Origin of the sequence: Polynucleobacter sp. HIN6 (assembly GCF_030297575.1) — a bacterium.
Classification (GTDB): Bacteria; Pseudomonadota; Gammaproteobacteria; order Burkholderiales; family Burkholderiaceae; genus Polynucleobacter.
The window spans coordinates 1,152,998-1,210,668 of the sequence record NZ_AP028137.1 but is presented as its reverse complement, the minus strand read 5'-3'; the positions used below and the strand labels follow the sequence as shown (position 1 = coordinate 1,210,668).

General features: G+C 49.9%; 55 protein-coding genes and 1 tRNA gene (2 of these 56 running past the window's edge). 48 read left to right on the top strand and 8 right to left on the bottom strand.

The window, feature by feature from the left end:
- The 25 genes from pssA to QUE66_RS06110 form a co-directional block, all read left to right on the top strand.
- Positions 1-202: the final stretch of a CDP-diacylglycerol--serine O-phosphatidyltransferase gene (pssA, locus tag QUE66_RS06230; RefSeq protein WP_286223208.1), read on the top strand. Its footprint begins 674 nt before the window's first position; 202 of the gene's 876 nt are visible here — the last part of the coding sequence; its start codon lies beyond the left edge, outside the window; it ends in the stop codon at positions 200-202.
- Positions 203-394: 192 nt separating this feature from the next.
- Positions 395-1,942, top strand: a complete 1,548-nt coding sequence (locus QUE66_RS06225; protein ID WP_286223207.1) for a 2-isopropylmalate synthase — start codon at positions 395-397, stop codon at positions 1,940-1,942.
- 163 nt (positions 1,943-2,105) lie between these two features.
- Entirely contained in the window at positions 2,106-2,375 is a 270-nt protein-coding gene (gene rpsO, locus QUE66_RS06220; protein WP_108508739.1) for a 30S ribosomal protein S15, read from the top strand.
- 225 nt (positions 2,376-2,600) lie between these two features.
- Positions 2,601-4,742, top strand: a complete 2,142-nt coding sequence (pnp, locus tag QUE66_RS06215; RefSeq protein ID WP_286223206.1) for a polyribonucleotide nucleotidyltransferase — start codon at positions 2,601-2,603, stop codon at positions 4,740-4,742.
- A gap of 14 nt (positions 4,743-4,756) precedes the next feature.
- Complete coding sequence (locus QUE66_RS06210) at positions 4,757-5,755, top strand: NAD(P)H-quinone oxidoreductase (RefSeq protein WP_286223205.1); 999 nt, start codon at positions 4,757-4,759, stop codon at positions 5,753-5,755.
- A gap of 10 nt (positions 5,756-5,765) precedes the next feature.
- Positions 5,766-6,515, top strand: a complete 750-nt coding sequence (gene tpiA, locus QUE66_RS06205) for a triose-phosphate isomerase (RefSeq protein WP_286223204.1) — start codon at positions 5,766-5,768, stop codon at positions 6,513-6,515.
- Positions 6,516-6,551: 36 nt separating this feature from the next.
- On the top strand, positions 6,552-6,914 hold the full coding sequence (gene secG / locus QUE66_RS06200; RefSeq protein ID WP_108508735.1) for a preprotein translocase subunit SecG: 363 nt from the start codon (positions 6,552-6,554) through the stop codon (positions 6,912-6,914).
- Between the two features lie 64 nt (positions 6,915-6,978).
- A tRNA-Leu gene (locus QUE66_RS06195) sits at positions 6,979-7,063 on the top strand.
- Positions 7,064-7,175: 112 nt separating this feature from the next.
- Complete coding sequence (locus tag QUE66_RS06190) at positions 7,176-7,535, top strand: NADH-quinone oxidoreductase subunit A (protein WP_286223203.1); 360 nt, start codon at positions 7,176-7,178, stop codon at positions 7,533-7,535.
- 6 nt (positions 7,536-7,541) lie between these two features.
- A complete protein-coding gene (locus QUE66_RS06185; protein ID WP_108508733.1) occupies positions 7,542-8,024 on the top strand; it encodes a NuoB/complex I 20 kDa subunit family protein in 483 nt (160 codons plus the stop codon).
- Between the two features lies 1 nt (position 8,025).
- Positions 8,026-8,631: an NADH-quinone oxidoreductase subunit C gene (locus tag QUE66_RS06180; protein WP_286223202.1), complete on the top strand. Its 606-nt coding sequence runs from the start codon at positions 8,026-8,028 to the stop codon at positions 8,629-8,631.
- Complete coding sequence (locus tag QUE66_RS06175) at positions 8,624-9,877, top strand: NADH-quinone oxidoreductase subunit D (protein ID WP_286223201.1); 1,254 nt, start codon at positions 8,624-8,626, stop codon at positions 9,875-9,877. Before QUE66_RS06180 ends, QUE66_RS06175 begins: the two co-directional genes overlap by 8 nt.
- 6 nt (positions 9,878-9,883) lie before the next feature.
- Entirely contained in the window at positions 9,884-10,396 is a 513-nt protein-coding gene (nuoE, locus tag QUE66_RS06170) for an NADH-quinone oxidoreductase subunit NuoE (protein WP_286224748.1), read from the top strand.
- A complete protein-coding gene (gene nuoF, locus QUE66_RS06165; RefSeq protein ID WP_286223200.1) occupies positions 10,393-11,697 on the top strand; it encodes an NADH-quinone oxidoreductase subunit NuoF in 1,305 nt (434 codons plus the stop codon). Before nuoE ends, nuoF begins: the two co-directional genes overlap by 4 nt.
- Positions 11,698-11,714: 17 nt before the next feature.
- Positions 11,715-14,072 carry an NADH-quinone oxidoreductase subunit NuoG gene (nuoG, locus tag QUE66_RS06160; RefSeq protein WP_286224747.1) on the top strand — a complete coding sequence of 786 codons (2,358 nt, stop codon included), beginning with the start codon at positions 11,715-11,717 and terminating at the stop codon, positions 14,070-14,072.
- A 7-nt stretch (positions 14,073-14,079) separates the two neighbouring features.
- A complete protein-coding gene (nuoH, locus tag QUE66_RS06155; protein WP_286223199.1) occupies positions 14,080-15,153 on the top strand; it encodes an NADH-quinone oxidoreductase subunit NuoH in 1,074 nt (357 codons plus the stop codon).
- 5 nt (positions 15,154-15,158) lie between these two features.
- Positions 15,159-15,650 (top strand): NADH-quinone oxidoreductase subunit NuoI, encoded by a 492-nt coding sequence (nuoI, locus tag QUE66_RS06150; RefSeq protein ID WP_286223198.1) that lies wholly within the window; start codon positions 15,159-15,161, stop codon positions 15,648-15,650.
- Positions 15,651-15,657: 7 nt separating this feature from the next.
- A complete protein-coding gene (locus QUE66_RS06145; protein ID WP_286223197.1) occupies positions 15,658-16,320 on the top strand; it encodes an NADH-quinone oxidoreductase subunit J in 663 nt (220 codons plus the stop codon).
- Positions 16,317-16,625, top strand: coding sequence for an NADH-quinone oxidoreductase subunit NuoK (gene nuoK / locus QUE66_RS06140; RefSeq protein WP_108508726.1), 309 nt, complete (start codon positions 16,317-16,319; stop codon positions 16,623-16,625). Before QUE66_RS06145 ends, nuoK begins: the two co-directional genes overlap by 4 nt.
- A gap of 5 nt (positions 16,626-16,630) precedes the next feature.
- On the top strand, positions 16,631-18,673 hold the full coding sequence (gene nuoL / locus QUE66_RS06135) for an NADH-quinone oxidoreductase subunit L (RefSeq protein WP_286223196.1): 2,043 nt from the start codon (positions 16,631-16,633) through the stop codon (positions 18,671-18,673).
- A gap of 12 nt (positions 18,674-18,685) precedes the next feature.
- Positions 18,686-20,152: an NADH-quinone oxidoreductase subunit M gene (locus QUE66_RS06130; RefSeq protein ID WP_286223195.1), complete on the top strand. Its 1,467-nt coding sequence runs from the start codon at positions 18,686-18,688 to the stop codon at positions 20,150-20,152.
- A gap of 13 nt (positions 20,153-20,165) precedes the next feature.
- Positions 20,166-21,656, top strand: a complete 1,491-nt coding sequence (nuoN, locus tag QUE66_RS06125) for an NADH-quinone oxidoreductase subunit NuoN (RefSeq protein WP_286223194.1) — start codon at positions 20,166-20,168, stop codon at positions 21,654-21,656.
- A gap of 10 nt (positions 21,657-21,666) precedes the next feature.
- Positions 21,667-22,245 (top strand): NUDIX domain-containing protein, encoded by a 579-nt coding sequence (locus tag QUE66_RS06120; RefSeq protein WP_286223193.1) that lies wholly within the window; start codon positions 21,667-21,669, stop codon positions 22,243-22,245.
- Between the two features lie 75 nt (positions 22,246-22,320).
- Positions 22,321-22,791 (top strand): DUF1178 family protein, encoded by a 471-nt coding sequence (locus QUE66_RS06115; protein WP_286223192.1) that lies wholly within the window; start codon positions 22,321-22,323, stop codon positions 22,789-22,791.
- A gap of 34 nt (positions 22,792-22,825) precedes the next feature.
- Positions 22,826-23,455 carry a trimeric intracellular cation channel family protein gene (locus tag QUE66_RS06110; protein WP_286223191.1) on the top strand — a complete coding sequence of 210 codons (630 nt, stop codon included), beginning with the start codon at positions 22,826-22,828 and terminating at the stop codon, positions 23,453-23,455.
- A gap of 10 nt (positions 23,456-23,465) precedes the next feature.
- On the opposite strand, the gene QUE66_RS06105 is transcribed toward QUE66_RS06110, so the two are convergent.
- Positions 23,466-24,986 carry a CoA-acylating methylmalonate-semialdehyde dehydrogenase gene (locus QUE66_RS06105; protein ID WP_286223190.1) on the bottom strand — a complete coding sequence of 507 codons (1,521 nt, stop codon included), beginning with the start codon at positions 24,984-24,986 and terminating at the stop codon, positions 23,466-23,468.
- A gap of 146 nt (positions 24,987-25,132) precedes the next feature.
- Between QUE66_RS06105 and QUE66_RS06100 the strand changes: the two genes are divergently transcribed.
- Both QUE66_RS06100 and QUE66_RS06095 read left to right on the top strand, forming a co-directional pair.
- A complete protein-coding gene (locus QUE66_RS06100) occupies positions 25,133-26,254 on the top strand; it encodes an NADH:flavin oxidoreductase/NADH oxidase (RefSeq protein ID WP_286223189.1) in 1,122 nt (373 codons plus the stop codon).
- A gap of 35 nt (positions 26,255-26,289) precedes the next feature.
- On the top strand, positions 26,290-27,279 hold the full coding sequence (locus QUE66_RS06095; RefSeq protein WP_458574807.1) for a Bug family tripartite tricarboxylate transporter substrate binding protein: 990 nt from the start codon (positions 26,290-26,292) through the stop codon (positions 27,277-27,279).
- Here QUE66_RS06095 and QUE66_RS06090 read toward each other — a convergent pair.
- Entirely contained in the window at positions 27,266-28,585 is a 1,320-nt protein-coding gene (locus QUE66_RS06090; protein ID WP_286223187.1) for an amidase, read from the bottom strand. The genes QUE66_RS06095 and QUE66_RS06090 overlap by 14 nt on opposite strands.
- Positions 28,586-28,675: 90 nt before the next feature.
- Between QUE66_RS06090 and QUE66_RS06085 the strand changes: the two genes are divergently transcribed.
- Positions 28,676-29,341 (top strand): SprT-like domain-containing protein, encoded by a 666-nt coding sequence (locus tag QUE66_RS06085; protein WP_286223186.1) that lies wholly within the window; start codon positions 28,676-28,678, stop codon positions 29,339-29,341.
- Positions 29,342-29,393: 52 nt separating this feature from the next.
- Positions 29,394-30,467 carry a tartrate dehydrogenase gene (locus tag QUE66_RS06080; RefSeq protein ID WP_286224746.1) on the top strand — a complete coding sequence of 358 codons (1,074 nt, stop codon included), beginning with the start codon at positions 29,394-29,396 and terminating at the stop codon, positions 30,465-30,467.
- A gap of 7 nt (positions 30,468-30,474) precedes the next feature.
- On the opposite strand, the gene dnaQ is transcribed toward QUE66_RS06080, so the two are convergent.
- The 5 genes from dnaQ to QUE66_RS06055 form a co-directional block, all read right to left on the bottom strand.
- Positions 30,475-31,170, bottom strand: coding sequence for a DNA polymerase III subunit epsilon (gene dnaQ / locus QUE66_RS06075; RefSeq protein WP_286223185.1), 696 nt, complete (start codon positions 31,168-31,170; stop codon positions 30,475-30,477).
- Between the two features lie 17 nt (positions 31,171-31,187).
- Positions 31,188-34,286: an efflux RND transporter permease subunit gene (locus QUE66_RS06070; RefSeq protein ID WP_286223184.1), complete on the bottom strand. Its 3,099-nt coding sequence runs from the start codon at positions 34,284-34,286 to the stop codon at positions 31,188-31,190.
- Entirely contained in the window at positions 34,283-35,548 is a 1,266-nt protein-coding gene (locus QUE66_RS06065) for an efflux RND transporter periplasmic adaptor subunit (RefSeq protein ID WP_286223183.1), read from the bottom strand. Before QUE66_RS06065 ends, QUE66_RS06070 begins: the two co-directional genes overlap by 4 nt.
- 71 nt (positions 35,549-35,619) lie before the next feature.
- Positions 35,620-36,069, bottom strand: a complete 450-nt coding sequence (rnhA, locus tag QUE66_RS06060; RefSeq protein ID WP_286223182.1) for a ribonuclease HI — start codon at positions 36,067-36,069, stop codon at positions 35,620-35,622.
- 7 nt (positions 36,070-36,076) lie between these two features.
- A complete protein-coding gene (locus QUE66_RS06055; protein ID WP_286223181.1) occupies positions 36,077-36,871 on the bottom strand; it encodes a class I SAM-dependent methyltransferase in 795 nt (264 codons plus the stop codon).
- 41 nt (positions 36,872-36,912) lie between these two features.
- Here QUE66_RS06055 and gloB point away from each other — a divergent pair, with 41 nt between their 5' ends.
- The 9 genes from gloB to QUE66_RS06010 all read left to right on the top strand — a co-directional run bounded on the left by gloB (position 36,913) and on the right by QUE66_RS06010 (position 47,337).
- A complete protein-coding gene (gene gloB / locus QUE66_RS06050; protein ID WP_286223180.1) occupies positions 36,913-37,731 on the top strand; it encodes a hydroxyacylglutathione hydrolase in 819 nt (272 codons plus the stop codon).
- 1 nt (position 37,732) lies between these two features.
- A complete protein-coding gene (locus QUE66_RS06045; RefSeq protein WP_353506031.1) occupies positions 37,733-39,127 on the top strand; it encodes a transglycosylase SLT domain-containing protein in 1,395 nt (464 codons plus the stop codon).
- A 40-nt stretch (positions 39,128-39,167) separates the two neighbouring features.
- Positions 39,168-41,045: a propionate--CoA ligase gene (locus tag QUE66_RS06040; protein WP_286223179.1), complete on the top strand. Its 1,878-nt coding sequence runs from the start codon at positions 39,168-39,170 to the stop codon at positions 41,043-41,045.
- 190 nt (positions 41,046-41,235) lie between these two features.
- Positions 41,236-42,414, top strand: coding sequence for a glutamine-hydrolyzing carbamoyl-phosphate synthase small subunit (gene carA, locus QUE66_RS06035; protein WP_286223178.1), 1,179 nt, complete (start codon positions 41,236-41,238; stop codon positions 42,412-42,414).
- On the top strand, positions 42,414-45,662 hold the full coding sequence (carB, locus tag QUE66_RS06030; RefSeq protein WP_286223177.1) for a carbamoyl-phosphate synthase large subunit: 3,249 nt from the start codon (positions 42,414-42,416) through the stop codon (positions 45,660-45,662). The genes carA and carB overlap by 1 nt, the downstream gene beginning before the upstream one ends.
- A gap of 38 nt (positions 45,663-45,700) precedes the next feature.
- Positions 45,701-46,183 (top strand): transcription elongation factor GreA, encoded by a 483-nt coding sequence (greA, locus tag QUE66_RS06025; RefSeq protein ID WP_108508707.1) that lies wholly within the window; start codon positions 45,701-45,703, stop codon positions 46,181-46,183.
- Between the two features lie 64 nt (positions 46,184-46,247).
- Positions 46,248-46,502 carry an AbrB/MazE/SpoVT family DNA-binding domain-containing protein gene (locus QUE66_RS06020; RefSeq protein ID WP_286223176.1) on the top strand — a complete coding sequence of 85 codons (255 nt, stop codon included), beginning with the start codon at positions 46,248-46,250 and terminating at the stop codon, positions 46,500-46,502.
- Positions 46,502-46,828 (top strand): type II toxin-antitoxin system PemK/MazF family toxin, encoded by a 327-nt coding sequence (locus QUE66_RS06015; protein WP_286223175.1) that lies wholly within the window; start codon positions 46,502-46,504, stop codon positions 46,826-46,828. Before QUE66_RS06020 ends, QUE66_RS06015 begins: the two co-directional genes overlap by 1 nt.
- Positions 46,829-46,836: 8 nt before the next feature.
- The gene (locus QUE66_RS06010) at positions 46,837-47,337 is read left to right on the top strand and encodes a DUF4149 domain-containing protein (protein WP_286223174.1); all 501 of its coding nucleotides are present in this window, start codon (positions 46,837-46,839) and stop codon (positions 47,335-47,337) included.
- On the opposite strand, the gene QUE66_RS06005 is transcribed toward QUE66_RS06010, so the two are convergent.
- A complete protein-coding gene (locus QUE66_RS06005; RefSeq protein ID WP_286223173.1) occupies positions 47,305-47,760 on the bottom strand; it encodes a YhbY family RNA-binding protein in 456 nt (151 codons plus the stop codon). The two genes, QUE66_RS06010 and QUE66_RS06005, sit on opposite strands and share 33 nt — an antisense overlap.
- A gap of 55 nt (positions 47,761-47,815) precedes the next feature.
- On the opposite strand from QUE66_RS06005, the gene QUE66_RS06000 reads away from it, so the two are divergent.
- The 10 genes from QUE66_RS06000 to phoU form a co-directional block, all read left to right on the top strand.
- Entirely contained in the window at positions 47,816-48,481 is a 666-nt protein-coding gene (locus tag QUE66_RS06000) for an RlmE family RNA methyltransferase (RefSeq protein WP_286223172.1), read from the top strand.
- 162 nt (positions 48,482-48,643) lie between these two features.
- Positions 48,644-50,530: an ATP-dependent zinc metalloprotease FtsH gene (ftsH, locus tag QUE66_RS05995; protein ID WP_108508702.1), complete on the top strand. Its 1,887-nt coding sequence runs from the start codon at positions 48,644-48,646 to the stop codon at positions 50,528-50,530.
- 2 nt (positions 50,531-50,532) lie between these two features.
- Positions 50,533-51,408: a dihydropteroate synthase gene (folP, locus tag QUE66_RS05990; RefSeq protein ID WP_286223171.1), complete on the top strand. Its 876-nt coding sequence runs from the start codon at positions 50,533-50,535 to the stop codon at positions 51,406-51,408.
- 6 nt (positions 51,409-51,414) lie between these two features.
- The gene (gene glmM, locus QUE66_RS05985; RefSeq protein ID WP_286223170.1) at positions 51,415-52,758 is read left to right on the top strand and encodes a phosphoglucosamine mutase; all 1,344 of its coding nucleotides are present in this window, start codon (positions 51,415-51,417) and stop codon (positions 52,756-52,758) included.
- Positions 52,759-52,854: 96 nt separating this feature from the next.
- Positions 52,855-53,478 carry a phasin family protein gene (locus QUE66_RS05980; protein WP_286223169.1) on the top strand — a complete coding sequence of 208 codons (624 nt, stop codon included), beginning with the start codon at positions 52,855-52,857 and terminating at the stop codon, positions 53,476-53,478.
- Positions 53,479-53,646: 168 nt separating this feature from the next.
- Positions 53,647-54,684, top strand: coding sequence for a phosphate ABC transporter substrate-binding protein PstS (pstS, locus tag QUE66_RS05975; RefSeq protein ID WP_286223168.1), 1,038 nt, complete (start codon positions 53,647-53,649; stop codon positions 54,682-54,684).
- A 70-nt stretch (positions 54,685-54,754) separates the two neighbouring features.
- Positions 54,755-55,741 (top strand): phosphate ABC transporter permease subunit PstC, encoded by a 987-nt coding sequence (gene pstC / locus QUE66_RS05970; protein WP_286223167.1) that lies wholly within the window; start codon positions 54,755-54,757, stop codon positions 55,739-55,741.
- Entirely contained in the window at positions 55,741-56,598 is an 858-nt protein-coding gene (pstA, locus tag QUE66_RS05965; protein WP_286223166.1) for a phosphate ABC transporter permease PstA, read from the top strand. The genes pstC and pstA overlap by 1 nt, the downstream gene beginning before the upstream one ends.
- Before the next feature lie 14 nt (positions 56,599-56,612).
- The gene (pstB, locus tag QUE66_RS05960) at positions 56,613-57,419 is read left to right on the top strand and encodes a phosphate ABC transporter ATP-binding protein PstB (RefSeq protein ID WP_286224744.1); all 807 of its coding nucleotides are present in this window, start codon (positions 56,613-56,615) and stop codon (positions 57,417-57,419) included.
- 12 nt (positions 57,420-57,431) lie between these two features.
- Positions 57,432-57,671, top strand: partial view of a phosphate signaling complex protein PhoU gene (phoU, locus tag QUE66_RS05955; protein ID WP_286223165.1) — the 5' portion only. The gene runs 465 nt beyond the window's last position; the window shows 240 of its 705 coding nt (coding positions 1-240); the start codon lies at positions 57,432-57,434; the stop codon falls past the right edge of the window.

Below are 57,671 nucleotides of genomic sequence, written 5' to 3'. Positions count from 1 at the left end.
CTTGGATATTCGGTATCGAGTACCGTTTTGGGTGATGGTGCTTTTAATCCTCGGTTTTGTCTTGATTTCATCGAACCCACCCTTAACTCTATTTGGCCTATTTGTGGTTTATTCCCTTTCTGGCTACGTTTTATGGTTATGGGAACGAGCGATGGGGCGCAGGATTGGTGGAGAAACCACAGTTGCAGCCAAGTCTGAGTAAATGGGGTATATTATTTCTATAATGAATCAATTCAATGCGCTTCTACTTCTTCTAGCACTGGGCCTTCGGCTCGGGGCGGGTCGCGCTTAGACACATGAAGTAAGGCACTAAGTTCGCAAACCAGCCCCAGCTAAACCGCTGGGGTTTTTGTTTTAGAAAACCAGTATTGGATGTTTAGACAAGGAATAGATGATGAGTGACCGATTAATTATTTTTGATACCACCTTGCGCGATGGTGAACAGTCACCTGGTGCATCCATGACCCGAGATGAAAAGGTACGGATTGCCCGTCAACTCGAGCGCTTACGGGTCGATGTGATTGAAGCCGGTTTTGCAGCTAGCTCTGAAGGCGACTTTGCAGCTATCTCTGCGGTTGCTGCAGCCGTGAAAGACTCGGTGGTGTGCTCACTCGCGCGTGCCAATGAGACTGATATCACTCGCGCTTCAGATGCCCTCAAGGCAGCCAATGCAAAACGTATTCATGTGTTCTTGGCAACCAGCGCCTTGCACATGGAAAAGAAATTGCGTATGACCCCGGAGCAGGTGTATGAGCAAGCCAAAAAATCCATTCGCTTTGCCAGAAACTTGGCAGGTGATATTGAGTTCTCTCCCGAGGATGGCTACCGCTCGGATATGGACTTCTTGTGCCGGGTCTTGGAGGCAGTGATTGCTGAGGGTGCGAGCACCATTAATGTTCCTGATACGGTTGGTTATGCCGTTCCTGAACTCTATGGCGAGTTCATTAAAACTTTGCGCACTCGGATTCCGAACTCAGACAAAGCCATCTGGTCCGTGCATTGCCATAACGATTTAGGGATGGGCGTGGCCAACTCCTTAGCTGGTGTGCATATTGGCGGCGCCCGCCAGGTGGAGTGCACGATTAATGGTCTTGGCGAGCGCGCGGGCAATACGTCCTTAGAAGAAATTGTCATGGCGGTACGAACTCGGAAGGATTTCTTTCAGTTGGATGTGGGCATTGATACGAAGCAGATCGTGCCAGCCTCTAAATTGGTCTCGCAAATCACAGGCTTTGTGGTGCAACCGAATAAAGCAGTGGTTGGCGCCAATGCCTTTGCCCATGCATCAGGTATTCATCAGGACGGCGTATTGAAAGCGCGCGATACCTATGAAATTATGCGTGCCGAAGATGTGGGCTGGGCGACCAACCGCATCGTGCTGGGTAAGTTGTCTGGTCGCAATGCCTTTAAGCAACGCATTGCCGAGTTGGGGATTGTGTTGGAGTCGGAGAGTGAGCTCAATGATGCCTTCGCCCGCTTTAAGGCTTTGGCCGATCAAAAGGCCGAGATTTTTGATGAAGACATTATTTCTTTAATGTCTGACTCTTCAGTGGCTGATCAGAATGAGCACTTCAGTTTCATTTCCTTGAACCAACATTCTGAGACCGGTGAAAAGCCATCGGCGAAGGTGGTGTTCAAGATGGGTGGTCATGATGTGCATTCGGAGGCGGAGGGTAATGGCCCGGTTGACGCCACCTTGCATGCGATTGAGAACAAAGTACAAAGCGGCGCTGAACTCTTGCTCTACTCAGTCAATGCCATTACCTCAGGAACCGAGTCGCAGGGGGAGGTTACTGTTCGGCTCTCTAAAGGGGGTCGTATTGTGAATGGAGTGGGTATGGACCCCGACATTATTGCTGCCTCGGCCAAGGCCTATTTAGCGGCATTGAACAAATTGCACGACCCCAGCGCGATTAAGCTCAATGCCCAGATGGCACCTTAAATCATAAGTTATTGATTTATATAACTTTATGAACTATCAGACCGCTTTGCTCACAATCGGAGGGTGCGGTCTGTTAGAATGCTGAAGCTTTGATTTGTAAAGCTTTTTATTAACACGGCATATCAGGTGCAAGCTTGAGTGTCCGCACGTATGGAGTATGAAAATGGCAGTTGCAGACATTAATAAGGCGGAAATCGTCAAACAAAACGCGCGTGGCGCAAACGATACGGGTAGCCCCGAAGTTCAGGTGGCGTTATTAACCGCTCGTATCAATGAACTTACCCCCCATTTCAAGGCAAACGCAAAAGATCATCACAGCCGTCGTGGCTTGTTGAAGATGGTCTCGCGCCGTCGCCGTCTCTTGGATTACCTCAAGAGCAAGGATCTGGACCGTTATCGCGCGCTGATCGACAAACTAGGTTTACGTAAGTAATTTCTTGTTTTTGTCAGCATTGCAATGAAGTAGGGTGTTGCCAAACCGGCAAGGCTCTACTTTGAGTGGTTCAAGATGACCGGCTTCTAGGGATCGTGTCATTCCAATGCGTTTCTTCTTAAAAGAGGCGCACTGGAATGGCATCCCACTTGGGTTCATCAAACAATCACTCCAGTGATACCGCGGCGCTGTGGATCCGCGGTGCGTATGTTTGGAGAAAAAAAGATGTCAATGTTTCATAAAGTTGTAAAAACGTTTCAATGGGGCCAACACACCGTCACCATGGAAACCGGTGAGATTGCTCGCCAATCCAGTGGTGCTGTACTCCTCAATATGGATGACACTGTGGTGCTCGCCACGGTAGTCGGTGCTAAAACAGCGAAAGAGGGCCAAGACTTTTTCCCCTTAACCGTTGACTACATTGAGAAGACCTATTCTGCTGGCAAGATTCCTGGGGGATTCTTTCGTCGCGAGGGACGCCCTTCCGAAGGCGAGACCTTAATTTCTCGTCTGATTGATCGTCCAATTCGCCCATTATTCCCAGAAGGCTTTTATAACGAAGTCCAGGTGGTCGTACATGTGATGTCGATTAATCCTGATGTGCCAGCTGATATTCCAGCTTTAATTGCATCATCTGCAGCCCTGGCAATTTCGGGTATTCCATTTAATGGCCCCATGGGTGCGGCGCGCGTTGGTTATCGTGATGGCCAGTACTTACTCAACCCCAATCGTAGCGAGCAAGCGACGAGCGAACTCGATTTGATCGTAGCCGGCACCCAAGCGGCAGTATTGATGGTGGAATCCGAGGCCCAACAGCTATCTGAAGCCGTCATGCTAGGTGCTGTTGTGTATGGACACGAGCAGTCACAAATCGCGATCAATGCGATTCAGGAGCTGGTGCGTGATGCCGGTAAGCCCGAGTGGGATTGGAAACCAGCACCCAAGAACGAAGCTTTGATCGCCAAGTTACAAAGTTTGGCAGAGGGCCCACTGCGGGATGCGTATCAAATTCGTCAAAAGCAAGCTCGCTCCACCAAGATTAAAGAAGTGGTTGCAAATGTCATGACCCAGTTGGCCGCTGACGGTGAAGTGGATGAAGTAGAGGTTGGTAATCTCTTATTCGAGATCGAAGCAAAGATCGTACGTAGCCAAATTCTCAATGGTGAGCCACGCATTGACGGCCGTGATACTCGAACCGTGCGCCCCATTGAAATTCGCAACGGTGTATTGCCTCGCACCCACGGCTCCGCACTCTTTACTCGTGGTGAGACGCAAGCCTTAGTAGTTGCAACTCTTGGAACAGCACGCGATGAGCAAATTATTGATGCGCTCGAAGGCGAGTACCGCGATCGCTTTATGTTCCACTACAACATGCCTCCATTTGCAACCGGCGAGACCGGTCGCGTTGGTACACCCAAGCGTCGTGAGATTGGTCACGGCCGTTTAGCAAAGCGCGCTTTAGTACCAGTATTGCCAAGCATGGAAGAGTTTGCATACAGCATTCGTTTGGTCTCTGAGATTACCGAATCCAATGGTTCATCTTCAATGGCTTCGGTATGTGGCGGCTGCTTAGCGCTGATGGATGCCGGTGTACCAGTCAAGGCCCATGTGGCCGGTGTTGCCATGGGCCTGATCTTGGATGGCAATCGCTTTGCCGTCTTAACCGATATCTTGGGTGATGAGGATCACTTAGGCGATATGGACTTTAAGGTAGCTGGTACCGCTAACGGCATTACTGCCTTACAGATGGATATTAAGGTCCAGGGTATTACCAAAGAAATCATGCAGGTTGCGTTGGCGCAAGCCCAAGAAGGCCGTTTGCATATTCTGAGCAAAATGCAAGAAGCGATGGGTTCTGTCCGCACAGAGCTATCAGAGCACGCACCACGCATGGTGACCTTTAAGATCCATCCAGACAAGATCCGTGAAGTGATTGGTAAGGGCGGCGCAACGATCCAGGCGCTCACTAAAGAGACCGGGTGCAGCATTGATATTAAAGATGATGGTACGGTCACGATTGCCTCAACCAGTGCAGAAGGTATGGCGCAAGCGAAAGCCAAGATCGAAGGTATCACGGCTGAAGCTGAAGTTGGTAAGGTCTATGAGGGACCAGTGGTGAAGTTACTTGAGTTTGGCGCCCTCGTGAATATCCTTCCGGGTAAAGATGGGCTGTTACATATCTCTGAGATCTCAACGGAGCGCGTGAAGGATGTCAAAGACTTCTTGCAAGAGGGTCAGATCGTGCGTGTGAAATTACTCGCAGCCGATGAGCGCGGTCGTTTGCGTTTATCCATGAAAGCTCTGTTAACCCCGGAGTCTGGTTCAGCAGATACTCAGGCAAGCGATAGTCCCAACGAGACCGTTTAAGTAGGAGTATTGGTATGCGTGTAATGGAGATTCGGGAGTATGGCGCGCCAGAGATGTTGGTCAAAGCTGAGCGTCCCGATCCTGCTGTGCCAAGCGTAGGTTCTGGCGAGGTCTTAATTCGGGTGAAGGCAGCCGGTATTAATCGTCCAGATGTCTTGCAACGAAAAGGGCATTACCCCGTTCCTCCAGGTGCATCCGATATCCCCGGTCTTGAAGTGGCTGGGGAGATTATTGGCGGTGATCTCGCACACGCTGATAACACCTTTGGTTTGAAGGTGGGCGATAAAGTCTGTGCCTTAGTTCAGGGTGGCGGATACGCGGATTTATGCACTGCTCCAATCGCGCAATGTTTGCCCTATCCAAAAGGTTTTTCAGATATTGAGGCAGCGTCTTTGCCAGAAACATTCTTTACCGTATGGAGTAATGTCTTTCAGCGCGGGCATCTCAGTAAAGGTGAGACTCTGCTGGTGCAAGGTGGTTCCAGTGGTATTGGTGTGACCGCTATTCTGATTGCCAAAGCACTCGGTCATCGAGTTTTTGTTACTGCAGGAAGCGATGAGAAGTGTGCGGCCTGCACGCAATTGGGCGCAGATCTTGCAATCAATTACAAAACTCAAGACTTTGTAGAAGAAATCAAGAAGGCTACCAATGGCAAAGGTGTGGATGTGATCTTAGACATGGTCACCGGCACCTATTTACAGCGCGAGATTGATTGCTTGGCCGATGACGGTCGTATTGTGATCATTGCGATCATGGGGGGCTCAAAGGCAGAAGTCAATACGGGCCAAATATTGCGTCGCCGCTTAACTATCACGGGATCGACCTTGCGTCCTAGACCTGTCGCCTTCAAGCATCAAATTACCAAAGAGTTGTATCAGACGGTGTGGCCCTTACTGAATGCGGGTCAACTAAAGCCAGTCATTTATAAAACATTTTCCTTAGAGCAAGCCGCTGATGCGCATCGATTGATGGAATCGAGCGAGCATGTCGGAAAAATTGTTTTAACGGTGTAAGAGAGTTGCTATGCGCGCATTGACGGTCATCGGCAATTGGAAGATGAATGGCAGTGTTCGTAGTAATCGGGATTGGTTGCAAACGGTCATTGCAGAGATGCAGCAGGGCATGCCCGCAGGGCGCCGCTTCGGTGTCTGCATACCCTTTCCCTATTTGCAAGAATGTGGCAGCTATTTGGGAAGTTCGCAACTTCAGTTGGGTGCGCAAGATGTATCGGCCTATGCATCCGGTCCGTATACAGGTGAGGTGAGTGCGAGCATGTTGCAAGAGATGGGCGTTCGCTTTGTGATCGTCGGTCACTCGGAGCGTCGCATGCAGTATGGCGAGGCTAATGAGAGTATTGCCCTTAAGGCAGAGCAGGCTTTAGATCATGAGCTGACACCAATCATTTGTGTTGGTGAAACAGCCGATGAACGAAATTCTGGGCGTGCGGTCGAGGTGGTGAGGCGACAGGTTGCCAGTCAGGTGAGCACCCTGCAGGATCGATTGGTGGATTGCTTGATTGCGTACGAACCGATTTGGGCAATTGGTACAGGTAAAGTTGCCAGTGCGCAAATGGCCCAAGATATGCATCGGGCGATTCGTTTGCAACTGGCTGAGTTTGATGATGATGTGGCCTCTCATATTGGGATTATTTATGGGGGCAGTGTCCGTGCCGATAACGCCACGGAGCTTTTTGCCATGCCCGATATTGATGGGGCGTTGGTTGGTGGTGCGTCGTTAGATGCCAAGGAGTTTTTAGCAATCTGTCGAGCGTGATGGATTGCATGATGAATGACAATATGGAGAACAGAAATGGAATGGCTTAAAACTTTATTCGTGGTCCTGCAAGTAGTTTCTGCATTGGCCATCATTGGCTTGGTCTTGATTCAGCAAGGTAAGGGTGCTGATATGGGTGCCGCATTTGGTTCAGGTTCCTCAGGCAGTTTATTTGGGGCGACTGGTTCCTCAAACTTCCTCTCGCGCACCACTGCTATTTTTGCAGTGATCTTTTTTGTAAGTACCTTAGGAATTACGTGGTTGGGTACTAAAAAGCCTGTTGAGTCAGGGGTTTTATCCAACTCAACCTTGCCGACCGTAGCCCCTGCCCAGCAAGGTGGCGCCACTCCAGCAAATGGAGCAAGTTCAGAACCCGGTAAGCCGGTCGTGCCTCGCTAATTTGCACCTTTTTGGAAGGTGCAATGCGGTAGAATTGAGGGTTGATGTAGGGCTTTTCCGAGATGCCGACGTGGTGAAATTGGTAGACACGCTATCTTGAGGGGGTAGTGGCTTAGGCTGTGCGAGTTCGAGTCTCGCCGTCGGCACCAAAGTGGAATAGTTTGGTCGGGAATTCTTGTCTTATTGCTGTAAATCAAGAATCCCAAAATGAAAGTCGTTGATAATTCGAACGTTTGGAAATCTGACACAGGATAGAAGAAGTTGAACCTTTCAAATTACTTCCCAGTACTGTTGTTTATTCTTGTTGGTATCGGCGTCGGTCTTGCTCCCATTGTTTTGGGAAAAGTGTTAGCCCCCTCCAAACCTTATTCAGAAAAAGATTCTCCATATGAGTGCGGCTTTGAAGCCTTTGAAGATGCTCGTATGAAATTCGATGTGCGCTACTACCTAGTCGCCATTCTCTTTATCCTATTTGATCTCGAAACCGCATTTTTATTTCCTTGGGGCATTGCCTTGAGGGATATTGGCTGGGAAGGTTACATTGCGATGGCAATTTTCCTCCTCGAATTTATCGTTGGTTTTGCTTACATCTGGAAAAAGGGCGCCCTGGATTGGGAGTAGACGTCGATGGCACTTGAAGGTGTTCTAAAACAAGGTTTTGTAACGACTTCGGCTGACCAGTTAATTAATTGGACCAGAACCGGATCGCTTTGGCCGATGACCTTTGGCTTGGCCTGTTGCGCAGTTGAGATGATGCATGCGGGCGCATCGCGCTACGACCTCGATCGTTTTGGGGTGGTGTTCCGTCCATCGCCTCGTCAATCAGATTTAATGATCGTGGCGGGTACCTTATGTAACAAAATGGCCCCCGCTTTACGCAAGGTCTATGACCAGATGCCAGAACCGCGTTGGGTGATATCGATGGGTTCATGTGCTAACGGCGGTGGCTATTATCACTACTCTTATTCGGTGGTACGCGGATGCGATCGTATCGTTCCAGTGGATGTCTATGTTCCTGGTTGTCCACCAACGGCCGAAGCCTTGATCTACGGCATCATTCAATTGCAGGCCAAAATTGGTCGCACCAGCACCATTGCGCGGAAGGGTTGAGATGAGTGATCGCCTCGAACAACTTCGTTTGCAATTGGATCGTGTTTTAGGCAACCGTATTCAAAGTGCCTCGATCGATCATCGTGAGTTGACCATCGTCTTGCATCACGCAACGTATGCTGAGTCAGCTAAGTTATTGCGAGACGATCCCAGCTTAGCGTTTGAGCAGCTGATTGATTTATGTGGGGTTGATTACAAAGACTATGCCGATGGCACTTGGAGCGGCCCTCGCTTTGCGGTGGTTAGCCACTTACTGTCTATCAAGCATAACCAACGTCTGCGTATTCGGGTATTTGCCCCAGACGACGACTATCCATTGGTGGCATCGATGGTGCCCATTTGGAACTCAGCCAATTGGTTTGAGCGCGAGGCCTTCGATCTCTTTGGCATCCTATTTGATGGTCATGAGGATTTGCGTCGTATCTTGACCGATTACGGCTTTATTGGTCATCCATTCCGTAAAGATTTCCCAATCTCGGGCCATGTCGAGATGCGCTATGACCCGGAGTTAAAGCGAGTGGTGTATCAGCCAGTCACGATTGATCCACGTGAGGTGACCCCCCGCGTGATTCGTGAAGAACAATACGGTGGCTTAGCAAATGGCTGAGATTAAGAATTACACCCTCAACTTTGGCCCCCAGCATCCTGCGGCTCACGGTGTATTGCGTTTAGTGCTTGAGCTCGATGGCGAGGTGATCCAACGTGCCGATCCGCATATTGGCTTATTGCATCGTGCGACCGAGAAACTTGCCGAGACCCGGACTTGGATTCAGAGTGTGCCATATATGGATCGTCTCGATTACGTATCGATGATGGTCAATGAGCACGCCTATGTCATGGCTATTGAGAAACTTTTGGATGTGGATGTTCCAGTGCGCGCTCAATACATCCGCGTGATGTTTGATGAGCTCACCCGTCTACTCAATCACTTACTCTGGGTTGGCTGTCATGGCCTCGACGTTGGCGCCATGGCAATCTTCTTATATGCCTTCCGTGATCGCGAAGATATCTTTGATATGTATGAAGCGGTATCCGGTGCTCGTATGCATGCAGCCTACTATCGTCCCGGTGGCGTCTATCGCGATTTGCCTGAGAAGATGCCTCAATACGCCAAGTCTGCGATTCGGAGTGAGCAAGCGGTGAAGCGTCTAAATGAGAGCCGCAGCGGGTCATTATTGGATTTCATTGAGGACTTTAGTAATCGCTTCCCAGCCAATGTAGATGAGTACAACAATTTGTTAACCGATAACCGCATTTGGAAGCAGCGCTTAGTGGGTATCGGTGTGGTCTCGCCTGAGCGAGCTCTGCAAATGGGCTTTACTGGCCCGATGTTGCGCGGCTCTGGTTTTGCTTGGGACTTGCGCAAGAAGCAGCCTTATGAAGTCTATGACCAGTTGGATTTTGATATTCCAGTGGGTGTGAATGGCGATAGCTACGACCGATATTTAGTGCGCATGGAAGAAATGCGTCAATCCAATCGCATTATTCAACAGTGTGTGAAGTGGTTGCGTGCTAATCCAGGTCCAGTAATGAGTGATAACCACAAAGTAGCCCCACCTAAGCGCGTTGATATGAAAACCAATATGGAAGAGTTGATCCATCACTTCAAGCTCTTTACCGAAGGGATTCATGTGCCAACGGGTGAAGCGTATGCAGCAGTAGAGCACCCGAAGGGGGAGTTTGGTATCTACGCCATTTCGGATGGTGCTAATAAACCTTACCGCTTAAAGATTCGGGCTCCTGGCTTTGCTCATTTAGCAGCCATGGATGAGATGTCACGCGGTCACATGATTGCGGATGCGGTCACCATCATTGGGACCCAAGACATTGTATTTGGTGAGATTGATCGATAAATCATGATGACAGCCCAATCCCTTTTTTCTGCTAAGACCCGCGCCCAAATAGATCGCAATATTGCGAAGTATCCGCCTGAGCAAAAACAATCGGCGGTGATGGCATGTTTAATTGCTGCACAAGAAGAGCATGGTTGGGTCTCCCCCGAGATCATCGCCGAGGTGGCGCAAATTCTGGAGATGCCCAAGATTGCAGTTGAGGAGGTAGCAACCTTCTACAACATGTATGAGACCAAGCCGATTGGTAAGTTCAAGCTCGTGGTGTGCACGAATTTGCCTTGCCAATTAACGCATGGCGAAGAAGCGGCTGACTACCTCAAGAAAAAACTCGGTATTAACTTTAATGAGACTACGCCCTGTGGAACCTTCACCCTAAAAGAGGGTGAGTGCATGGGCGCTTGTGGCGACTCCCCTGTAATGTTGGTGAATAACCACCGTATGTGTAGTTTTATGACCCAAGAAAAGATCGATGCTTTATTAGGTGAGTTGAGTGCAGAAGCAAAACGGGGGAGCGTATGACCAGTTTGCATAGTCGTCACATTAAGCCCTTAATTTTGGCTGGCCTAGATGGTAAGAACTGGCATCTTAAAGACTATGAGGCTCGCGGTGGTTATCAGCAGCTACGCCGGATTCTTAACGAAAAGATTACCCCGGATGCCGTGATTGCGGAAGTCAAGGCATCGTCCTTGCGTGGCCGTGGTGGTGCGGGATTCCCAACGGGCTTGAAGTGGAGCTTCATGCCCAAGAACTACAACGGTAACAAATACCTCGTTTGCAATAGCGACGAGGGCGAGCCCGGTACATTCAAAGACCGTGACATCATGCGCTACAACCCCCATGCGTTAATCGAAGGCATGATCATTGGCGCTTATGCCATGGGGATCTCAACGGGATACAACTACATTCACGGCGAGATCTGGGAGGTCTATGAGCGCTTTGAAGAGGCTCTTGAGGAAGCGCGTGCTGCGGGCTATCTTGGACAGAATATTTTAGGAACAGAATTTAGTTTCCAGTTGCACGCTGCCCCAGGCTTTGGTGCTTACATTTGCGGTGAAGAGACCGCACTCTTGGAGTCTCTTGAGGGTAAAAAAGGGCAGCCTCGCTTTAAGCCGCCATTCCCAGCGAACTTTGGTCTGTATGGCAAGCCAACCACTATTAATAACACTGAGACCTTTGCAGCCGTGCCATTTATTCTGGCCATTGGTGCAGAGGCTTATCTCAAATTGGGTAAGCCCAATAATGGCGGCACGAAGATCTTCTCCGTATCGGGAGATGTCACTTACCCAGGTAACTATGAAGTTCCGCTCGGTACACCGTTTGCTGAGTTATTGAAGTTGGCAGGCGGGATGCGCAATGGCAAACAGCTCAAAGCAGTGATCCCTGGTGGATCATCGGCACCAGTCTTGCCTGGCAAGATCATGATGGATATCACGATGGATTACGACGCGATCTCCAAGGCTGGGTCGATGCTCGGCTCTGGAGCAGTGATCGTGATGGATGAGTCCCGTTGCATGGTACGTTCACTCTTACGCCTCTCGTATTTCTATCACGAAGAGTCGTGTGGCCAATGCACCCCATGTCGCGAGGGGACTGGTTGGCTCTGGCGCATCGTGAATCGCATTGAACACGGTCAAGGTCGTCCAGAGGATTTAGATCTTCTCAAAGATGTTGCCGGAAATATTCAAGGGCGGACCATCTGTGCTTTAGGTGATGCAGCGGCGATGCCGGTGCAAGGCATGCTCAAGCACTATATGGATGAGTTTGCTTACCATGTCGAGCATAAGCATTGCATGGTTTCTTCATTTGCAAAGGCTGCCTAATCATGAGTACGGTGAACATGATTGAGATCCATGTTGACGGTAAGCCCGTTGAGGTACCGCAGGGCTCCATGGTGATGCATGCCACCAACAAGCTAGGCACTTACGTTCCTCATTTTTGTTATCACAAGAAGCTGAGCATCGCCGCAAACTGCCGGATGTGTTTGGTTGAAGTGGAGAAGGCGCCTAAGCCATTACCAGCATGTGCCACCCCCGTGATGGCGGGTATGAAGGTGTTTACTCATTCGGCGAAGGCCGTTGAGGCGCAAAAGTCGGTGATGGAGTTCTTGCTCATTAACCATCCCTTGGATTGCCCGATTTGCGATCAGGGTGGCGAATGCCAATTACAAGATTTGGCGGTTGGTTACGGTAAATCCAGCTCGCGCTATAAAGAAGAGAAGCGTGTGGTCTTCCACAAAAATGTTGGACCACTCATTTCCATGGAAGAGATGTCGCGTTGCATTCACTGCACCCGCTGTGTGCGCTTTGGTCAAGAGGTTGCTGGGGTCATGGAGCTCGGTATGATCAATCGTGGTGAGCATTCGGAAATCACGACCTTTGTGGGGCAAACGGTTGACTCGGAGCTCTCGGGCAATATGATTGATATTTGTCCGGTGGGCGCCTTGACCAGTAAGCCATTTCGGTATGCCGCGCGCACCTGGGAGTTGGTCCGTAAGCGCTCGATCAGTCCGCATGATGCCGTGGGTGCCAACACTACCGTACAAACGAAGGCTAATCATGTGATGCGGGTTGTCGCACTCGAGAACGAGGCCATCAATGAGTGCTGGATTAGTGACCGCGATCGCTTTGCATATGAAGGCCTAAATAGCCCTGATCGTTTAACCACTCCAATGGTGAAACAAAATGGGCAGTGGTTAGAGACCGATTGGCAGTCTGCCCTCGATTACGTCGTGCACTCATTAAGTGATATTCAGAAGCAGCATGGTAGTCAGGCGTTAGCGGCATTGGCTCACCCCATCGCAAGCGCTGAAGAACTTTACCTCTTGCAAAAAGTGATGCGTGGTTTGGGAAGTCATCAAATTGAGACGCGTTTGCGCCAAACTGATACCCGCGGAGCAGCAACGCTACCCTGGTTGGGTATGCCAATTGCGAAGTTGAGTGAACTCAAGCGTGTCTTGGTGATTGGTAGTCATTTGCGTAAAGATCTGCCGCTGATCGCTGCTCGGATGCGCACGGCAAGCAAACAGGGCCTTAAGGTCTATCGACTCGATGCAGGCGGTAACGATTGGCTCATGCCGATTACTGCGCATCTCAAATCGAAGCCCAGTCAATGGGTGGATCAATTGGGGCAAATTGCCCAAGCGATTGCGCAAGCAAAATCCTTACAGCCTCCAACTGGTCTCTCAGTGAAGAGCGTTTCTCGTGAAGCGCAAGCGATTGCAGATCAATTGCTCAGCAATGCCAAACTTGAGAGCCCTGAGCCACAGGCAATATTCTTGGGATCACTGGCGATTGCCCATCCCAACGCCTCTGATTTACATGTTCTTGCGGAGTTTATTGCCAAGCATACGGGATGCACCTTTGGGTTCTTGTGTGAAGGTGGTAATTCAGTGGGGGCGCAACTGGTGGGTGCTACCCAGGGTAATCAAGGCAGTGTTGATACCGTATTGCAAAGTAAGGCGCGCGCCTATGTGATGTTACACGTCGAGCCACTTCAGGATTTACCCAACCCACAACAAACCCGAGCTGCGTTACAAGGCGCCGATACCGTAATTGCGATGAGCGCCTACACGAGCCCCGATTTGCTTGAGTTAGCCGATGTGATTCTGCCAATCACTCCCTATACTGAATCCGTTGGAAGTTTTGTGAACATGGCGGGGCAGGTGCAAACCATTCAGCCTTCTGTTCGACCTTTGGCAGATGCTAGACCGGCATGGAAGGTGCTCCGTGCATTAGGAAGTCTCCTAAACCTCAATGGTTTTTTGTATAACCTCCCAGAAGAGGTATATGCCGATGCGTTTGCAAAGTCTGTAGAGAGCCAACTCAATAATTGTTTTACAGCCAACCCTGAGGTCCAACAACGCGTTCAGATTACCGCATCGCTCGAGCGCCTTGCCGATCAAGCGATTTATTCAAGTGATGCGATTGTGCGCCGCGCCCCTGCATTGCAACGCACCCGTGATGCAAAGGATGCCAATATGGTTGGAGTGGGGGAGACCCTTTGGGGGCAACTAGGTTTGCAGGCCGGTGATCGCGTGGCGCTTACCCAAGCTGGCCAGACGGTTGAAGTGGGCGTTCAATTACAACCCGACTTGGCCGACGGTGTAGTGCGCATTGCAACAGCAACGGAGCTGAGTGGTCATCTAGCCTCTATGTTTGGTGAAGTGGCTCTTTCTAAATTAACGGTGAGCGCTTAAGGTCGTTATGGGCAACTGGATCGATCTCATTACCAGCCACGGCGAACAACTGTTTGGTTCGTTCTGGCCTTTGGTTTGGAACTTAGCGAAGATCCTGATCATCGTATTACCCATCTTTGGTGCGGTCGCTTACCTTACTCTGTGGGAGCGTAAGCTGATTGGCTGGATGCACATTCGTTTGGGTCCAAATCGGGTTGGTCCCCTCGGTTTATTCCAGCCGATTGCAGATGCACTCAAGCTATTGATGAAGGAGATCGTCTCCCCAACACGCGCCAGTCATACGCTCTACATCATTGCCCCTCTCATGGTGCTTACCCCGGCACTTGCTGCATGGGCAGTGGTGCCATTCCAGGCAGACTTAGTTCTAGCGGATGTAAATGCCGGTCTCTTATATGTGATGGCCATAACCTCGGTGGGTGTGTATGGCGTGATCTTGGCAGGGTGGGCCTCAAACTCGAAGTACCCATTCTTGGGAGCGATGCGTGCCTCTGCTCAAATGATCTCTTATGAGATTGCCATGGGCTTAGCCCTGGTGACCGTATTGATGGTGGCCGGCTCCTTAAATCTCAGTAATATCGTGCGCTCTCAAGAGGTGGGCATCTTTGCCGACATGGGCCTGAACTTCCTCTCGTGGAACTGGTTGCCCTTACTACCCATGTTTGTGATCTATTTCATCTCTGGAGTTGCGGAGACCAATCGTCACCCCTTTGATGTGGTGGAAGGTGAGTCAGAGATTGTTGCGGGTCATATGGTGGAGTACTCTGGCATGGCCTTCGCATTATTTTTCTTGGCCGAATACGCCAATATGATCTTGATTGCCGCCTTAACGTCGATCATGTTCTTGGGTGGTTGGTTACCAATCCTTGATTTACCTATCTTGCGCGATATTCCAGGATTTTTCTGGTTATTTGCCAAGATCTTTTTTGTGCTCTCGTGCTTTATTTGGTTACGGGCTTCATTGCCACGGTATCGCTATGACCAAATTATGCGTTTGGGTTGGAAGGTGTTTATTCCGTTAACCGTGGTTTGGGTATTGTTGGTTGGGGCCTGGATTTTGTCCCCCTGGAACATTTGGAGCTAATCACTATGTTCAAGCGCGCCTCTCAGTTTCTCAATAGCTTAATGCTCAAAGATGTTCTTAAAGGAATGTCGATTACTGGGCGTTATTTATTTAAACCTAAAATTACGGTTCAGTATCCGGAAGAAAAGACGCCACTCTCACCACGTTTTCGAGGCTTACATGCGCTGCGTCGCTATCCGAATGGGGAAGAGCGCTGCATTGCATGCAAACTGTGTGAGGCCGTTTGCCCAGCTTTGGCAATCTCGATTGAGTCTGATCAGCGTGAGGATGGTACCCGCAGAACAACACGCTATGACATCGACCTCACCAAATGCATTTTCTGTGGCTATTGTGAAGAGGCTTGCCCTGTGGATGCCATTGTGGAAACCAATATTTTTGAGTATTTCGGGGATAAGCGCGGTGATCTGTATTTCACCAAAGAGATGTTGCTAGCAGTCGGTGATGAATACGAAAAGCAAATTGCCGCTAACCGAGAGGCAGACGCACCTTACCGTTGATTGATTTATGACCCTCGACCCGAATTTAATCTTCTCAGTCTTTTTCTACGCCTTCGCGGCGCTCTTGGTGATTTCCGCATTACGGGTCATTACGGTTCCCAATCCTGTGCATGCCGCCTTGTTCTTGGTTTTGGCGTTCTTTAGTGCCTCAGGTATTTGGATGTTGCTCAAGGCCGAGTTCTTAAGCTTGATCCTGATCCTAGTCTATGTGGGCGCGGTGATGGTGTTGTTCTTATTCGTGGTGATGATGCTCGATTTGGATCTTGCGCATCTCCGACGTGATTTCAAGAAGTATCTACCACTCGCCATGCTGATTGGTGTGGTCATTATCTTGCAACTCTCGATCGTGTTAATCCGCGGCTTTATTGGTACTACCGCGCCAGTGAATGTCTTGCCCGATGTAGTGGCAGCAAATAATACCCAAGCCCTTGGTTATTTAATGTTTACCGAGTACATCTATGCTTTTGAGGTTGCCGGTATTGTTTTATTGGTTGCCATCATCGCAGCTGTTGCTCTTACCTTGCGCAAACGCAAGGATGTGAAGGGTCAAAATATTGCTGAGCAGGTTGCGGTCTCCGCTAAGGATCGGATGCGGATTGTATCGATGGATGCTGAGCGTGATGCTAAGCAAGACCTAAAGTCTCGAACCAACTCAGGTGACCCAGCATGACCATCACCCTTGCACATTATTTAGTCCTTGGCGCTATTCTGTTTGCAATTAGCGTCGTCGGTATCTTCCTAAATCGGCGTAACGTGATCATCCTCTTGATGGCGATTGAGCTCATGTTGCTTGCCGTCAATATGAACTTTGTGGCGTTCTCCCATTACTTAGGTGATATGGCCGGTCAGGTATTTGTATTTTTCATACTGACCGTAGCCGCTGCGGAGGCTGCAATTGGTTTGGCGATCTTGGTGGTGCTATTCCGTAAGGTCGACACGATTAATACCGAAGACCTTGATCATCTCAAAGGCTAGTTGAAATGACCACTGCTTTAACAACAGCCCATCTCTGCGCGATTCCGCTAGCACCGCTGGTGGGAGCAGCGTTTGCAGGACTATTAGGCACCAAGTTCTTTGGCAATCGGATTGGTCAAGTGGCATCCCAATCGATCACCATCTTGGGAGTCGCCATTTCCTTTTTGCTGTCGTGCTGGGTTTTATATGAGGTGATGAACGGCTATTACTTCGATGGTAGCGTCTACACCTGGATGAAGATTGGGGAGTTGAGTTTTGATATTGGTTTTCTGATTGATCCATTGACCGCCGTGATGATGGTGGTGGTGACCTTTGTCTCTCTGATGGTTCACATCTACACCATCGGCTATATGGCAGGTGAGGAGGGCTATAACCGTTTCTTCGCTTATATCTCCTTATTCACCTTTGCGATGCTGATGCTTGTTATGAGCAATAACATGCTGCAGCTGTTCTTTGGCTGGGAGGCGGTTGGCGTTGTTTCGTATCTGTTGATCGGTTTCTATTACGATCGGCCCACCGCAATTTTTGCCAACATGAAGGCCTTCTTGGTCAACCGGGTGGGCGACTTTGGCTTCATCTTGGGGATTGGTCTATTGCTCGCGGCTACTGGCTCGATGAACTATGCGGACATCTTTGCCCAAAATACCGTCATGGCTGCGCAGACTGTGCCAGGAACGGATTGGAATTTAATCACGGTTGCCTGCATTTGCCTCTTCATTGGTGCGATGGGTAAGTCGGCTCAGTTTCCATTGCATGTCTGGTTACCGGACTCAATGGAAGGCCCAACCCCCATTTCGGCCTTGATTCATGCGGCGACGATGGTGACCGCAGGTATTTTTATGGTGACCCGTATGTCGCCATTATTTGAGCTCTCCGATGTTGCCCTGAGCTTCATTCTGGTCATGGGCTCTATTACCGCGCTCTTTATGGGTTTCTTAGGAATCGTGCAAACCGATATCAAGCGCGTGGTGGCGTATTCAACGCTCTCGCAATTGGGCTATATGACCGTTGCGCTCGGCGTCTCTGCCTATCCAATTGCTATCTTCCATTTAATGACCCATGCCTTCTTTAAGGCTTTGCTGTTCTTAGGAGCGGGTAGTGTGATCATTGGAATGCATCACGAGCAGGACATGCGCAAGATGGGCGGCCTCTGGAAATACATGCCAATTACCTGTTTGATGATGTTAATTGGTTCCTTGGCATTGATTGGCACACCATTCTTCTCGGGCTTTTACTCCAAAGACTCTATTATTGAGGCGGTGGCGGCGAGCACCATACCTGGATCGGGCTTTGCATACTTTGCGGTGATGGCGAGCGTCTTTGTGACCGCCTTGTATTCATTCCGCCTCTACTTCTATGTGTTCCATGGCAAGGAGCGTTTTGGTCATGATCATGACCATCACCATTCGCATGATGCGCACGATGAGCATCATCATGGGCTTGCACCAGGTGAGAAGCCGCATGAGTCACCTTGGGTGATCACCTTGCCGTTAATCGCATTGGCAATTCCTTCGGTGATTATTGGTTACTACACGATTGACCCGATGTTGTTTGGTAGTTTCTTTGGCGATGCGATCTATATTGATGAAGCGAAGCATCCTGCACTCGCAACCTTTGCATCTCATTTCCATGGCCCAGTAGCGATGGCTTTGCACGGCTTTACGACCCCCGTGTTTATTCTGTTGATCCTGGGTGTATTGGTGGCGGCCATTTGCTACCTGTGGGCTACATCCTTGCCCGAGAAAATCGCGAAGACCTTTGCTCCAATCAAGACCTTATTGGATAACAAGTATTACCTCGATGATTTGAACCAATGGATTTTTGCAAAGGGCGCACTGCTCATTGGTGGTGGCTTATGGAAGCAGGGCGATCAACGAGTCATTGATGGTTTTGTGGTGAACGGCAGCGCTCATTTGATTGGCAAGTTCTCAGGGGTGATCCGTCATTTGCAGTCGGGTTATCTCTATCACTATGCCTTTGCCATGATCGTCGGCTTGATTAGCTTAATGGCCTGGATTTTGTATACCCATATTTATATTGCTTACTAAGTACACCTGGTCATGATTCTTTCTTACGCGATTTGGATTCCGATTGTTTTTGGCCTGATGATTTTGGTCTATGGCTCAGAGCGTCCATCCGCCGGCGTGAAGTATTTGGCTTTGTTTGGGGCTATTTTGGGTTTTATTGCTACCTTACCCCTAATCGCCAACTTTGATATCGCCAATGCTGGCATGCAGTTTGTGGAAAAGCATAGCTGGATTCCACGCTACGACATTAATTATCACCTTGGTGTGGATGGTATTTCGGTATGGTTTGTGGTGTTGACCGCCTTTATCAATATTTTTGTCGTGATCGCTGCTTGGGAGGTGATTACCGAGAAGGCCTCGCAATACTATGCCGCATTCATGATTTTGTCGGGACTCATGATTGGGGTGTTCTCAGCGCTTGACGGCCTACTGTTTTATATCTTCTTTGAGGCAACGCTCATCCCAATGTACATCATCATCGGGGTATGGGGTGGACAAAACCGTATCTATGCTGCATTTAAGTTCTTCCTATATACCTTGTTGGGATCGTTGCTGGCTCTAGTCGCTATTTTGTATCTCTACAACATAACCAACACCTTTGACTTGCTCACTTGGCATCGAGCGAAGTTAGATATTGTGGAACAGGTACTGATCTTTATTGCCTTCTTCATGGCCTTTGCCGTGAAGGTACCGATGTGGCCTTTGCATACTTGGTTGCCCGATGTCCACGTGGAGGCGCCAACCGGCGGCTCAGTGGTCCTGGCAGCCATTATGTTGAAGCTTGGTGCTTATGGATTCTTGCGTTTCTCGTTGCCGATTGCGCCAGATGCTAGCATCCTTTTAGGTCCGATCATTATTTTCTTATCGCTTGTTGCAGTGATCTACGTTGGTTTAGTGGCGCTGGTTCAGCAGGATATGAAAAAGTTGGTGGCGTACTCGTCGATTGCGCACATGGGTTTTGTGACCCTAGGATTTTTCGTCTTCAGTCCTCTTGGTATTGAGGGCGGCATTGTTCAGATGATCTCGCATGGATTTGTATCGGGCGCGATGTTCTTGGCCATTGGTGTTTTATACGACCGTATGCACACCCGCAAGATTGCTGATTACGGTGGTGTGGTGCATCGCATGCCAAAGTTCTCGGCATTTATGGTGCTCATGGCAATGGCTAACTGCGGCTTACCAGCCACCTCGGGTTTTGTGGGGGAGTTTATGGTGATCCTGGCTGCCGTTGATTATGACTTTATGATTGGTCTACTGTCAGCGACCGCATTAATCCTTGGCGCTGCCTATTCCTTATGGATGGTCAAGCGCGTGATCTTTGGTGCGATCACCAATCCAGAGGTCGAGAAGCTTGAGGATCTCAATGGTCGCGAGTTCTTTATGTTCATCGTTCTGTCGCTCTGCGTGATTGGCATGGGCGTGTATCCCAAACCCTTTACCGACATTATTCATCCGGCAGTGATGCAGTTGCTTGAACATGTCGCGATTAGCAAACTCTAATTAAGGTTATTGCATGGATACTTTTGACCTAATTGCCATCGCTCCAGAAATTGTTCTGGCTTTTGTGGCCAGTGATTTGCTGTTGACTAGTGCCTTTATTAAAGAGAAGAAGGATCATGTCGCGAGTGATGTTTTTCACACTCCACGGGCAGCATCTTTTGTCTATTTCTGTTCCTGCTTACTTTTAATTGGTTTGGGTGTGGTGTTTTTGAGCAGAATGGTTGATTTGCCATACCTTGCCATGGCCGGTCTGTTCCAGTCCGATCCGATTGCCAATTTACTGAAAGCAGGGTGCTGCTTTGCGCTACTGGTTAGCCTGATTTACTCCAAGCAGTATTTGATTGATCGGGGCCTCTTCCGGCCTGATTTCTTGGTCCTCACCTTATTTGCTTTATTGGGACAATTAGTCTTAATCTCGGCATCCAACCTCATCACCTTGTACCTTGGTCTTGAGTTGATGGCTCTGTCAACCTACGGCTTGGTGGCAATGCGCCATTCCAGCGGCCTTTCCTCTGAAGCGGCGATCAAGTACTTTGTACTGGGCGCCTTAGCATCGGGATTTTTGCTCTACGGTATGTCGATGATCTACGGTGTGACCGGATCCTTAGATCTTCTAGAGATCTTGCGCTCCCTCCTCGATCCCCGCATTAATCACCTCATCATGGCGTTTGGCCTAGTCTTTATTGTGGCTGGCGTTGCCTTTAAGTTTGGCGTGGTGCCATTTCACATGTGGGTACCGGATGTTTATCAGGGCGCGCCAACCGCGGTCACCTTATTGATTGCAGCAGCTCCTAAGCTTGCTGCCTTTGCTCTCCTGTTCCGTCTGCTGATCAATACCTTATTACCCCTGATCTCCGATTGGCAGCCGATGCTGATGATTCTTGCGGTTCTATCCTTAGTGATTGGTAATATCACGGCGATCGCCCAAACCAATATCAAGCGGATGTTGGCCTACTCAGCAATTGCGCAGATGGGCTTTGTGTTGCTTGGCATGCTCTCGATTTTTGATGATCACGCCTTTAGTGCCTCGATGTTCTACGTGATTGCGTATGTGATCACTACTTTGGGCACCTTCGGTTTGCTGATGGTCTTATCACGCAAGGGCTACGATTGCGACACCTTGGATGGCTTAAAGGGTCTCAATCGCAAGCACCCATGGTATGCCTTCATTGGTCTCATCATGATGTTCTCCCTAGCTGGAGTGCCCCCCACTTTGGGTTTTGCCGCTAAGCTTTCTGTTTTGGAAGCATTGGTTGACGCTGATTACATCGCTTTGGCTGTGATTGCGGTGATCGCATCGCTGATTGGTGCTTTCTACTACTTGCGTGTAGTGAAGGTGATGTATTTTGATGAACCAAGCCATGAGCATTCGGTGACTGGTTCAGGAATTGCAAAAGGGGTGTTGGGTCTCAATGGCTTGATGGTTCTCCTGTTGGGTGTATTCCCAGCAGGTCTGATGGCCCTATGCCTCAATATCATGCGCAATACCCTCATCGGTTCTTAATTGTTTGGGTATGAGCGAGAAATCGTTTCAAGATCTCGCGCATACCGATGATCATTTAGTCGAGAAGCGCGTATCGGGTGAGGATGTCTACACTGGCATCTTTTTAAAGATGAAACGCGATACGGTGCTGCTGCCTGACGGGCAGCGAGCCTTGCGTGAGTATCTGGAACATCCGGGCGCGGTTGCCATTTTGCCGATCTTAGACGACGGGCGTGTTATTGTAGAGCGTCAATACCGTTACCCCATCGAGCAAGCCGTGATTGAGATTCCGGCGGGTAAGCTTAATGTAGGGGAGGACCCCTTACTCTGTGCGCAGCGGGAGTTACAAGAAGAGACCGGCTACCTTGCTAAGCGGTGGAGCAAGATTCGGCGGATTCATCCGGTGATTTCCTATTCCACCGAGTTCATCGATATTTACCTGGCAGAGGGTTTAACCGCTGGCCCAGCGCGTCTGGATGCCGAAGAGTTTTTGGATGTCTTTGCTGCGCCCCTTGAGGAGTTGATCGAGTGGGTGGAGAACGGCACGATTACGGACGTGAAGACCATCATTTCGCTGTATTGGCTCGATCGCCAACGGCGACTGCGTTAAGGCCTTAAAATAGTAATAACGACAAATATGTCAGATTGCTATTGATTATCCAACCACCATCCCCATCTGTTCTTCATGAAAGTCTATAACTTAGCGTGCGATCTGGAGCATCATTTTGAGGGGTGGTTTGCCTCAGAGGATGACTTTTTATCGCAACAAGCCAGTGGCACATTGTGCTGCCCAGTGTGCGACAGCGCGCATGTCAGCCGCTTGCCATCAGCCCCTCGTATTGGCGGTAAGGTCAGTTCAGAAGAGCTAGTGGCCGTTGAGCCGAGTCAAAGTATTGCCTTATCGAATGCCGATCACGGACAGCTCGAGCGTCAGATTCAAGCGACGTTCATGAAAGCCATGCGAGAGTTGGTTGGTAAGTCGGAGGATGTGGGCGCGGCTTTTGCCGAGGAGGCCAGGAAGATTCATTACAAAGAGTCGCCCGAGCGCAGCATCCGGGGACAGACCAGCGCCGATGAGGTGATGGCATTACGCGAAGAGGGAATTGATGTCCTTGCACTCCCTGAAATGCCGGTCCTCAAAAATACTTTGCAATAATTACTCCTTCTTCACAATCGATTAAAAGGGCTCCATGGAAGAGCTGGGTTTTTGGGTAGGCATTGTTGCTTCCGCAGCCTTTGCGGTAACCGGCGTTTTAGCTATTTCTGATCGAGGCGTGGATCTCTTTGGCGTTTTGGTGCTTGGCATCATCACTGCGATTGGTGGCGGCACGATTCGGGATGTGATTCTGGGAGTGCCCGTGTTTTGGGCGGATGCCCCCATCTATATTCTGGTGGCAGCGATAGCCAGCATCATTACCTTCTACGCAGAATCCACTTTATCTCAGCCTCAACTGTACAAGGCCATTCTTTACATCGACGGCTTAGGAGCGGCTCTGTTTGGTATCCAAGGCGCCGATAAGGCTTGGCATTATGACTTTGGTGGATCGGCAGCAGCGATCATTCTAGGCGTAGTCACCGCGATTGGTGGGGGACTCATTCGCGATGTATTAGCAGGACGCAAAACCTTATTGATGTCTTATGAGCTCTATGCGATCCCCGTATCACTCGGTTGCATGCTTTATGTCTTGCTCTTGAACTACTTTCCGGAGCATGCGATCGTCGGATCGATTGCCTGCATCGTACTGATCTTTGCCTTTCGCTCGGCTGCGATCTACTGGAACCTGAAGGTTCCAGTGATGTTCATCTCACGCAAGAAGTAAACGACTCGTTTTATTTGGAGGTGGGCATGACAAACTCTGCCCCCTTGGAGATACTCTCTGGCCAGCGTTGCATCACACTCTTTTGCTTGGTGTAAAAACGTACACCTTCTTTGCCATACGCATGGGTATCACCAAATAAGGAGCGCTTCCAACCGCCAAAACCATGCCAAGCCATCGGTACTGGAATAGGCACATTAATCCCCACCATGCCAACCTGAACGCGCCGTGCAAATTCTCGGGCGATGTTGCCGTCGCTAGTAAAGCAGGCTACGCCATTGCCATATTCATGGGCATTGACCAGCTCAAGAGCCTCACTAAAGTTGGCGACTCGGACGCATGATAGGACGGGACCAAAGATTTCTTCTTTGTAAATGGTCATGTCTGGGGTGACCTGATCAAAGAGGGTGCCGCCTAACCAGAACCCATTCTCAAAACCGGGAACTTTGAGCCCACGGCCATCGACTAATAGTTTTGCGCCACCACTGACGCCCTGATCGATATAGCCAGTAATGCGCTCGAGCGCAGCTTTGGTCACAATGGGACCCATTTCAGCATCGAGCTCAAGCCCATTTTTTACCTTGAGGGTCTTGGTGCGCTCAATCAGTTTGGGCATGATTTTCTCAGCCGCGTCTCCAACGAGCACGGCAACCGAGATCGCCATGCAGCGCTCACCCGCGGATCCGTATGCAGCGCCAACTAAGGCATCAACGGCTTTATCAATATCCGCATCGGGCATCACCACCATATGGTTCTTGGCGCCACCGAGGGCCTGAACGCGTTTACCAAAGTGTGCACCGCGCTCGTAAATGTAATTAGCAATCGGTGTGGAGCCCACAAAACTCACAGCACGGACATCGGGATTTTCTAAGAGAGCATCAACCGCTTCTTTGTCGCCTTGCACCACATTAAACACGCCATCGGGCAGACCTGCCTCTTTTAAGAGACGCGCTAAGAGCAATGAGGCCGATGGGTCGGTTGGACTCGGTTTGAGAATAAAGGTGTTACCGCAGGCAATTGCGACGGGGAACATCCACATTGGTACCATCACCGGAAAATTAAAGGGTGTAATGCCTGCGACTACGCCTAATGGTTGGCGCATCACCCAGTTATCAATGTCAGTTGAGACCTGCTCGGTGTAATCGCCTTTGAGGAGTTCGGGAATGGCGGTAGCAAATTCGAGAATCTCAATTCCACGGGTCACTTCACCTTGGGCATCGGTGAACACTTTGCCATGCTCAGAAGTAATGATGGCAGCCAGTTCATCGCGATGACGATTTAAGAGCTCTAAGTATTTAAACAAGATGCGCGCGCGCCGCAGTGGGGAGGTATTGGCCCAGGCTGGGAAGGCGGCTTGTGCAGAAGCCACCGCTTGATTGACATCGGCTTTGCTGGCCAATGCCACGCGACGCGAGATGCTCCCTGTGGCGGGGTTATAAACATCGGCAAAGCGACTGCCTTGGGGCAAGACCATTTGGCCACCAATGTAATGAGCAATATCTTCTTTAATTTCAAAGGCTTGGGGAGCGTTCATGGTATTGGTGTCTCGTAGGTTGGGTGCTTGGCAATCAAAGAAGTCGCCAATGCATTGGTTATCAAAGCTATTGGTATCATTTTAATCGTTTCAGGTAAGTCCGTTTGCGGACCATTCTTTCATCTCAATCTCACAATCACCAATCCATGAGCCTCCTTTTTTCTTCGTACTCCCTTCCAGCCCCCAAAGGATCTCTTACGCTAGCCAATCGGGTGGTGGTGGCACCAATGTGCCAATACTCCGCGCATGAGGGTCAGGCAACCGATTGGCATCTGATGCACTGGGGTAATTTACTCAATAGTGGTGCCGGACTTTTTATTATCGAGGCCACGGCAGTGAGTCCCGAAGGCAGAATCACCCCATATTGCCTGGGATTGTGGGATCAGGCAACCCAAAGCGCACTACACAGCACCTTAGAGCGCGCCAAACAATTAGCGCCGAAGTCCCCGGTTTTTATTCAATTGGCACATGCTGGGCGCAAGGCATCGAGTGCGCCACCATGGCAGGGCGGTCAACTATTACCGATCACTCAAGGTGGTTGGGAAACCCAAGGGCCCTCGGATATTCCTCAATTGGAGGGCGAGCGACCGCCGCATGCTTTGAGTGTGGAGGAGATTGAGCAAATCATTCATGAGTTTGTGATTGCTGCCAAACGTGCAGAAGAAATCGGTATCGATGGTATTGAGCTGCATGCTGCTCACGGATATTTACTCCATCAATTTCTATCGCCGATTGCCAATCAACGAAATGACCAATACGGCGGTTCGCTTGAGAACCGAATGCGTTTTGTCTTGGAATTATTTTCAGCAGTGCGCGCTCAGTGGCAGGGCGTATTGGGAGTGCGTCTTTCCGCGAGCGATTGGATCGAGGGTGGCTGGTCGCTTGATGAATCCATCGAGCTTACAAACCAACTGAAGGCATTGGGCTGCGATTACATTCACGTCTCATCCGGAGGAATTTCTCCGAAGCAGCAAATTAAGTTAGGCCCAAACTATCAAGTGCCCTTTGCGAAAGCAATTAAAGCAGCAACCGGAATGGCTACGATAGCCGTTGGGCTCATTACCGATCCAAAGCAAGCTGAGGCAATCCTTGAAAACCAAGAAGCTGATTTGATTGCATTAGCACGTGCATTTTTGTACAAGCCCCGTTGGGCATGGGAAGCAGCGGCGGTCTTAGGAGGGCAAGTGAGTGCGAGTCCACAGTACTGGCGCTGTTTACCGAGGGATGCGCAAAGCGTCTTTGTGGAAGCAAAGATGGGGCAGCGTTAGAATGAAATTCACCATAACCGCAAGAGGAGACCATGATGACCACAAAAAGAGTGCTTAAGACGCTCGTCACCATCACATTTAGTATTGTTCTGGGTTTTGTTGCACCCCATAAAGCGATTGCTCAAAATTTTCCTGATCGACCGATCACGATCGTCGTTCCAGTCCCTCCGGGTGGCTTGGTTGATGCATCGGCGCGTTTATTGAGCGAGCCGTTAGCACGTGTCATTGGCCAATCGATTGTGATTGATAATCGCCAGGGAGCGAGTGGCAATATTGCCTATCAATACGTTGCCCGCAGCAAACCAGATGGCTACACCTTGCTAGCCTCTTACTCCGGATACCACGCAGCCAATCCTCTTCTGATGGATAAGTTAAATTGGGATCCATTTAAAGACTTTACGCCAATTGCTTTATTAACGGTCGCCATGAACGTCATTGCGATTCATCCCTCGGTTCCTGTGAATAACCTAAAAGAATTCATTGCGTATGCCAAAGCAAATCCCGGTAAGTTGAACTACGCCTCTCAAGGGAATGGCTCGGTTTCGCATATTGGAACTGAGATTTTTGAGCAAGCAACGGATATCAAATTAACTCACGTTCCCTACAAGGGGTCTGGCCAAGCGATTCAGGATGTATTGGCTGGACAAGTGCAGGTCTTTATTACGACTCCGCCCTCGGTCATGGGCCATATTCAAAGCGGTCGGTTAAAGGCGCTAGCAGTTACTGGTAAAGCTCGGCACCCAATGATGCCCAATGTGCCAACGGTTGCTGAGGCAGGTTTGCCAGGATTTGAGCTGGAGTCATGGGTTGCGCTATACGCTCCCGCAGGAACCCCAACACCAATTGTGAACAAATTAACACAGGATGTAAAAAAAGCCTTAGAACTGCCAGAAGCTAAACAACGGGCAGATGCGGCGGGAATTGAGCTACGTTATCTAAATCCGCAGGCAACCGATACCTTGCTAAAAAGGGAAATTGCATTAACGCAAAAAGCAATTAAAGCAGCAAATATTAAGATTGATTGATTGAAATTGGATCGGAGAGTTGTTGAGCGAGGGCGCTTGCTGCACTGAGTAGCAGGCGATCTTGTCCAGGCCCCGCAACTAATGTCACCCCAACGGGCAAACCATTGGGCCCCGCGGTCACGGTTAAATTAATGCACGGTAAGCCCAGCAGGGTCCAGCCTCGACTAAAGACTGGATCGCCCGTTTCTTCTAATGTCTTAGGCGCCTCACCGGTTGCACTGGGCGCAATGATTAGATCAATGTCATTTGAAAAGAATTGGGTGATCGTAGTGCGAGCGCGACGGGCTTTGAGAAGGGCATCGCTGTAATGATGGTAATCAATGGCATCGCCACGTTCAATAATCGCTTTAAGGGTTGGACTGATTTGATCAAAGTGGTTGAGCTTTTCAAAGGTAAAACTTTTGGCCATCTCAAACAGCATAATCTTGGTTTGGGTCTCACTGAGCTTGGCGCAATCTGCAGGTAAGGTGATCTCCTCAACGCCCCCTTTAGCAAACACCTTCGCTGCAAAGCCGGCTAGCGAGAGGGCAGCTGCGGTTTCAGGTTGGGCAAGAGCAAAATCATCGGTCTTGCAAATTCCAACGCGGATTTTGGACTCTAGGGGAGCAATATTCATAAGATCATGATCTGCCGACATCGCAGCAACGCCCAAGGCTACATCCGATACGGTGCGACCAAACACACCCAGTGTATCGAGAGATACCGATAGGCTCTTGACCCCACCAATACTAATCTTGCCGTAACTGGGTTTATAGCCAACCACCCCACAGTAACTCGCCGGCCGAATAATCGAGGCAGCGGTTTGGCTGCCCGTTGCAAGAGGGACCATGTAATCCGCAACCGCCGCAGCAGAGCCGCTAGAAGATCCACCGGGAGTGTGATCAAGATTGCGTGGATTGCGGGTTGGTCCCGGTTTGAAGCTGGCAAACTCGGTGGTGACTGTTTTACCCAGCACAATCGCGCCAGCCTCACGCATCAGTGATACCGAAACCGCATCGCAAACCGGATGATTATTACCATAGATCGGTGAGCCGTAATTGGTTGGCAAATCGTGTGTATCAAATAGATCCTTCACACCAATGGGTAGGCCATGCAAGATTCCTTGGATTGGACCGCGATCGAGGGCGCGAGCTTGGGTTTGAGCATGCACCTTGGCAAAGCTGACCCAAGCATGCACCTCAGGCTCGCGCATGCCAATTTGATTTAAGCAATCATTGAGCAGATCCTCGGCCTTGATCTCGCGTTGAGCGAGCGCTTTCGCGGCTTGGGTGGCGCTAAGGTTAGCTAGATTTTTAAAGGATGTCATCGTTTTGGCTTAAATGCGTTTATGCTCGTGGTTTCGTTGCTTGACCCTTTTAGAATACCCCAATTTACCTCAAGATTTCCCACTATTTGTATGACTCAAAGTAATTCCTCTCACAGCACTCGCGAAGCCTGGCTACAAGATGGCGTGCGTCATTTGGAAGCAATTTTTGCGAAGGCTGGCTATGTGATTCCGCCGGTGCGGGTCTCCTGTGGCTTTCCGGCGTCGAGTAGCCCACGAACCACCCTAGGGCAGTGCTGGCCGCGCGAGCGCTCAGGCGGGGGTGTGAATGAGATCTTTATCTCACCAAAGTTGGATGATCCAGTTATGCTTCTCGATACGCTCTTGCATGAGCTCTGCCATGCAGTCGATGATTGTCATAGCGGTCATGGTGAGGATTTCAAGGGGATTTCCCAAGCCGTTGGTTTAGAGGGGCCCGCGCGCATGGCGCATGCATCCGAAGAACTGCAAGTACGCCTAATGACCATCAGTCAAAAGTTAGGCCCTTACCCTCATCAAGCGATTGTGTTTCCCCCGCCACGAGCGAGTAATCTCAGTCGCAATAAAGCGAAGTGTCCCCAATGTGGTTACGAGGTAACGCTCTTAAAGCGTTGGGCAAGTTATGGCGCACCCATTTGTCCAAAAGATAACTTGCGTATGGAAGAGCTCGCATTATCGATCCCCGCAGCCGAGACTGATGAGGAAGCCAAGGAAAAAGAGCGCCAGGCGGAGCGTAAAATCCGCCGCGCCATCAGCTAGTAAAATCGATCTTTTAATCCATGAGACATGATTTATGAACACCAAAAAGAAAATAACGAACCCTAAGATTGCTGTGATTCCTGGTGACGGGATTGGTAAAGAGGTGATGCCGGAGGGCGTACGCGCTCTAGAAGCGGCTGCAAAAAAGTTTGGTATTCAATTTCAGTTTGACCACTTTGATTTCGCCAGTTGCGATTACTACCAACAGCACGGCAAGATGATGCCGGACAACTGGTTTGACACCCTCATGAAGTACGATGCGATCTTCTTTGGTGCGGTTGGTATGCCCAATATCTTGCCGGACCATCTATCCCTGTGGGGTAGCTTGATCCAGTTCCGTCGTGGCTTTGATCAATACGTCAATCTGCGCCCAGTACGCTTATTGCCAGGTGTGCCTTGTCCACTAGCAAACCGCAAACCAGGTGATATTGATTTCTTTGTGGTGCGCGAGAACACCGAAGGAGAGTACTCAGCGGTTGGTGGCAAGATGTTTGCTGATACCGAGCGTGAAATTGTGGTTCAAGAGTCGGTATTCTCACGCCATGGCGTCGATCGAATTCTGAAGTTTGCCTTTGATCTCGCTCAAAGTCGCCCCAAGAAACATTTGACCTCGGCAACCAAATCCAATGGCATTGCGATCACGATGCCATATTGGGATGAGCGGGTCGAGGCAATGGCGAAGAACTATGCTGATGTGCGAACGGACAAGTATCACATCGATATCTTGACCGCTCAGTTCGTGATGAACCCGGATCGCTTCGATGTCGTGGTTGCCTCAAATTTATTTGGTGACATCCTCTCTGATTTGGGTCCGGCCTGCACCGGCACGATTGCGGTCGCACCGTCGGCCAGTATTAACCCAGAAGGGAAGTTCCCGTCGCTCTTTGAGCCCGTGCATGGTTCAGCCCCTGATATTTATGGCAAGAACATTGCCAATCCAATTGGTCAAATTTGGAGTGGAGCACTCATGCTCGATCACTTAGGCTATCCAGAAGCAGGGGCGCAAGTATTTGCAGCGATTGAGTCCGTGCTGTCAGCCGGACCTGCTCACGCACCACTCACACCAGATATTGGTGGCAAGGCGAGTACCCAAGATTTGGGTAAAGCGATTGCTGCAGCGATCTAGAGTGAACTTAGAGACCCCAAATCGGGGTCTTTTTACTGGCCTTCTCGATGGCCTGTAAAACTTTTTCATGTTCGGCGCAATCGAGTTCGCTCGCTTTGAAGTAGATTAAGTCGCTTGGTAGCGGGGCCTTTGACAAGCCATCTTTGCCAGTGACGCTGTAATCGATTAAATCAATGGTGAGATCATCCTGACCTCGGGTCATGGCTAGATAAACTTCAGCTAGGAGCTGAGCGTCGAGCAAGGCGCCATGTAGGGTGCGGTGTTCGTTACTGACTGCAAAACGTTCACACAAGGCATCCAAAGAATTGCGTTTACCTGGAAACATGCGGCGCGCATCGACTAGCGTATCGGTAATCTTGGCAGCAAGCTCTGAGAAGCTCGGGCGCTTGAGTAGAGCATATTCATTGTTGAGAAATGACAAATCAAAGGGCGCATTATGAATAATCACCTCAGCCCCAGCAATGAACTCAGTGAGCTCATCCACAATTTGCGCAAACACAGGTTTGTCCGATAAAAACTCGCGAGATAGGCCGTGTACCGCAAATGCACCCTCGGCAATGTCACGCTCGGGATTAATGTAATGATGGAGGGTCTTGCCAGTCTGGCGGCGATTGATTAACTCAATACATCCGACCTCAATAATGCGATCACCGGTAGCTGGATTTAAGCCTGTGGTTTCTGTATCGAGAATGATTTGACGCATACCTAATTGTAAAACGCTTAGGTATCCTCGAGATCTTCTGGGGGTATCTCAAGAGGGCCGCGACCAGCAAAGCGATCAAGATACAAATAAATGACCGGCGTAATGAACAAGGTCACAAACTGAGAAAGCACTAAACCACCCACTACGCTGACACCTAGGGGTTGACGTAACTCAGCGCCGGCACCAATACCAAGTGCTATTGGGAGGGCGCCCACGATCGCAGTGAGGGTGGTCATCATGATGGGCCGAAAGCGCAAAATACAGGCTGAACGGATTGCTTCAGTAGGACTCATTCCCTGTTTGCGTTGCGCCTCAAGGGCGAAGTCAATCATCAGGATGGCATTTTTCTTGACGATGCCGATGAGCATCAGAATACCAATCGTCGCAATAATGGTGAGCTCCATCCCAAACATCCATAAAGAGAGCAGGGCACCAATTGCCGCGGAGGGCAGGCCAGCCAAAATGGTGATTGGGTGAATGTAGCTTTCATACAGAACGCCGAGCAAGATATAGATCACTGCAAGGGCAGCAATAATTAGAATAAATTGCCCGCTCTGATTACCTTTGAAGACCTTTGCATCACCCCCATAGCTTGTGATGATGGAGGATGGAAGCTTGATCTCTTTGACGTATTTCTCAATCGCATCGGTGGCCTGCCCGAGAGCGACATCGGGCGCCAGATTAAACGAGAGAGTTACCGCCGGAATCTGCCCTTGATGGTTGACCGCGGTCGGACCAATAGTGCGCTTGAAGCTGGCAAGACTTGAGAGCGGAATCAATTGATTGGTTGAGCGCCCTCGTACAAAAACTTTACCGAGATCGGTTTCAAACTGGCGCTGATCTTCGGCGGTCTCCAAAATGACGTAATAAGTGTTCACGCTTGTGTAAATGGTAGAGACTTGACGCTGACCAAAGGCGTTGTACAGGGCCTGACGAATATCCGCAATCGTCACTCCTGCTTGCGCCGCCTTCTCACGATTGATATCAATCTGAACGTTCAGGCCCCGTAGTTGCGAATCCGAGGTCACATCCCGAAAGAGGGGATCGCTACGCAATTTCTCCAGCATCTTCTCAGACCATTCATTCACCCCCTCAAAACCAACACTTTGCAAGGTAAATTGATAGCGGCTTTTACTGGATCGTCCACCTAATTGAAGGTTTTGAATCGGCCGCATGAACACTTGTAGGCCGGGGACCTCTCTAAACTTTTTGCGAAGGCCCTCAAGCACTTCAGTCATAGACTCCCGCTCGCTGCGGGGCTTGAGCACAATAAAGAAGCGGCCGGTATTGCTACCCGCACTCAGACCCCCACCAAGAATTGAGACAAAGCTCGCTACATTCGGGTCATTCGCCACAATCTCAGCAGCACGATCTTGCAACTCTAGCATCGCCTTGTAGGAGATATCTTGATCAGCTTCGGTCGTTGCTGTGATCTGGCCAATATCCTCCTCCGGGAAAAATCCCTTCGGGGTATAGATGAACATCGCAATCGTAATGACAAACGTTGCGATGGCTAACCATAGCACTCGCTTGCGATTTGCGAGAGCCAGATCCAAGTAGTGCACATAAGTCTTTTGGGTCCAATTGAACCAGCGATCAAAGTGACGGTTAATCGGGTATTCGCGGGCATGCTGGCCAGGTTTCGGGAGGTAACGGCTGCATAGCATCGGTACTAAAGAGAGGGATACCACAGCAGAAACTAGGATGGCGAGTGAAACTACTACCGCAAACTCACGAAAGAGGAGTCCAATCGGACCTTCCATAAAGAAGAGGGGAATAAAGACCGCCACTAAGGATAAGGAGATTGAGACGATCGTAAAGCCAACCTCACGACTTCCTTTCAGGGCAGCCTTGAGGGGGCTCATACCCTGATCCACGTAACGCACGATGTTCTCAAGCACCACAATGGAGTCATCCACCACCAAACCTACGGCGAGTGTAATGCCCAATAGCGAGACGTTATCTAAGCTATAGCCCATGAAGTACAGCAGGAAAAAGGCGCCAATCAGTGAAATGGGCAGACTCAAGGATGGAATGATCGTGGCTGAGAGGTGCTTGAGGAACAGGAATATCACCAGTACTACCAGGGCTACGGTGAGCGCCAAGGTGAAGTTGACGTCAGCAATTGCCTCGCGGATTGATTTAGAGCGATCATTGATCAGCGTGAGCTTAATCGAGGCTGGTAGCTGCTTCTCAAACTGTGGGATCATCGCCTTGACCGCATCTACCACCTTAACCGTATTGGCATTTGGCTGGCGCTGAATGGCTAGCGCAATCGAGCGCTCACCATTGGTGGTGGAGAGGGTACGAACGTTCTCATAACTCTCAACCACATCAGCGACATCCCGCAGATAAATCGGTAAACCATTTTTCTGGGCAATGATGAGGTTGGCAAAGTCAGAGGCAGTGACTAATTGCTTATTGGCGTAAATAGTTAATAACTGTCGCGGACCCTCTAAAACACCCACGGGGGTATTGGAGTTTGCTTTATTAATGGCGATCGACAGATCCTCCATCGTGAGGTTATGGATTGCCAAGGAGTCAGGCCGCGCTTGCACGCGAATGGCATAGCGCTTAATGCCATACACAATAATTTGCGCAACCCCATTAATCGTGGATAGCGTTGGAGAAATCAGGTTCTCCGCATAATCATTGAGCTCGGATAAATCCATCGATGGCGAGGTCATGCCGATGATGAGGACCGGTGCATCGGCGGGATTGACCTTGCGATAGGAGGGCGGCACGGTCATCTCGATTGGTAAACGGCGCTGGGCGCGCAACAGTGCCGCTTGCACATCAACCGCGGCTTTATCAATGTCGCGATCGTTATTAAATTCGAGGGTGATGTTTGTCGTACCCAAGAAATTCGTCGAGCTAATCACTGAAATACCGTCGATGGTCGAGAACTCTTTCTCAAGCGGCAGGGCAACCGACGCTGCCATATTTTCCGGGGAAGCGCCCGGCAAGGAGGCTGATACAGAAATTACTGGCGTATTAAAACTAGGCAAGGCCGCAACCGGAATGCGGGTGTACGCCACTGCACCCGCAATCACCGTCACTACTGAGAGCAGGACGGTCATGACGGGCCGTCGGATACAAAGCTCAGAGAGCGTCATTTTTTATCAGCGGGTTTGGATTCAGGTTTGGGGGTGTCAGCGGGCTTTGCAGGCAAGGCTTTGTTTTCTCGGATCTTGGTGCCGGGGCGTAGATTCTGTTTGCCCTCAATGACCACGCGCTCGCCAGCCTCAACACCAGTAATTGCAGCTTTGCCCTGATACTCATAGCTCACTTTGATGGGTTTGAGGCTGACCTTATCTTCAGCGCCCACTACATAGATAAAGCGTCCGCGCGGATTAATGACCACCGCTTGGGATGGAACCAAAATGGCGTCCTTTAAGGTATTGGCTTCGAGTTTGACCCGAGCAAATTGTCCAGGTAATAGAGTGCGTTTGTCATTGGCAATTTGTGCCTTGACCCGAACTGCCCCAATTGCTGGATCAACCTGGTTATCGATGACTAAGACTTTGCCCTCGTAGACCTGGGTGCGGTTATCGCCTACGGTCACTGATACTTTTAAGTTAGCAGGATCGGTTTGCATCAATAGTGGAATGTTGTCTTCACCGACGATAAATTGGACGTTGATGGGATCTAACTGAGTGATCGTGACCATCGCACCCAAAGCAGTGGTTGCAGTGGAGCTGGAGGCGGTGGTTACGATATTTCCAGGCGCCACTAAGGAGCCAGGGAACACATTAATAATGCCTGCACGTCCATCGATTGGAGCGCGAATGTAATCAAAGGAGAGTTGCACCTCAGCAGCGCGAGCAGTAGCGGCAGCAGATTTGGCATTGGCTTCGGCAGTATCTAAACCTGCTTTGGAGATAAAGTTTTGAGCAACGAGCTCTTTGGCACGTTGTAACTGACGTTGCGCATCATCGGCTACGGCTTTGGCTTTATCGTAATTGGCGCGATCATTGCGATCGTCTAAGGTGAATAGTAGTTGCCCCTTCTTGACCTCTTGACCTTCTTTAATGTGGACTTCTTTGACCACATTGCTAACCTGCGGACGGATATCCACAATATTAGCTGCCACCACGGTACCGGTCGATTCAATGATGATGGGGATATCTTGTTTCTCGAGGACCAGGGTAACCACCGTTTGTGGCCCACCGCGTTTACTCTCGGGCGGGAAGAAATGATCGTAGGCTTTATCACCGGCATAAATTAATATGAGGATCGCCAGCACCCACCATTTGTGCTTGACCAGAAACGCCACAAATTGTTTGAAGTCGATTTTCTGGAGTTGGGTGACCAGTTGGCAACCCCAAGCCATGATGGTTTGTTTGACTCGAGCTAAAAAGGAAGGAGGTTTGGTCACAGCGCTAGTCTAAATTGCTTTGTTATTTAAAGAGTTAAAGCATTCTCTCATAAGCCCAAGCGGGGCGCAGATCAGTTATTGGATAAAAAGGCTTCCACACCTTGATTGGCGAGTTGATCGGCCAGCTCATTTCCAGGGTGGCCGTTATGGCCACGGACCCAGTGCCACTGAATTTCATGAAGGGGCAATAGGGCGTCGAGCTCTTGCCAAAGATCGACATTCTTGACCGGGGACTTGTCGGCTGTCTTCCACCCCCGAGCCTTCCAACCGGCAAGCCACTCACTCACTCCTTTTTGGACGTATTGGGAGTCGGTATAGAGATCCACCACGCTGGCTTGCTTAAGCGCCTTGAGTGCGTGGATCACCGCACTAATTTCCATCCGATTATTGGTGGTGTCATGGGCGCCGCCATGCAAGTGTTTCTCATGCGCGCCGGAGCGCAACACCACTCCCCAGCCACCAGGACCGGGATTGCCTTTGCAAGCACCATCGGTGTAGATCGTAATGTGGGGTTTGCTCATGCGCTCTTTATACCTCTTCAGTTACCCGATGGGAAGTTTGCTGAGCAGCGGGGTTGAGTTGGGGGAGTGCTTGCAAGGCTTGTTTGGGAACGCGGCCTACCAAACGGGTACCCGGATGGCGCTTAATTGCCGAGATTAAAAAGACCGAGCCAAAGATCGGCCACCAGCGATTACCCATTTTTTCTAGGAAAGCCATGCGAGCGATATTTTTCTCTTTGCGCAGTGGCAGGCGATAGCAGGCAAAGTGACCCCTATCAAGAGAGTAGTCGAGTAACTTCAACCAATCCTTCACGCGCAGCAAACTCAAGAACTGACCCTCACGTGGTAAATAGTTTTTACCGATTAATCGTCCTGCATATTGACGCAAGCCCCAGAGACTCGCTGGATTAAATCCGGAGATTACGACACGACCCTCGGGCATTAAGACACGATCGACCTCACGCAAAATCTGGTGCGGATCTTCGGCAAATTCCAAGACATGCGGCAACACCACTAAATCAATGGATTGATCGGCAAATGGCAGTTCCTCCGGAATTCCTTCAATCGGTTGATAGGGCAGATCGCCATCGGCTTTCGCAATCCCGTGGGGAAGCAACATCAATTTGAGTGAAATCCGATTTTCTGCGAGGGTATTGATTTGCGGTAAACCAATTTGCAAAGCGTAGTAGCCAAACACATCGACAACCGCTTGATTGAAGAGCTCTTGCTCGGATTTGAGGATGTATTGCCCTGGAGGCGATTGCAGCCACGTCTCCCACGAACTCTCTGGCGGAGCGTTGGTCTGCACGTTTGGCGGGGTCATTGGTATCATAGAAGGATTATCTTGTGTCCTAAGGTGTTGCCGTGGTTACAAATTCCTTATTGCAAGTGTGGCCCATACCCGCCTTTACTGACAACTACATCTGGTGCATACACGATCAACAGTCGGCTATTTTGGTTGACCCTGGTGAAGCAAAGCCAGCGATTGATTATTTAACTCAGCAGAACTTACGTCTTACCGGAATTCTAATCACTCATTACCACGCTGACCATATTGGAGGATTACCAGAGATCCTCGCGTGGGCAAGTCAAGGGGGTCTCTCAGTCCCAGTGTATGGCCCCGCGGCTGAGGATATTGCCTTGCGCAGTCACGCACTCTTTGAGGGTGATACCGTCCGCTTTGATGAGCCGCCCATTCAATTAAACGTCCTAGAAGTCCCTGGACATACCTTGGGTCACATTGCTTACGTGGCACGCAGCGAGGATAACGCTGGACAAACCTCAAAATTGTTTTGCGGCGACACCCTCTTTGCTACCGGTTGTGGACGGCTCTTTGAAGGCACGCCCACTCAAATGTCGAGCTCACTGGCCAAGTTCTTGGCCTTACCTCCCGATACGCTGGTGTTCTGTACTCACGAGTACACCTTATCCAATATTCGTTTTGCACTCGCGGTCGAGCCAGATAATTCAGATCTAATCGAGTGGTCGCAAACCGCCGATGCCTTACGTCAGCGCAATCAACCCACGGTACCCACGACGATTGCCCATGAGAAGCGGGTTAATCCATTCATGCGCTGCGATCAAGCCCCAGTCATTGCCGCTGCGCAGGCGCAAATTGGGCAAGACCTCAAAAGTTCCGCCGAGGTTTTGGCGGTCGTGCGGGCCTGGAAGGATCGCTTCTAAGATGATGCGCCGTTCACTTCTACTAATTGCCAGCGCAGCTGTTCTGGTGTTGAGTGGTTGCGCCAGTACTTCGCCCGAGTGGTCCTCAAGCACTGATTCAAGGCGTGACCCGCGGGCAGCCAAAGCGCCGCGTGTGGATCTTAGTAAGCAATCGGTGAGCAGCATCATGGCACCTTCGAATGATCTTTGGATCCAGATTCGGCAGGGCTTTCAATTACCCGAGCTCGATAGCCCCTTGGTCGAGCAGCAAACCCAATGGCTGGTTAAGCGTCCAGATTATGTCAATCGTTCGATGGCACGCTCGTCTCGCTATCTCTTCTACATTGTTGAAGAAGTTAATCGTCGCAATATGCCCACCGAGATCGCACTCTTGCCATTTGTTGAGAGCGCCTTCAATCCTGAAGCCAAGTCGACCGCCAAAGCCATGGGGATCTGGCAGTTCATGCCCAGAACCGGTCAGGACTTTAAGTTAACCCAGAATGTTTTCCGGGATGAGCGACGTGATGTCTTGCAATCCACGAACGCCGCTCTCGATTATCTTCAGCGCCTGTATAAACAATTTGGTGATTGGCAGCTCGCCCTCGCTGCCTATAACTGGGGTGAGGGGAATGTGGCCCGTGCGATTAAGCGCAATCAAGCCCAGCGTAAGCCCACGGATTACCAGAGTCTAACGATGCCACGCGAGACCCGTGAGTATGTGCCTAAGTTGATGGCCTACAAAAACATTGTGCAAAACCCAGCTGCATACAACATCGTGTTACCGGAGCTTGAGAACCACCCCTATTTTGTAGCGATTGATGTGACCCGCGATATTGATGTGGATGTTGCTGCCCAATTAGCCGAGATGTCTTTGGAGGATTTTCGTAATCTCAATCCGGCATTTAATAAGCCCGTGATCTTGGCCGCAACCGATCAGCAAATGCTTTTACCTTTTGCGCGTGCCGAGCTCTTTCAGATGAACCTGGCAAGCTACACCAAACCCTTATCGTCTTGGACTGCACTCAAGGTCACCAAGAGTGAGACCCCTGAGCAATTGGCAACTCGTCTGGCTTTAAATCCGGAAACGATTCGGGATGTCAATAACATCCCCCGTGGCATGCGGATCCGGGCGGGATCAACCGTTCTGATCCCCAAACCCCCAGGAAAACAGTCGGATATTTCTGAGTATTTGGCTGAGCATGGGCAGTTGAAGCTCGACAGGGCAGTCCCGCCTAAACCCAAGACCAGCAAGCCGGCTCAGGCAAGCACTGCAAGCAAATCGGCCCCCAAAAAGGCCGCCAACCCGAAGACCGCAAGTACTCAGCAAAAATCCCCATCGACAAACACCACAAAATCAGCGAAAACTGGTACTACCTCCGGCTCTGGAGTAAGTGCCAGTGTAAAAACGGCTCCTTAATTCCTGGCCATTGATTATTTTGCTGTGAAGGGAATGCAGGATGAGTGTCGGCTACAAATCGTTTCATGAGAACTCCATTCGGGATCCAAAAGCATTTTGGTCCGAGCAGGCTAAATTAGTTGATTGGCATCAGCCGTTTTCACAAGTCCTTGATTATTCCAATCCACCCTTTGCGAAGTGGTTTGTCGGTGGGCAAACCAATCTGTGCCATAACGCCGTTGATCGGCATTTGAAGGATCGCACCAACCAAATCGCACTGGTTGCAGTCTCGACCGAAACCAATCAGGAGCACGCCTATACATTTGCAGAGCTGCACGATGAGGTCAATCGTATGGCTGCGATCTTGCAAGCCAACGGCGTGAAGAAGGGCGATCGTGTTTTGATCTACATGCCAATGATTGCGCAGGCCTGTTTTGCCATGCTCGCCTGTACCCGCATCGGTGCGATTCATTCAGTCGTGTTCGGTGGATTTGCATCGCATAGTTTGGCTTCACGCATCGATGATGCAAAACCCAAAATGATTATTACCGCTGAGGCCGGAATGCGCGGTGGTAAGGCCGTTCCCTACAAGCCACTCCTCGATGAGGCGATCACGCTATCAACTGCTAAGCCTGAGAAGGTTCTGATTGTGAACCGTGGCCTCTCGGAGTTCACGACCGTGGCCAATCGTGATTTGGATTACGCCACTGAGCGTGAGAAGCACCTCAACACCAGGGTTCCCGTCGAGTGGGTCGATGCAACGCATCCATCCTATATTTTGTATACCTCGGGCACCACTGGCAAACCAAAGGGGGTACAGCGTGATACGGGCGGTTATGCCGTTGCACTCGCAAGCTCGATGCGCCTCATCTTTGGTGGCAATCCGGGTGAGACGATGTTTACCACCTCCGATATTGGTTGGGTGGTGGGGCATAGCTACATTATTTATGGCCCACTCATTAACGGCATGGCCACCATCATGTACGAGGGTACGCCCTTGCGCCCTGATGCGGGTATTTGGTGGAGCCTAGTTGAGAAATACAAGGTATCGGTGATGTTCTCTGCCCCCACGGCGGTGCGAGTACTCAAGAAACAGGACCCCGCCTTCCTCAGTAAATACAACTTATCGACGCTGCGGACATTGTTCTTGGCCGGTGAGCCACTCGATGAACCAACGGCATCATGGATACATGATGCACTCAAGAAGCCGGTGGTTGATAACTACTGGCAGACCGAGACCGGTTGGCCAATCTTGGCGATTCAACGAGGTGTGGAGGTCATGCCACATAAATTTGGCTCGCCCGGTGTACCGGTCTATGGCTACAACATGAAACTGCTCGATGAAGCAACCGGTGCTGAATTGGGTCCGGATCAAAAGGGCGTAGTTGCGATTGAAGGGCCATTGCCACCGGGATGTATGCAAACCGTCTGGGGTGATGACCAACGCTTTATCAAGACCTATTGGGAGACCGTGCCTGGCAAGATGGTGTATTCCACCTTTGATTGGGCAATTAAAGACAAGGATGGTTACTTCTTCATCTTGGGCCGTACCGATGATGTGATTAATGTCGCTGGACATCGATTAGGAACGCGCGAGATCGAAGAGAGTATCTCAAGTCATGCCAATGTCGCTGAAGTGGCAGTTGTTGGTGTAGAAGATCAACTCAAGGGTCAGGTAGCAATTGGCTTTGTGATTGCAAAAGATCCAAGCAAAACCGAGACCATGGAGGCGGAGGTCATGAAAACCGTCGACTCTCAATTAGGAGCGGTCGCGCGACCAGCACGGGTGTACTTGGTGAGTGCATTACCAAAGACGCGTTCGGGCAAGATTGTGCGCCGCGCATTGCAAGCCGTTGCGGAGGGGCGCGATCCTGGGGATATCAGCACGATGGAAGATCAATCGGTTCTAGCGCAGATCAAACAGGTGATTGGAAAGTAACGCTAAAAAGTAAACTGTTTTGTGGGAAGGCTGGGTGAGGGGCGGAGAACTGGTATCATTACGTTATCAGTAACTAATAATTTGCCCTAGCGCTTAAAGACACTTACCTCCCCGCAATTTCGCCTCGGGTTTGTCTTTTGGGGCAAAAAGTGTTGGACGGCAACAGGGTATTGGAGATTGTTTGTCGCCCTTGCTTCCTTCCTTTCCCCCCGCTGTTTTAGCACTTGCTGATGGATCCATTTTTTCTGGTCAAAGTATCGGCGCTCCTGGCGAGACCAGCGGTGAAGTTGTTTTTAATACCGCATTAACGGGTTATCAAGAAATCATCACCGATCCCAGTTACGCGCGTCAGCTTGTTACCTTAACCTATCCGCACATCGGCAATGTGGGCGTTAATGCCCAAGACGCTGAGTCAGCACAAATCTACGCTGCCGGCCTCATCATTAAAGATCTCTCTGCACGTGTCTCGAACTTTCGAGCCGAAGACAGTCTCGATCATTACTTGCGTGCCGCTAAAGTCCCTGGTATCGCCGGTATTGATACCCGCAAGCTCACGCGTTTATTGCGTGACCGCGGCGCTCAATCGGGCGCCATTGTCGCTGGGAAGATCGGCGATGATGTAGAGGCGCTTGCCAAGCGTGCTCTAAACCTAGCTAAGGCATTTCCTGGAATGGCAGGTCTCGATTTGGCGCAAGTGGTTAGCACCGATAAGGCCTATGAGTGGCAAGAAGGTGAGTGGCAGTTGCATGGCGAGCAGGGTAAGCCTGCATTCAGAATCATGAAGAACCCAACGAAGCGCGTTGTGGCCTATGACTTTGGTGTGAAACGCAATATTCTGCGTATGCTGGCCGAGCGCGGTTGTGCGCTCACAGTCGTGCCTGCCAAAACTCCGGTCGCTGAAGTGTTGGCCTTAAAGCCCGATGGCGTATTTTTATCCAACGGCCCTGGCGACCCCGAGCCCTGTGATTATGCGATTAGTGCGGCTCAAACCATCATTAGTAAAAATATCCCAACCTTTGGTATTTGCTTAGGTCATCAGATCATGGGCTTGGCTGCGGGTGCGAAGACCTTAAAGATGAAGTTTGGGCACCACGGTGCAAACCATCCTGTCAAAGATCTAGAAAGTGGTCGGGTGGCGATCACCTCACAAAACCATGGCTTTGCAGTTGACGCAAAGACCTTGCCAAATGATTTGCGGGTGACGCATATTTCCTTATTTGATGGATCCTTGCAGGGCCTAGCCTGGAAAGATAAGCCAGCATTTTGTTTTCAGGGGCACCCAGAGGCTTCCCCGGGCCCACATGACATTGCCTATTTATTTGACCGCTTCATGCACCTCATGAATGCCGCTGGCCAAGGAGCTCGCTAATGCCAAAGCGTACCGACATTCAGAGTATTTTGATCATTGGCGCCGGTCCAATTGTGATTGGACAGGCTTGCGAGTTTGATTACTCAGGTGCGCAAGCGTGCAAAGCTTTGCGTGAAGAGGGCTATCGCGTCATTCTGGTCAACAGCAATCCAGCAACGATCATGACCGATCCGGAGATGGCCGATGTCACCTACATCGAGCCGATTACCTGGGAAGTGGTGGAACGCATCATCGCCACCGAGAAGCCCGATGCGATATTGCCCACCATGGGTGGTCAGACCGCACTCAACTGCGCTCTCGATTTGCATCGTCATGGCGTTCTCAAAAAATACAACTGTGAGTTGATTGGTGCATCTCCTGAGGCAATTGATAAAGCCGAAGATCGTCAGAAGTTTAAAGACGCGATGACCAAAATTGGTTTGGGTTCAGCCAAGTCTGGGATTGCGCATTCGATGGACGAGGCGATCGCGGTTCAGCAACGTATTCAAGCAGAGACCGGTAGTTCAGGATTCCCGGTGGTCATTCGCCCCTCGTTCACCATGGGTGGATCGGGCGGTGGTATTGCTTATAACCGCGAAGAGTTTGAAGAGATTTGCAAACGCGGTCTTGATCTGTCGCCAACGCGGGAGCTTTTGATTGAAGAGTCTCTCTTAGGCTGGAAAGAGTTTGAGATGGAGGTGGTGCGCGATCGGGCTGATAACTGCATCATTGTTTGCTCGATTGAGAACTTAGACCCGATGGGCGTACATACCGGGGATTCGATCACGGTAGCTCCCGCACAAACGCTCACTGATAAAGAGTATCAAATCATGCGCAATGCCTCGATCGCAGTCTTGCGTGAGATTGGCGTAGATACCGGCGGCTCAAATGTGCAGTTCTCGATTAATCCAGTTGATGGCCGCATGATCGTGATTGAGATGAACCCGCGGGTCTCGCGCTCATCCGCTCTTGCATCGAAGGCCACTGGCTTCCCCATTGCCAAGGTCGCTGCCAAATTAGCCGTGGGCTATACCTTAGATGAGTTACAAAACGATATTACGGGTGGTGCCACGCCGGCATCGTTTGAGCCCAGCATTGACTATGTCGTCACCAAGATCCCACGCTTTGCCTTTGAGAAGTTCCGTGAAGCGGATCAACGCTTAACCACCCAAATGAAATCCGTGGGCGAGGTGATGGCGATTGGCCGCACCTTCCAAGAGTCTTTCCAAAAAGCCCTGCGCGGTCTTGAAGTGGGCGTTGATGGTCTCGATGAGAAATCCACTGACCTTGAAGACATCATTGCCGAGATCGGTGAGCCTGGCCCGGATCGGATTTGGTATGTGGCTGACGCCTTTCGTATGGGCATGGGAATTGACGAGGTTTACGAAGAGACCAAAATTGACCCATGGTTCTTGGAGCAAATTGAAGAGCTCGTTGAGATTGAGAATGCGGTTAAAGAGCATACCTTGGCAAGCCTGAGCGCTGCAGAAGTACGGTTCTTAAAGCAAAAAGGATTTTCGGATCGTCGTCTTGCCAAATTATTAAAGACCGATGCGACGGCGGTGCGTCAAGCGCGTCATCGCCATGGCGTATTCCCAGTCTATAAGCGGGTCGATACCTGTGCAGCTGAGTTTGCAACGAATACGGCTTATATGTATTCGACCTACGAGGCAGAGCACGGCGAGTGCGAGTCGCAACCCACGCAGCGCGAGAAGATTATGGTGCTCGGCGGTGGGCCCAACCGGATTGGCCAGGGTATCGAGTTTGATTACTGCTGCGTCCATGCGGCACTGGCAATGCGCGATGATGGTTACGAGACCATCATGGTGAACTGCAATCCCGAGACCGTATCAACCGACTATGACACCTCGGATCGTCTGTACTTTGAGCCTCTGACCTTAGAGGACGTACTAGAGATTGTCGCAAAGGAAAAGCCCAAGGGTGTGATTGTGCAATATGGTGGTCAGACCCCATTGAAGCTTGCCCTTGATCTTGAGGCCAATGGCGTGCCGATTATTGGCACATCGCCTGACATGATTGATGCTGCCGAGGATCGGGAGCGCTTCCAAAAACTCCTGCATGACCTCAAATTACGTCAGCCGCCCAATCGCACTGCACGTGCTGAGGATGAAGCATTAAAGCTGGCCGAAGAGATTGGTTATCCCTTAGTGGTTCGTCCTTCTTATGTGTTAGGTGGGCGAGCCATGGAGATCGTGCACGATGGTCGTGATCTTGAGCGATATATGCGCGAGGCCGTCAAGGTATCGAATGACTCACCGGTATTATTAGACCGCTTCTTAAACGATGCGATTGAGTGTGATGTGGACTGCATCTCCGATGGAGCTCGAGTGTTCATTGGTGGGGTCATGGAACACATTGAGCAAGCGGGTGTGCATTCGGGTGATTCGGCCTGCTCATTACCACCATACTCTTTATCGAAAGAGACTATTGCTGAGCTTAAGCGCCAAACTGCGGCGATGGCCAAGGGTCTGAATGTCGTTGGTTTAATGAACGTGCAATTTGCCATTCAGCAAAGCGATGGCAAAGACACGATCTTTGTATTAGAGGTCAATCCTCGTGCATCGCGTACAGTGCCCTATGTCTCCAAAGCAACTGGCTTACAGTTAGCAAAGATCGCAGCGCGTTGCATGGTGGGGCAGAGCCTCGATCAGCAGGGTATCGCAGAAGAGGTGATTCCTCCGTACTACTCGGTTAAAGAGGCGGTGTTCCCATTTAATAAGTTCCCAGGCATTGATCCGATCCTGGGTCCTGAGATGCGCTCCACCGGTGAGGTGATGGGCGTGGGTAAGACCTTTGGTGAAGCTTTATTCAAATCACAGTTGGCGGCGGGGATCAAATTACCTAAGAGCGGTAATGTGGTGTTGACCGTGAAAGATAGTGATAAGCCTCTCGCCGTTGCGGTTGCCAAGCTCTTGCATGAGATGGGCTTTCCGATGGTCGCCACCAAAGGGACTGCCGCAGTCATTGCCGCAGCGAATATTCCGGTATCGGTTGTGAACAAGGTCAAAGAGGGTCGTCCTCACATTGTCGACATGATCAAAAATGGTGAGATCACCTTGGTATTTACAACCGTGGATGAAACCCGTAATGCAATTGCGGACTCTCGTTCGATCCGAACTACCGCACAAGCCAATGGTGTGACCTACTACACCACAATTAGTGCGGCACGTGCGGTAATGGAAGGGATGCGGGCGAAGGATTCGCTCGAGGTGTATTCCTTACAGAATTTACACATTTCGCTTAGCTAGACTAAAATCGAGCTTCATCGATTTTAAGGTTGAGCAGTATGAGTACAAACACTATTCCCATTACCAAGCATGGCGCTGAGCTCTTGAAAGAAGAGCTCACGCGCTTAAAGCATGTCGATCGTCCCGCAGTGATTAATGCAATCTCTGAAGCGCGAGCCCAAGGCGATCTTTCTGAGAACGCGGAGTACGATGCTGCCAAAGAGAAGCAAGCGTTTATTGAGGGTCGCATCAAAGAGCTTGAGACCAAATTATCGGCTGCACAAATTATTGATCCTGCATTACTCGAAGCAGAAGGTCGGGTCGTCTTTGGGGCCACCGTTGAACTGGAAGATCTGGATGACGGTAAAAAAATGAGCTACCAAATCGTAGGCGATGATGAAGCCGACATCGCTGCCAATAAGATCTCGATTAGCTCCCCCATTGCTCGAGCCTTAATTGGCAAAGAGGAGGGCGATGTGGTGACCGTCCAAGCCCCCGCAGGCGCCCGAGAAGTCGAGATCCTCTCAGTTCGTTACATCTAGTTATATAAAAATATAATAACCTCCTGAATTTGTTATACTTCGGTATAACTTATTCGGAGGGCGTATGCATACCAATTTAAGAAAGGTTGGCGGTTCAGTGATGCTGGCAGTGTCCCCGGTTTTCCTGAAAGAACTTCAGATCACTTGCGGCTCGACCGTTGATGTCGCCCTAAAGGACGGGCAATTGGTCGTTCGACCCATCGCAAAGCGGAAGTACGAACTCGCTGATTTATTAGCGCAATGCGATCCCAAAGCAAAAATGCCAAGCGAGGATCGCCAGTGGTTGGATAGCGCCCCGATCGGCAATGAGATTCTGTAATGAAGCGAGGCGATATTTATTTGGTATCTCTTGATCCAACGGCTGGCCATGAGCAAAAAGGGTATCGACCCGTATTGGTAGTGTCACCAGCACCGTTTAATCAATTAACCAAGACCCCAATCGTTGTACCGATCTCCACTGGAGGTCAGTTTGCGCGGGTGGCAGGATTTGCAGTTGAGCTGGTTGGAGCTAAAACTGTTGGTATTGCACGCTGCGATCAACCTCGCACACTAGACCTCGCGGCTCGCAAAGCAAAACGCGTTGAGACCGTGTCGGAGACTGTGATTGATGAGGTCTTGGCTAAACTAGCAACCTTAGTTACCTAGTACGCATCATGGAAGCTCAATCTACTCAGCACCAAATTGCACAACGTCTATTTCTCTTTGTGAGTAGTCTTTGGGTTGGTAGCCTCATTACTGTTGGCTACTTGGTTGCACCGACGCTCTTTGCAACGCTCACCGATCGTCAGGTCGCCGGTATGGTGGCTGGTGCGATCTTTCAGGTGGAGGCATATGTGAGTCTGGTGCTCTGCGTAGCGCTACTGGTCTTGGCAAACCTCTTGGTAAGTCGTGGGTTGCAAGCCTATCGTGCGATTCGTTGGATTTTGCTTGCGATGCTTGTGTGTGCTGCGCTTGGTAGCTTTGTGCTCATGCCCTGGATGGAGAACTTACGCGAGGATGCCTTGTTGCAAGGCATGCCAGTGATGTATTCAGCTTCTGCGAGTTTATTTGCTACTTTGCACGGTATCTCAAGCAGTATTTTTTTGGTACAAAGCCTCTTGGGCATTTACTTGGTTTGGCGCTTAACCCAAAGCCGCTTTTTTGGGACTAGCTAAGCGAGTCTTGCGGCGCTTTGGTTTGCTGGTGCTAGCCACAGCTGCTTTTTTAAAGCCCACACGCGAGCCACTGCCACGTTGATTGCTGCGGGCGGTTTGATAGGCGCGTGCCACTTTTTTACTGGGAACTACTTTCTCAGGCTTGGATGCAACAGGGCGCCACACCACGAGCAGTTTGCCAATGTGCTGAATCGGGGCAGCATTCAGGTCATCGCAAATCGATTCATACATCGCAATGCGGGCATCGCGATCATCACCTAGCACGCGGATCTTAATCAGGCCATGGCTCGATAGGGCACGATCAATTTCTTTGCGAACGGCATCAGTGAGTCCTTCGTTACCGATCATGACGACGGGGTTAAGAGCATGGGCTTTAGCGCGGTGCGCCTTGCGTTGCGCTGGTGTTAGTGATAGAGCAGTCATCCCTGCATCATAGAGGATTTGCAGTGTGTAACCCAAAACAAGGACAATAGCGTTTGTGGCAAAGAATAAGTTCAACAAAAATTGGTTACACGATCATGTCAATGATCCCTACGTCAAGCTCGCGCAGAAAGAGGGTTATCGTGCGCGCGCGGCCTATAAGCTCTCGGAGATCGATGAACAAGATCACCTCATCAAGGCTGGGATGACTGTGGTTGATTTAGGAAGTGCCCCGGGCAGTTGGAGTCAGTACATTCGTAATCGCTTAGTAAAGCTTCGCAAACATCCCACACCCGAGACAGCTGGTAAGCCCGATGGTTGCATCATCGCTATTGATCTCTTGCCGATGGAGCCCGTGGCGGATGTCACCTTTATAGAGGGTGATTTTCGGGAGGAGGAGGGCTTGCGAGCGCTCGAGGCTGCTTTACCCCCAGAGGCGAATGGCAAAGTTGATTTAGTGCTATCCGATATGGCGCCTAACCTCTCTGGTGTTGGTGTGGCCGATGCAGCGCGGATGGCTAATCTTGCGGAGCTCGCTTTGGAGTTTGCCAAAGAGCATCTCAAGCCCGATGGGGCACTTCTGATCAAGTGCTTTCATGGGAGCGGCTATAGTCAAATAGTTGAGGCATTTAAGGGGGTATTTAAGACCGTTGCCCCTCGTAAACCCAAGGCCTCACGGGATAAATCCTCGGAAACCTTTCTGCTAGGGCGCTATTTGAAGTAGGGTAAATGGTAGAGATTGCCCAAAAACCATAGAAAACCCAGCATTTTTAGGATAAATTAGTCCTCCAACCCTTGAATTTCAACGGGAGTAGAATCAAATACATAGGGTGAGGTTTGGTTCTCAACCCCGATAACTCCCGGATTGATCCGGCAAAGGTGTATTTTGAATAACAATATGTTCCAAAAAGTGGGTGTATGGCTCATCGTGGGCTTGGTTTTGTTCACTGTGTTTAAACAGTTTGATAAACCACGGACTCAAGATCAGGTCACGTATTCCCAATTTATGGATGATGCCAAAGCTGGCAAGATCAAGCGCGTGGATGTGCAAGGCCGTACTTTGCAAATCACCCCAGTTGATGGCAATAAATACTCGATCATCTCCCCAGGCGATATCTGGATGGTGGGTGATCTCATGAAATACGGTGTTCAGGTTACCGGCAAGACCGAAGACGAACCCAATCTATTGGTCTCTGCGCTCTATTACTTAGGACCTACTTTATTAATCATCGGCTTTTGGTTCTTCATGATGCGTCAAATGCAAGGTGGCGGTAAGGGTGGCGCATTCTCCTTTGGTAAATCCAAAGCACGTCTCATTGATGAGAACAGTAACTCGGTGACTTTTGCCGATGTCGCAGGTTGCGATGAGGCTAAAGAAGAAGTATTTGAGATTGTTGACTTCCTCAAGGATCCCCAAAAGTTCCAAAAGCTGGGTGGTCGTATTCCACACGGCGTGCTCTTAGTTGGTCCTCCTGGAACCGGTAAGACCTTATTGGCTCGTGCCATCGCTGGCGAGGCCAAAGTACCATTTTTCTCAATCTCGGGCTCCGACTTCGTTGAGATGTTTGTGGGCGTGGGCGCTGCGCGTGTACGCGACATGTTTGAGAACGCTAAAAAGCATGCACCTTGCATCATCTTTATCGATGAGATTGACGCAGTAGGCCGTCATCGTGGTGCCGGCATGGGCGGCGGTAATGATGAGCGCGAGCAAACCTTAAACCAAATGCTCGTTGAGATGGACGGCTTTGAGACCAATAGCGGTGTAATCGTGATTGCTGCGACCAACCGTTCGGATGTTTTGGATCGTGCCTTACTACGCCCTGGCCGTTTTGACCGCCAAGTGCATGTTGGCTTACCTGATATTCGGGGTCGTGAGCAAATTCTGCGCGTGCACATGCGCAAAGTGCCGATTAATGCTGACGTTGATCCTGCGGTCTTGGCTCGTGGTACTCCAGGGTTCTCGGGTGCGGATCTTGCTAACTTAGTCAATGAAGCGGCTTTGTTTGCAGCTCGTCGTAGTAAGCGCGCAGTGGATATGCAAGACTTCGAGGATGCCAAAGACAAGATCTATATGGGTCCTGAGCGTAAGTCCGCTGTGATGCGCGAGGAAGAGCGTCGCAATACGGCTTATCACGAGTCGGGTCACGCGGTGGTTGCAAAGATGCTGCCAAAGGCCGATCCCGTTCACAAGGTCACGATCATGCCGCGCGGTATGGCGCTTGGTGTAACTTGGCAGCTGCCAGAGTTCGATCGTGTGAACTTATACAAAGATCGCATGCTCGAAGAGTTAGCCATCTTGTTTGGCGGTCGTGCTGCCGAAGAAGTATTCTTGGGCTCCATGAGCACGGGTGCATCGAACGACTTTGAGCGCGCCACCAAAATGGCTCGTGATATGGTTACCCGTTACGGCATGAGCGATAGTTTGGGTACCATGGTCTACGTGGATACCGAGCAAGACAGCATGTTCGGTCGCATGAACAGCAAGACTGTATCGGAGCTTACCCAACAAAAGGTTGATGCGGAGATCCGTACCTTGATTGATAGTCAATACGCACTCGCCAAAAAGATTTTGGAAGAGAACCGTGACAAGGTGGAAGCCATGGTTACTGCCCTCTTAGAGTGGGAGACGATTGACTCGGAGCAGATCAATGACATCATGGCGGGTCGCACACCGAAGCCACCTAAGCCAGTCACCGCGACTGCGTTTGGTAACTCTGCGGGTGGCGGTGGTACTCAGGGTCCTGCAGCAGGTAGCGCACCCGCAACAGCGTAAGCATGTCGTATTCATCATCGCCCGTGGCATGGCGCTGCGGGCGTTTTCTTTTTGAGTTCCCCGCCAATCAGCATCGACGCCCATTGGTAATGGGCATCCTCAATGCCACGCCGGATTCCTTCTCAGATGGCGGGCGGTTTTATCAGCGCGATGCAGGTCTCATTCAGGCCGAGAAAATGCTCGCTGCGGGCGTTGACATCATCGATATTGGTGGAGAGTCTACCCGGCCAGGAGCCGAGCCCGTTGGTTTGCAAGAGGAGCTCGATCGTGTTTTGCCAGTCATCGAATCACTCAAAGAGTGTGGTGTTGCTCTCTCGATTGATACTTACAAGCCCCAAACCATGCAAGCAGCACTCGCCATGGGTGTTGATTGCGTCAATGATATTTGGGCCTTGCGACAAGCGGGAGCAGTCGATGCCATCAAGTCAAGCCAATGTGGCATTGTGTTGATGCACATGCAGCGTGATCCTCAAACTATGCAATTTGATCCCAATTACGAGCATGTGGTTCAAGAGGTACAAGCATTCCTATTAGAACGTGCGGCAGTGATCGAAGAAGCAGGAGTTGACTCGCAACGGATTGCCATTGATCCTGGATTTGGCTTTGGTAAGAGCTTGGAGCATAACTATCAATTATTGGCACAAATGAACGTATTTACTGAACATGGTTACCCGGTCTTAGCGGGCCTATCGCGTAAGTCCATGCTTGGCAAGGTCACCAATCTTGAGGTGGGCGAGCGTTTGATCCCGAGTATTGCGGCAGCCATCTTGGCAGTGGAGCGTGGCGCGATGATTGTGCGTACGCACGATGTACCTGAGACCGTGAATGCACTGCAGGTCTGGCAGGCTATGCGAGAGCAAAGTACCTCAGTTTTATAATGAATCATGACTAAAAAATATTTTGGGACCGATGGCATTCGGGGTGAAGTTGGTATCCCACCCATCGTTCCGGAGTTTATGTTGCGCCTCGGTTACGCTACTGGCATGGTGTTTAAGCGCCATGGCAAACCCAATGAGCGTCAACGCATCCTAATTGGTAAAGACACGCGGGTCTCAGGTTATTTGCTCGAAGCTGCCTTGGAGTCTGGGTTCTCGGCTGCTGGGGTTGATGTGACTCTGTGTGGACCAATGCCCACTCCGGGGGTCGCTTATCTCACCAAAGCACTGCGCTTATCTGCCGGTGTAGTGATCTCTGCGTCGCATAATCTTTACCAAGATAACGGTATCAAGTTTTTTAATGGCAAGGGCGATAAGTTCTCTGATGCGATCGAGCTTGAGATTGAAGCAGAGCTCGAAAAGCCAATGGGCTGTGTTAGCTCCGACAAAATTGGTAAGGCATTTCGTTTGGATGATGCCGCAGGGCGCTACATTGAGTTCTGCAAATCCACTTTTCCACAAGACCTTAACCTCAAAGGATTAAAGATTGTGGTGGATTGTGCCAATGGTGCTGCCTATCACACTGCACCGCCAGTGTTTCATGAGCTGGGTGCCGAGGTGATTGCGATTGGAGCAGAGCCTAATGGCAAGAACATCAACGATCATTGTGGTGCCACCGCACCAGCTGCGCTCATTGCTAAAGTTAAGGAAGTGAATGCTGATATTGGGATTGCACTTGATGGCGATGCCGATCGTCTGCAAATGGTGGATCAAAGTGGGCGCCTCTTTAATGGCGATGAGCTCCTCTATATCTTGGCTAAAGATCGTTTAGAGCAAGGCAAGGCAATTGGCGGAGTAGTGGGTACTTTGATGACGAACTTGGCGATTGAAGTTGCTATCAAGAACCTAGGCCTTGGATTTGAGCGAGCCAAGGTCGGAGATCGCTACGTCCTCGAGCTCTTACAAGCCAAGCAGTGGGTGATTGGCGGTGAAGGTTCAGGGCATCTTTTATGTTTGGATCAACACAGTACCGGCGATGGCACGATTGCAGCCTTACAAGTACTTGCAGCGATGCAACAAAAGCAACAATCTCTCAACGAACTGTTAGATGGCATCACCATCTATCCGCAAGTACTCATCAATGTAAAGACTACTCCAAGCTATCAGTGGCAGGCCGATCAAAAGCTTAATGCCATGGTCAGTAAGGTGGAGCAAAGCCTAATTGGTAAGGGCAGGGTCTTAATCCGGCCATCAGGAACGGAGCCAGTCCTGCGCGTCATGGTTGAAGCCAATGAGAAAAGCCTAGCACAGGCGAGTGCCGAGGCAATCGCAAAGGAAGTCAGCGTTTCTTGAGGTTAAATTAAGCGACTTGTAACTTGTGCGGCGCATCAAGCGATTGTCATATTCGTTTGTTAGACTGAATAATCTTCATTTAACGCGAGGTGTTCCATGAAAAAGCCGTCAGCAGCTGCTAAGAAAGCCAAAGCACAAGAGTTATTTACCTTGTCCCACAAATTATTAGATGCTGCCAAACAGCTAAGTGAGCATCATGCAGCAGAGTTGCGCTACAACATGCAGCAAGCGATGGAGGCCGCTAAGACTGCTGCACAAAAGGACGTTACCAAGTTGCAAGCCCTACAGAAAAAGGCAGCAGAAGATGCGACTAAGCGTATGAGCGTCTACCAAAAGAAGGTTAAGGCAATCCTGAAAGATATCGGCAACGAAGCAGCCGATGGTGCTGAAAAGCATTTTGATCGTGCTCGTGATGCCATCAGTGACTGGATCAAAGAGGCTGACAAAAAAATACCAATGGGCGGAGAAAAACTTGCGAAGGTTGTGCGTGAGGTATCCGATGCGGGCGCCAAAGTATTTAAAGAGGGCCGTAAGGCAGTAGAGGGTGCAATTAATTCTGCTGAAAAGAATTTGCATACAGTTGCCAAAAAGGCTAGTAAAGTCATTGCACCCAAAGCGCCAACCAAACGAAAGACTGCGGTTAAAAAACTAGTACCCAGAAAAACCTCCCGAGCCGTCAAAAAGACCCAATCCAGCCCTTCAGAAAATAGTTCTTATTAGTAAGCTCATTCATTCATTAAAGAGCCAAAGGGCTAGCCTGTGTTGCTAGCCCATTGATTCATTTGATTTTTTTAAGAAACTTCATTTAGTTTCTTGTCATGAAAGCGTCATATTTCCTGTTTATTGTTCAACTATCGCGTTGTGCGAGAACCATTTAAAGGAAGATAAATGACGATTACCTTGAAAAAAGCCCTAGCAGTAGCGGCTCTTTCTCTATCCACTGCCAGTTTTGCTCCAGCAGCCTTTGCTGCAGACATTACTGGTGCTGGTGCAACATTTCCATACCCCATTTATGCCAAGTGGGCCGAAGCTTATAAAGCTCGCACTGGCAATGGTTTGAACTATCAATCAATCGGCTCTTCAGGCGGTGTCAAACAAATTAAAGCCAAGACTGTAGACTTTGGTGCAACCGACAACCCAGTGAAGTTTGAAGATCTACAGGCCGATGGATTGGTTCAGTTCCCTGCAATTATTGGTGGTGTTGTGCCAATCATTAATTTAGATGGCATCAAGCCTGGTCAAATTCGTTTGGACGGCCAAACCTTGGCTGATATTTTCCAAGGCAAGATCACGAACTTCAACGACAAGCGCATTGCTGATTTGAACCCTGGTGTGAAGATTCCTGCGGGAGAGATCACCGTGGTGCATCGTGCCGACGGTTCTGGTACTACCGCAATTTTCACTGACTACTTGGCCAAAGTAAGTGCCGATTGGAAATCCGCTGTTGGCGCTGGCGCTGCTGTGAAGTGGCCTGCCGCTTCATCGGTTGGTGGTAAGGGCAATGAAGGCGTGGCTGCAAACGTTGCACGTGTTAAGAACTCCATTGGTTATGTGGAGTATGCCTATGCTAAGAAGAACAACATGACCCACGTACAACTTCGTAATGCTGCTGGACAGTTTGTGCAGCCCGATGACGATACATTTGCTGCCGCCGCTGCCGGTACCGATTGGGCAAAGATTCCTGGAATGGGAACCTTTATCACTAATGCTGGCGGTGCCAAATCCTGGCCCATTACTGGTGCATCCTTTATCTTGATGTACAAAGAGCCTGCAAACAAAGCACGTTCAGCTGAAGTATTGAAGTTCTTTGACTTTGCGTTCAAAGAGGGTAAAAAGATGGCAGCTGAGTTGGACTATGTGCCAATGCCTGATGCCACGACCGACTTCATTCGCAAGAATGTTTGGAATCAAATTAATACAAAGTAATCTCTTTACCGACTGTTCTAAAATCAGCCCTAGTATCACTGGGGCTGATTTTGTCTAAAAAGGTCTATTTATGGAAGCCGCGTTAAGCAATCACGTAGTCAATCACGAAGTCTTAAGTATTGCTAAACGACAGCGTGCTCTCGATCGTGTCTTTAAATATTCCACGCAATTTTTTGCATTGACTGTATTGCTTGCATTACTCGGCATTATTGCCTCCTTAATTTTTAATGCTGCTCCAGCGCTTAGTAAATTTGGTTTCGGGTTCTTCACCACAGTAGAGTGGGACATTATTAATGGCGAGTTTGGTGGCTTGATTGCCATCTACGGAACCATCATGACCTCGCTGATCGCTCTGGTGATCGCAGTTCCATTGAGTTTTGGTATCGCAGTATTTTTAACTGAGATCTGTCCTACTATTTTAAGACGCCCACTTGGGACCGCAATTGAGATCTTGGCTGCAGTGCCGTCCATTATTTACGGTATGTTTGGATTATTCATTTTTGCACCTTTATTTGCCGACTATGTTCAACCAGCTCTTGCTGCAACATTGGGGCAAATCCCTGGGCTAGGTATTTTGTTCTCAGGCGCCTTTAATGGAATCGGTATTTTGTGTGCCGGTTTAATTTTGGCAATGATGGTTCTGCCGTTTATTGCTTCGGTGATGCGTGATGTATTTGAAATTGTTCCCCCGGTATTAAAAGAGTCTGCCTACGGCATTGGTTGCACCACCTGGGAAGTGGTCAAGAACGTTGTTTTACCCTACACCAAGACCGGTGTCATTGGGGGCATTATGTTAGGTCTAGGGCGCGCTCTTGGGGAGACCATGGCCGTCACCTTTGTAATTGGTAATGCCCACAAGATTTCAGCGTCGCTCTTTGCTCCAGGAAATTCAATTGCATCGACTTTGGCAAATGAGTTCGGTGAAGCAGAAGTGGGCCTGCATTATTCCTCATTATTTGCCTTAGGCTTGGCATTGTTTGTGATCACTTTCATCGTTTTATCGCTCGCAAAGGTCATGTTGATGCGCATGGAAGCTAATCAAGGAGTCAAAACCTAATGAGCACGCGCGATCCATCCTTATTTGCTAAAAGAAAGCGGGCTAATGCCCTGGGCCTGACTTTCTCCATGATTGCCATGTCGATCGGCATGCTATTCCTTTTCTGGATCTTGGCCATTCTTCTGTGGAAGGGTTTTGCCGCAATTAGCCCATCTTTATTCCTTGCCAGCACTCCAGCACCCGGATCAGAGGGGGGCGGTCTAGCCAATCCCATCGTCGGTAGTTTGATGATGGTGGCTTTCTGTGCCTTTATCAGCACACCCATCGGAATCTTGGCAGGAATCTATTTGTCCGAGTATGGCCAAAATAATAAATTTTCAGAAGTGACCCGTTTTGTCACCGATATTATGTTGTCGGCTCCATCTATTGTGATTGGTCTCTTTGTCTATGCCATCATCGTCTATCAAGTAAAGCACTTTTCAGGATGGGCTGGAACGGTTGCACTCTCCTTAATCGCAATCCCAGTCGTCGTACGTACCACTGAAAACATGCTGAAGTTGGTACCTACCACACTTCGTGAAGCGGCTTTTGCGCTTGGCGCCCCAAAGTGGAAGGTATCGCTGAGCGTGGTTTTGCGGGCCGCCAAGAGCGGTGTGATCACGGGTGTATTGTTGGCGATTGCACGGGTAAGTGGAGAAACAGCGCCTTTGCTATTTACTGCCCTAAATAATCAGTTCTTCTCAACCAATATGAATGCCCCGATGGCTAATTTACCCGTGGTGATCTTCCAGTTTGCTATGAGCCCATATGACAATTGGGTCAATTTGGCTTGGGGTGGGGCGCTCCTAATTACGTTTGCGGTTCTCGGTTTAAATATTTTGGCTCGCGTAGTATTACGTGAAAAGGTAAAAGTATGACAATGATGAAAACGATGTTTCATGCGGATATTAATCAGACTGTTGAACAGCAGTCCGCTGAGCAAGTGGCCGTTGCTCTCAAGATTAAGAACCTAAACTTTTTCTATGGCAGTTTTCAGGGTCTCAAGAATATCAACCTCGATATCTTGGAGCGTAAGGTTACTGCGTTTATTGGCCCATCAGGTTGTGGCAAGTCGACCTTATTACGAACCTTAAACCGCATGTATGACCTTTACCCAGGTCAGCGTGCTGAGGGTGAGATTACCTTTTATGGCGAGAATATTTTGGAAAAGGGTAAGGATGTTAATTTACTTCGCTCCCGAATTGGGATGGTCTTTCAAAAACCGACACCATTTCCGATGTCGATCTATGAGAACATTGCCTTTGGAGTTCGTCTTTATGAGCGCTTATCGAAAGCAGAGATGGATGAGCGGGTTGAGTGGGCGCTCAATAAAGCCGCCTTGTGGAATGAGGTGAAAGATAAGCTCAATCAAAGTGGTCTATCTCTTTCGGGCGGTCAGCAACAACGTCTTTGTATTGCTCGTGGTGTCGCAGTGAAGCCATCGGTTCTGTTGTTGGATGAGCCAACCTCAGCTCTAGACCCCATTTCAACGGCTAAGGTCGAAGAGCTAATCAATGAGCTCAAAAAGGATTACACGATTGCGATTGTGACTCATAATATGCAACAAGCTGCGCGTGTTTCTGATTTCACCGCCTATATGTATTTGGGTGAACTGATTGAATACGGCAAAACCGATGAAATTTTTATTAAGCCAAAGCGTAAAGAAACCGAGGATTACATCACTGGTCGCTTTGGTTAGTGAGGAGAAGCAATGAACGATCGCCATCTATCATCTCAATTTGACGAGGACTTAAATTCCTTATGTAGCAAGCTGCTTAAAATGGGTGGCCTAGTAGAGTCCCAGGTCGAGGTTGCCATGCGCGGATTCTCAGAAACTAATATTGATTTATGCAATCAAGTCATTGAACGAGAAAAATCAATTAATACCTTAGAGGTTGAAATTGATTCTGCATGCACTGAGTTAATTGCGCGTCGTCAACCAACAGCCCGT

Coding starts and splice junctions, on each gene's coding strand:
- QUE66_RS06225 (WP_286223207.1), top strand. CDS start 395: ATGAGTGACCGATTAATTATTTTTGATACCACCTTGCGCGATGGTGAA.
- rpsO (WP_108508739.1), top strand. CDS start 2,106: ATGGCAGTTGCAGACATTAATAAGGCGGAAATCGTCAAACAAAACGCG.
- pnp (WP_286223206.1), top strand. CDS start 2,601: ATGTCAATGTTTCATAAAGTTGTAAAAACGTTTCAATGGGGCCAACAC.
- QUE66_RS06210 (WP_286223205.1), top strand. CDS start 4,757: ATGCGTGTAATGGAGATTCGGGAGTATGGCGCGCCAGAGATGTTGGTC.
- tpiA (WP_286223204.1), top strand. CDS start 5,766: ATGCGCGCATTGACGGTCATCGGCAATTGGAAGATGAATGGCAGTGTT.
- secG (WP_108508735.1), top strand. CDS start 6,552: ATGGAATGGCTTAAAACTTTATTCGTGGTCCTGCAAGTAGTTTCTGCA.
- QUE66_RS06185 (WP_108508733.1), top strand. CDS start 7,542: ATGGCACTTGAAGGTGTTCTAAAACAAGGTTTTGTAACGACTTCGGCT.
- QUE66_RS06180 (WP_286223202.1), top strand. CDS start 8,026: ATGAGTGATCGCCTCGAACAACTTCGTTTGCAATTGGATCGTGTTTTA.
- QUE66_RS06175 (WP_286223201.1), top strand. CDS start 8,624: ATGGCTGAGATTAAGAATTACACCCTCAACTTTGGCCCCCAGCATCCT.
- nuoE (WP_286224748.1), top strand. CDS start 9,884: ATGACAGCCCAATCCCTTTTTTCTGCTAAGACCCGCGCCCAAATAGAT.
- nuoF (WP_286223200.1), top strand. CDS start 10,393: ATGACCAGTTTGCATAGTCGTCACATTAAGCCCTTAATTTTGGCTGGC.
- nuoG (WP_286224747.1), top strand. CDS start 11,715: ATGATTGAGATCCATGTTGACGGTAAGCCCGTTGAGGTACCGCAGGGC.
- nuoH (WP_286223199.1), top strand. CDS start 14,080: ATGGGCAACTGGATCGATCTCATTACCAGCCACGGCGAACAACTGTTT.
- nuoI (WP_286223198.1), top strand. CDS start 15,159: ATGTTCAAGCGCGCCTCTCAGTTTCTCAATAGCTTAATGCTCAAAGAT.
- QUE66_RS06145 (WP_286223197.1), top strand. CDS start 15,658: ATGACCCTCGACCCGAATTTAATCTTCTCAGTCTTTTTCTACGCCTTC.
- nuoK (WP_108508726.1), top strand. CDS start 16,317: ATGACCATCACCCTTGCACATTATTTAGTCCTTGGCGCTATTCTGTTT.
- nuoL (WP_286223196.1), top strand. CDS start 16,631: ATGACCACTGCTTTAACAACAGCCCATCTCTGCGCGATTCCGCTAGCA.
- QUE66_RS06130 (WP_286223195.1), top strand. CDS start 18,686: ATGATTCTTTCTTACGCGATTTGGATTCCGATTGTTTTTGGCCTGATG.
- nuoN (WP_286223194.1), top strand. CDS start 20,166: ATGGATACTTTTGACCTAATTGCCATCGCTCCAGAAATTGTTCTGGCT.
- QUE66_RS06120 (WP_286223193.1), top strand. CDS start 21,667: ATGAGCGAGAAATCGTTTCAAGATCTCGCGCATACCGATGATCATTTA.
- QUE66_RS06115 (WP_286223192.1), top strand. CDS start 22,321: ATGAAAGTCTATAACTTAGCGTGCGATCTGGAGCATCATTTTGAGGGG.
- QUE66_RS06110 (WP_286223191.1), top strand. CDS start 22,826: ATGGAAGAGCTGGGTTTTTGGGTAGGCATTGTTGCTTCCGCAGCCTTT.
- QUE66_RS06105 (WP_286223190.1), bottom strand. CDS start 24,986: ATGAACGCTCCCCAAGCCTTTGAAATTAAAGAAGATATTGCTCATTAC.
- QUE66_RS06100 (WP_286223189.1), top strand. CDS start 25,133: ATGAGCCTCCTTTTTTCTTCGTACTCCCTTCCAGCCCCCAAAGGATCT.
- QUE66_RS06095 (WP_458574807.1), top strand. CDS start 26,290: ATGACCACAAAAAGAGTGCTTAAGACGCTCGTCACCATCACATTTAGT.
- QUE66_RS06090 (WP_286223187.1), bottom strand. CDS start 28,585: ATGACATCCTTTAAAAATCTAGCTAACCTTAGCGCCACCCAAGCCGCG.
- QUE66_RS06085 (WP_286223186.1), top strand. CDS start 28,676: ATGACTCAAAGTAATTCCTCTCACAGCACTCGCGAAGCCTGGCTACAA.
- dnaQ (WP_286223185.1), bottom strand. CDS start 31,170: ATGCGTCAAATCATTCTCGATACAGAAACCACAGGCTTAAATCCAGCT.
- QUE66_RS06070 (WP_286223184.1), bottom strand. CDS start 34,286: ATGACGCTCTCTGAGCTTTGTATCCGACGGCCCGTCATGACCGTCCTG.
- rnhA (WP_286223182.1), bottom strand. CDS start 36,069: ATGAGCAAACCCCACATTACGATCTACACCGATGGTGCTTGCAAAGGC.
- QUE66_RS06055 (WP_286223181.1), bottom strand. CDS start 36,871: ATGACCCCGCCAAACGTGCAGACCAACGCTCCGCCAGAGAGTTCGTGG.
- QUE66_RS06045 (WP_353506031.1), top strand. CDS start 37,733: ATGATGCGCCGTTCACTTCTACTAATTGCCAGCGCAGCTGTTCTGGTG.
- QUE66_RS06040 (WP_286223179.1), top strand. CDS start 39,168: ATGAGTGTCGGCTACAAATCGTTTCATGAGAACTCCATTCGGGATCCA.
- carB (WP_286223177.1), top strand. CDS start 42,414: ATGCCAAAGCGTACCGACATTCAGAGTATTTTGATCATTGGCGCCGGT.
- greA (WP_108508707.1), top strand. CDS start 45,701: ATGAGTACAAACACTATTCCCATTACCAAGCATGGCGCTGAGCTCTTG.
- QUE66_RS06020 (WP_286223176.1), top strand. CDS start 46,248: ATGCATACCAATTTAAGAAAGGTTGGCGGTTCAGTGATGCTGGCAGTG.
- QUE66_RS06015 (WP_286223175.1), top strand. CDS start 46,502: ATGAAGCGAGGCGATATTTATTTGGTATCTCTTGATCCAACGGCTGGC.
- QUE66_RS06010 (WP_286223174.1), top strand. CDS start 46,837: ATGGAAGCTCAATCTACTCAGCACCAAATTGCACAACGTCTATTTCTC.
- QUE66_RS06005 (WP_286223173.1), bottom strand. CDS start 47,760: ATGACTGCTCTATCACTAACACCAGCGCAACGCAAGGCGCACCGCGCT.
- folP (WP_286223171.1), top strand. CDS start 50,533: ATGTCGTATTCATCATCGCCCGTGGCATGGCGCTGCGGGCGTTTTCTT.
- glmM (WP_286223170.1), top strand. CDS start 51,415: ATGACTAAAAAATATTTTGGGACCGATGGCATTCGGGGTGAAGTTGGT.
- QUE66_RS05980 (WP_286223169.1), top strand. CDS start 52,855: ATGAAAAAGCCGTCAGCAGCTGCTAAGAAAGCCAAAGCACAAGAGTTA.
- pstS (WP_286223168.1), top strand. CDS start 53,647: ATGACGATTACCTTGAAAAAAGCCCTAGCAGTAGCGGCTCTTTCTCTA.
- pstC (WP_286223167.1), top strand. CDS start 54,755: ATGGAAGCCGCGTTAAGCAATCACGTAGTCAATCACGAAGTCTTAAGT.
- pstA (WP_286223166.1), top strand. CDS start 55,741: ATGAGCACGCGCGATCCATCCTTATTTGCTAAAAGAAAGCGGGCTAAT.
- pstB (WP_286224744.1), top strand. CDS start 56,613: ATGTTTCATGCGGATATTAATCAGACTGTTGAACAGCAGTCCGCTGAG.